The organism is Streptomyces sp. NPDC060232 (assembly GCF_042726555.1).
GTDB lineage: Bacteria > Actinomycetota > Actinomycetes > Streptomycetales > Streptomycetaceae > Streptomyces.
In genome coordinates, this window is sequence record NZ_JBHXAG010000037.1 from 1 (window position 1) to 49,832 (window position 49,832).

At 72.3% G+C, this 49,832-nt stretch carries 47 protein-coding genes; 24 read left to right on the plus strand and 23 right to left on the minus strand.

Going from position 1 to position 49,832, the window contains the following annotated elements; all coding sequences use genetic code 11:
- Positions 1-650: 650 nt before the first annotated feature.
- Positions 651-1,649, plus strand: a complete 999-nt coding sequence (gene trpS, locus ACFWFZ_RS32560) for a tryptophan--tRNA ligase (protein WP_387127311.1) — start codon at positions 651-653, stop codon at positions 1,647-1,649.
- Positions 1,650-1,697: 48 nt separating this feature from the next.
- Here trpS and proC read toward each other — a convergent pair whose 3' ends face one another.
- From proC to ACFWFZ_RS32585, 5 genes are all read right to left on the minus strand, one after another.
- Positions 1,698-2,507 carry a pyrroline-5-carboxylate reductase gene (gene proC, locus ACFWFZ_RS32565; protein ID WP_387127313.1) on the minus strand — a complete coding sequence of 270 codons (810 nt, stop codon included), beginning with the start codon at positions 2,505-2,507 and terminating at the stop codon, positions 1,698-1,700.
- Between the two features lie 112 nt (positions 2,508-2,619).
- Entirely contained in the window at positions 2,620-3,357 is a 738-nt protein-coding gene (locus ACFWFZ_RS32570) for an ABC transporter permease (protein WP_387127316.1), read from the minus strand.
- Positions 3,354-4,154 carry an ABC transporter ATP-binding protein gene (locus ACFWFZ_RS32575; RefSeq protein ID WP_387127318.1) on the minus strand — a complete coding sequence of 267 codons (801 nt, stop codon included), beginning with the start codon at positions 4,152-4,154 and terminating at the stop codon, positions 3,354-3,356. The genes ACFWFZ_RS32570 and ACFWFZ_RS32575 overlap by 4 nt, the downstream gene beginning before the upstream one ends.
- Before the next feature lie 91 nt (positions 4,155-4,245).
- A complete protein-coding gene (locus ACFWFZ_RS32580; RefSeq protein ID WP_387127395.1) occupies positions 4,246-4,695 on the minus strand; it encodes a hypothetical protein in 450 nt (149 codons plus the stop codon).
- 241 nt (positions 4,696-4,936) lie between these two features.
- The gene (locus ACFWFZ_RS32585; RefSeq protein WP_387127321.1) at positions 4,937-5,239 is read right to left on the minus strand and encodes an SH3 domain-containing protein; all 303 of its coding nucleotides are present in this window, start codon (positions 5,237-5,239) and stop codon (positions 4,937-4,939) included.
- A gap of 106 nt (positions 5,240-5,345) precedes the next feature.
- Here ACFWFZ_RS32585 and ACFWFZ_RS32590 point away from each other — a divergent pair, with 106 nt between their 5' ends.
- Entirely contained in the window at positions 5,346-7,490 is a 2,145-nt protein-coding gene (locus ACFWFZ_RS32590; RefSeq protein ID WP_387127323.1) for a PQQ-binding-like beta-propeller repeat protein, read from the plus strand.
- A gap of 78 nt (positions 7,491-7,568) precedes the next feature.
- Here ACFWFZ_RS32590 and ilvD read toward each other — a convergent pair whose 3' ends face one another.
- The 4 genes from ilvD to ACFWFZ_RS32610 form a co-directional block, all read right to left on the minus strand.
- Positions 7,569-9,419, minus strand: a complete 1,851-nt coding sequence (ilvD, locus tag ACFWFZ_RS32595) for a dihydroxy-acid dehydratase (RefSeq protein WP_387127325.1) — start codon at positions 9,417-9,419, stop codon at positions 7,569-7,571.
- Between the two features lie 125 nt (positions 9,420-9,544).
- Complete coding sequence (locus ACFWFZ_RS32600; protein ID WP_387127327.1) at positions 9,545-10,165, minus strand: TetR family transcriptional regulator; 621 nt, start codon at positions 10,163-10,165, stop codon at positions 9,545-9,547.
- Positions 10,162-10,989: a sugar phosphate isomerase/epimerase family protein gene (locus tag ACFWFZ_RS32605; RefSeq protein WP_387127329.1), complete on the minus strand. Its 828-nt coding sequence runs from the start codon at positions 10,987-10,989 to the stop codon at positions 10,162-10,164. Before ACFWFZ_RS32605 ends, ACFWFZ_RS32600 begins: the two co-directional genes overlap by 4 nt.
- Before the next feature lie 69 nt (positions 10,990-11,058).
- The gene (locus ACFWFZ_RS32610) at positions 11,059-11,709 is read right to left on the minus strand and encodes a hypothetical protein (protein ID WP_387127332.1); all 651 of its coding nucleotides are present in this window, start codon (positions 11,707-11,709) and stop codon (positions 11,059-11,061) included.
- Between the two features lie 181 nt (positions 11,710-11,890).
- Here ACFWFZ_RS32610 and cutA point away from each other — a divergent pair, with 181 nt between their 5' ends.
- Positions 11,891-12,106, plus strand: a complete 216-nt coding sequence (gene cutA, locus ACFWFZ_RS32615; RefSeq protein WP_387127334.1) for a divalent-cation tolerance protein CutA — start codon at positions 11,891-11,893, stop codon at positions 12,104-12,106.
- A 36-nt stretch (positions 12,107-12,142) separates the two neighbouring features.
- Positions 12,143-12,427 carry a hypothetical protein gene (locus ACFWFZ_RS32620; protein ID WP_387127336.1) on the plus strand — a complete coding sequence of 95 codons (285 nt, stop codon included), beginning with the start codon at positions 12,143-12,145 and terminating at the stop codon, positions 12,425-12,427.
- 526 nt (positions 12,428-12,953) lie between these two features.
- Here ACFWFZ_RS32620 and ACFWFZ_RS32625 read toward each other — a convergent pair.
- Entirely contained in the window at positions 12,954-13,901 is a 948-nt protein-coding gene (locus ACFWFZ_RS32625; protein WP_387127338.1) for a Ppx/GppA family phosphatase, read from the minus strand.
- Between the two features lie 135 nt (positions 13,902-14,036).
- Between ACFWFZ_RS32625 and ACFWFZ_RS32630 the strand changes: the two genes are divergently transcribed.
- A complete protein-coding gene (locus ACFWFZ_RS32630) occupies positions 14,037-14,882 on the plus strand; it encodes a hypothetical protein (RefSeq protein ID WP_387127397.1) in 846 nt (281 codons plus the stop codon).
- 58 nt (positions 14,883-14,940) lie between these two features.
- Here the strand turns inward: ACFWFZ_RS32630 and ACFWFZ_RS32635 are convergent, their stop codons facing one another.
- Positions 14,941-16,710: a hypothetical protein gene (locus tag ACFWFZ_RS32635; RefSeq protein WP_387127340.1), complete on the minus strand. Its 1,770-nt coding sequence runs from the start codon at positions 16,708-16,710 to the stop codon at positions 14,941-14,943.
- 418 nt (positions 16,711-17,128) lie between these two features.
- Between ACFWFZ_RS32635 and radA the strand changes: the two genes are divergently transcribed.
- The gene (radA, locus tag ACFWFZ_RS32640) at positions 17,129-18,547 is read left to right on the plus strand and encodes a DNA repair protein RadA (protein ID WP_326475372.1); all 1,419 of its coding nucleotides are present in this window, start codon (positions 17,129-17,131) and stop codon (positions 18,545-18,547) included.
- Between the two features lie 241 nt (positions 18,548-18,788).
- A complete protein-coding gene (gene disA, locus ACFWFZ_RS32645; protein ID WP_030817598.1) occupies positions 18,789-19,913 on the plus strand; it encodes a DNA integrity scanning diadenylate cyclase DisA in 1,125 nt (374 codons plus the stop codon).
- Positions 19,914-20,130: 217 nt separating this feature from the next.
- Here disA and ACFWFZ_RS32650 read toward each other — a convergent pair whose 3' ends face one another.
- Entirely contained in the window at positions 20,131-20,925 is a 795-nt protein-coding gene (locus ACFWFZ_RS32650) for a hypothetical protein (protein WP_387127343.1), read from the minus strand.
- A gap of 314 nt (positions 20,926-21,239) precedes the next feature.
- Here ACFWFZ_RS32650 and ACFWFZ_RS32655 point away from each other — a divergent pair, with 314 nt between their 5' ends.
- The 6 genes from ACFWFZ_RS32655 (at position 21,240) to ACFWFZ_RS32680 (ending at position 27,086) form a co-directional block, all read left to right on the plus strand.
- A complete protein-coding gene (locus ACFWFZ_RS32655) occupies positions 21,240-22,241 on the plus strand; it encodes an A/G-specific adenine glycosylase (protein WP_387127345.1) in 1,002 nt (333 codons plus the stop codon).
- A 274-nt stretch (positions 22,242-22,515) separates the two neighbouring features.
- The gene (locus ACFWFZ_RS32660) at positions 22,516-23,082 is read left to right on the plus strand and encodes a SigE family RNA polymerase sigma factor (RefSeq protein ID WP_030763752.1); all 567 of its coding nucleotides are present in this window, start codon (positions 22,516-22,518) and stop codon (positions 23,080-23,082) included.
- 65 nt (positions 23,083-23,147) lie between these two features.
- A complete protein-coding gene (locus ACFWFZ_RS32665) occupies positions 23,148-23,789 on the plus strand; it encodes a hypothetical protein (protein ID WP_387127347.1) in 642 nt (213 codons plus the stop codon).
- A 34-nt stretch (positions 23,790-23,823) separates the two neighbouring features.
- Positions 23,824-24,534 (plus strand): two-component system response regulator CseB, encoded by a 711-nt coding sequence (gene cseB, locus ACFWFZ_RS32670; protein WP_387127349.1) that lies wholly within the window; start codon positions 23,824-23,826, stop codon positions 24,532-24,534.
- Positions 24,531-25,871, plus strand: a complete 1,341-nt coding sequence (cseC, locus tag ACFWFZ_RS32675; protein ID WP_387127351.1) for a two-component system sensor histidine kinase CseC — start codon at positions 24,531-24,533, stop codon at positions 25,869-25,871. The genes cseB and cseC overlap by 4 nt, the downstream gene beginning before the upstream one ends.
- Positions 25,872-25,925: 54 nt before the next feature.
- Positions 25,926-27,086 (plus strand): LamG-like jellyroll fold domain-containing protein, encoded by a 1,161-nt coding sequence (locus ACFWFZ_RS32680; protein ID WP_387127353.1) that lies wholly within the window; start codon positions 25,926-25,928, stop codon positions 27,084-27,086.
- A gap of 118 nt (positions 27,087-27,204) precedes the next feature.
- On the opposite strand, the gene ACFWFZ_RS32685 is transcribed toward ACFWFZ_RS32680, so the two are convergent.
- The gene (locus tag ACFWFZ_RS32685) at positions 27,205-27,792 is read right to left on the minus strand and encodes a M23 family metallopeptidase (RefSeq protein WP_387127355.1); all 588 of its coding nucleotides are present in this window, start codon (positions 27,790-27,792) and stop codon (positions 27,205-27,207) included.
- Between the two features lie 339 nt (positions 27,793-28,131).
- Between ACFWFZ_RS32685 and ACFWFZ_RS32690 the strand changes: the two genes are divergently transcribed.
- Entirely contained in the window at positions 28,132-31,080 is a 2,949-nt protein-coding gene (locus ACFWFZ_RS32690) for an NACHT domain-containing protein (RefSeq protein WP_387127357.1), read from the plus strand.
- Between the two features lie 77 nt (positions 31,081-31,157).
- On the opposite strand, the gene ACFWFZ_RS32695 is transcribed toward ACFWFZ_RS32690, so the two are convergent.
- The gene (locus tag ACFWFZ_RS32695; protein ID WP_387127359.1) at positions 31,158-33,683 is read right to left on the minus strand and encodes an ATP-dependent Clp protease ATP-binding subunit; all 2,526 of its coding nucleotides are present in this window, start codon (positions 33,681-33,683) and stop codon (positions 31,158-31,160) included.
- Between the two features lie 462 nt (positions 33,684-34,145).
- On the opposite strand from ACFWFZ_RS32695, the gene ACFWFZ_RS32700 reads away from it, so the two are divergent.
- Positions 34,146-34,730 (plus strand): SCO3374 family protein, encoded by a 585-nt coding sequence (locus tag ACFWFZ_RS32700; protein ID WP_387127361.1) that lies wholly within the window; start codon positions 34,146-34,148, stop codon positions 34,728-34,730.
- Here the strand turns inward: ACFWFZ_RS32700 and ACFWFZ_RS32705 are convergent.
- The 7 genes from ACFWFZ_RS32705 to ACFWFZ_RS32735 form a co-directional block, all read right to left on the minus strand.
- On the minus strand, positions 34,709-35,047 hold the full coding sequence (locus tag ACFWFZ_RS32705) for an Lsr2 family protein (RefSeq protein WP_387127363.1): 339 nt from the start codon (positions 35,045-35,047) through the stop codon (positions 34,709-34,711). The two genes, ACFWFZ_RS32700 and ACFWFZ_RS32705, sit on opposite strands and share 22 nt — an antisense overlap.
- Before the next feature lie 165 nt (positions 35,048-35,212).
- The gene (locus tag ACFWFZ_RS32710) at positions 35,213-35,743 is read right to left on the minus strand and encodes an amino-acid N-acetyltransferase (protein WP_387127365.1); all 531 of its coding nucleotides are present in this window, start codon (positions 35,741-35,743) and stop codon (positions 35,213-35,215) included.
- Between the two features lie 11 nt (positions 35,744-35,754).
- The gene (locus tag ACFWFZ_RS32715; protein WP_387127399.1) at positions 35,755-36,273 is read right to left on the minus strand and encodes a BlaI/MecI/CopY family transcriptional regulator; all 519 of its coding nucleotides are present in this window, start codon (positions 36,271-36,273) and stop codon (positions 35,755-35,757) included.
- 312 nt (positions 36,274-36,585) lie between these two features.
- Complete coding sequence (locus ACFWFZ_RS32720; RefSeq protein WP_030027391.1) at positions 36,586-36,753, minus strand: hypothetical protein; 168 nt, start codon at positions 36,751-36,753, stop codon at positions 36,586-36,588.
- Positions 36,754-36,805: 52 nt separating this feature from the next.
- A complete protein-coding gene (locus ACFWFZ_RS32725; protein WP_387127367.1) occupies positions 36,806-37,396 on the minus strand; it encodes a hypothetical protein in 591 nt (196 codons plus the stop codon).
- A gap of 82 nt (positions 37,397-37,478) precedes the next feature.
- Positions 37,479-37,664 (minus strand): DUF397 domain-containing protein, encoded by a 186-nt coding sequence (locus ACFWFZ_RS32730; protein ID WP_387127369.1) that lies wholly within the window; start codon positions 37,662-37,664, stop codon positions 37,479-37,481.
- A gap of 185 nt (positions 37,665-37,849) precedes the next feature.
- Positions 37,850-38,980, minus strand: coding sequence for a threonine aldolase family protein (locus ACFWFZ_RS32735; protein ID WP_387127371.1), 1,131 nt, complete (start codon positions 38,978-38,980; stop codon positions 37,850-37,852).
- A 108-nt stretch (positions 38,981-39,088) separates the two neighbouring features.
- Here ACFWFZ_RS32735 and ACFWFZ_RS32740 point away from each other — a divergent pair, with 108 nt between their 5' ends.
- From ACFWFZ_RS32740 to ACFWFZ_RS32760, 5 genes are read left to right on the plus strand one after another with little or no spacing between them, the layout of a single operon-like run.
- The gene (locus ACFWFZ_RS32740) at positions 39,089-40,000 is read left to right on the plus strand and encodes a Rossmann-like and DUF2520 domain-containing protein (RefSeq protein WP_387127372.1); all 912 of its coding nucleotides are present in this window, start codon (positions 39,089-39,091) and stop codon (positions 39,998-40,000) included.
- On the plus strand, positions 39,997-40,989 hold the full coding sequence (gene panC / locus ACFWFZ_RS32745) for a pantoate--beta-alanine ligase (RefSeq protein WP_387127374.1): 993 nt from the start codon (positions 39,997-39,999) through the stop codon (positions 40,987-40,989). The genes ACFWFZ_RS32740 and panC overlap by 4 nt, the downstream gene beginning before the upstream one ends.
- Entirely contained in the window at positions 40,986-42,722 is a 1,737-nt protein-coding gene (locus ACFWFZ_RS32750) for an L-aspartate oxidase (protein ID WP_387127376.1), read from the plus strand. Before panC ends, ACFWFZ_RS32750 begins: the two co-directional genes overlap by 4 nt.
- 2 nt (positions 42,723-42,724) lie before the next feature.
- Positions 42,725-43,693, plus strand: coding sequence for a carboxylating nicotinate-nucleotide diphosphorylase (gene nadC / locus ACFWFZ_RS32755; RefSeq protein WP_387127401.1), 969 nt, complete (start codon positions 42,725-42,727; stop codon positions 43,691-43,693).
- Positions 43,694-43,696: 3 nt separating this feature from the next.
- Positions 43,697-44,506 (plus strand): type III pantothenate kinase, encoded by an 810-nt coding sequence (locus ACFWFZ_RS32760; RefSeq protein ID WP_387127378.1) that lies wholly within the window; start codon positions 43,697-43,699, stop codon positions 44,504-44,506.
- 41 nt (positions 44,507-44,547) lie between these two features.
- Here the strand turns inward: ACFWFZ_RS32760 and ACFWFZ_RS32765 are convergent, their stop codons facing one another.
- Positions 44,548-44,985, minus strand: coding sequence for an ATP-binding protein (locus ACFWFZ_RS32765; RefSeq protein ID WP_387127381.1), 438 nt, complete (start codon positions 44,983-44,985; stop codon positions 44,548-44,550).
- Between the two features lie 200 nt (positions 44,986-45,185).
- Between ACFWFZ_RS32765 and ACFWFZ_RS32770 the strand changes: the two genes are divergently transcribed.
- Together ACFWFZ_RS32770 and ACFWFZ_RS32775 are read left to right on the plus strand one after the other, a co-directional pair.
- Positions 45,186-46,037 carry a helix-turn-helix domain-containing protein gene (locus ACFWFZ_RS32770; RefSeq protein WP_387127383.1) on the plus strand — a complete coding sequence of 284 codons (852 nt, stop codon included), beginning with the start codon at positions 45,186-45,188 and terminating at the stop codon, positions 46,035-46,037.
- A 14-nt stretch (positions 46,038-46,051) separates the two neighbouring features.
- Positions 46,052-46,252 (plus strand): DUF397 domain-containing protein, encoded by a 201-nt coding sequence (locus ACFWFZ_RS32775; RefSeq protein ID WP_387127385.1) that lies wholly within the window; start codon positions 46,052-46,054, stop codon positions 46,250-46,252.
- A gap of 84 nt (positions 46,253-46,336) precedes the next feature.
- Here ACFWFZ_RS32775 and ACFWFZ_RS32780 read toward each other — a convergent pair whose 3' ends face one another.
- Positions 46,337-46,546 carry a hypothetical protein gene (locus tag ACFWFZ_RS32780; protein ID WP_387127387.1) on the minus strand — a complete coding sequence of 70 codons (210 nt, stop codon included), beginning with the start codon at positions 46,544-46,546 and terminating at the stop codon, positions 46,337-46,339.
- A gap of 197 nt (positions 46,547-46,743) precedes the next feature.
- Here ACFWFZ_RS32780 and ACFWFZ_RS32785 point away from each other — a divergent pair, with 197 nt between their 5' ends.
- A complete protein-coding gene (locus tag ACFWFZ_RS32785) occupies positions 46,744-47,868 on the plus strand; it encodes a DUF5937 family protein (RefSeq protein ID WP_387127390.1) in 1,125 nt (374 codons plus the stop codon).
- Positions 47,869-48,119: 251 nt separating this feature from the next.
- A complete protein-coding gene (locus ACFWFZ_RS32790) occupies positions 48,120-49,670 on the plus strand; it encodes a M28 family metallopeptidase (protein ID WP_387127393.1) in 1,551 nt (516 codons plus the stop codon).
- Positions 49,671-49,832: the final 162 nt, after the last annotated feature.

Genomic DNA, 49,832 nt, shown 5'->3' on the forward strand with positions numbered 1-49,832 from the left:
TGTCTTGCGTTTCCGACTCTATCAGACTCTTTCGGGCCCGACTTCCTCGGTGCTTTCCAGGTTCCCGCTTTCGCGTTTCCCTTTCCGGCGATTCCGACTCTATCAGATCCTTTCGGGCCTGACTCCCGGTCAGCGGGTTGTGCTACGCGGGCTGTTGGGCCCTTGCAGCGAGTGAGACAGTAGCGGATTCCTCGCCCCCGAACCTAATCGGCGGCAGCGTCCTCGGACACGGATTCCTCATTCGCAAATACGCATGAAAACGAGACGACGAAGTGCGTCGTTCGTTCGAATGTGTAGTGCGGAATGGCTGTCCGGGGACCGACCGGGGTCGGCGCTCACGTCGGACAACTCGAAGAACCTTACGGACCGGGCACACCCGTGTCAACCCCCGCTGACCGCCGCCGTGCGGCGTGGGCGAAACTCTCCCCGCCCCCGTCACCCGAGGTCTACGCTGGCTCCCATGACTACGCATGCGCTCACGCTCAGCCTTCGTTGGTGGGCCGCCTGACGGCGGCCGACCTTCCACGCGAGCACGCATGCGCTCACGGCCGCCGCCCCGGCGGCCGTTTTCTGTTGTCCTCCCCTCCCGAGAGTGGCCCGGCCGCCCGACACGGTGAGCCGACACCACTCACGAGCAGGGAGAGCAGGACATGACGAGGATCTTCAGCGGGATCAAGCCGACCGGTCACATGACCCTGGGGAACTACCTGGGTGCGGTACGGCAGTGGGTAGCGGCCGACCAGGAGCCGGACGACGCCCTGTTCTGCGTCGTCGACCTGCACGCGCTGACCGTCGAGCACGAGCCGGCGCGCGTACGGAGGCTGACCCGACAGGCCGCGACGCTGCTGATGGCCGCCGGGCTGGAGCCCCGGCGCTGCACCCTCTTCGTGCAGAGCCACGTCGACGAGCACACGCGGCTGGCCTACCTGCTGGAGTGCACGGCGACCGACGGGGAGCTGCGGCGGATGATCCAGTACAGGGAGAAGGCTGCGAAGGCGCAGGTCTCCGGCGAGGGCGTGCGGCTCTCCCTGCTCACCTATCCAGTGCTGATGGCCGCGGACATCCTGGCGTACGGGGCCGGGGAGGTGCCGGTCGGTGAGGACCAGCGGCAGCACGTGGAGCTGACCCGGGACCTGGCGGTGCGCTTCAACCAGCGCTACGGGCACACCTTCACCGTTCCGAAGGCCACTGTTGCGTCGGTGGCCGCGCGGGTCATGGACCTGCAGGATCCGACGTCGAAGATGGGGAAGTCGCACGCGAACGGTTCGGGGATCGTCTATCTGCTCGACGAGCCCGGGGTGGTACGCAAGAAGGTGATGCGGGCCGTCACCGACAGCGGGGACGGTGCGGTGGTCCACGACCGGGAGGCGCGGCCGGGCGTGGCGAACCTGCTGGACATCCTGGCTGCGTGCACCGGCGGTGATCCGGCCGCGCTCGCCGACGGGTACGCCGGGTACGGGGCGCTGAAGCGGGACGTCGCCGACGCGGTGGTCGAGCTGCTGCGGCCCTTGCAGGAGCGGCACGCGGAGCTGGCGGCCGATCCCGCGCAGGTGGACAAGGCGCTGCGGGAGGGCGCGGGGCGGGCCAGGGAGCTGGCGCGGCCCGTGGTGGACCGGGCGTACGAGGCGATCGGGCTGCTCGCGCCGTAGCCGCGGGTACGGGTCCCCGCTGCCGCGGCGGGGGCCCGTACCGGTGGTTCAGCTGTTGCCGGAGGCGAGTTCGCGGCTGCGGTCGCGGGCGGCTTCGAGGGCGGCGATCAGGGCGGCGCGTACGCCGTGCTTCTCCAGCTCGACGATCGCGTTGATGGTCGTGCCGGCGGGGGAGGTGACGGCCTCGCGGAGTTTGACGGGGTGTTCGCCGCTGTCGCGGAGCATCACCGCGGCGCCGATGGCGGCCTGGACGATGAGGTCGTGGGCCTGTGCGCGGGGCAGGCCGAGGAGGATGCCGGCGTCGGTCATGGCTTCGACGAGGAAGTAGAAGTACGCGGGGCCGGAGCCGGAGAGGGCGGTGGCCGCGTCCTGCTGGGACTCCGGGACGCGCAGGGTCTTGCCGACGCTGCCGAAGATCTCCTCGGTGTGGGCGAGGTGCTCGGCGGTGGCGTGGCTGCCGGCGGAGATGACGGACATGGCCTCGTCGACGAGGGCGGGGGTGTTCGTCATGACGCGCACGACGGGGGTGCCGGGGCTGAGGCGCTCCTCGAAGAAGGAGGTGGGGACGCCGGCGGCGCCGCTGATGACCAGCCGGTCGGCGGGGACGTGCGGGGCGAGCTCGTCGAGGAGCTTGGCCATGTCCTGGGGTTTGACGGTGAGGATGAGGGTGTCGGCGCGCTTGGCGGCCTCGGCGTTGGAGACGGCCTCGACCCCGTAGCGGGTGCGGAGCTCCTCGGCGCGGTCGCTGCGGCGCGCGGTGACGAGGAGCTTGGAGGCGGGCCAGCCGCCGCGGATCATTCCGCTGAGCAGGGCCTCGCCGATCTTGCCGGCACCGAGGACTGCGACTGTCTGGGTCATGCCCGATTCACCTCGCCGAACTGTTCTTCCGCCTGGGCTGCGCAGGCGTACGCGTACATGTCCTCATCCTTGCACCCGGGCGGCGGGCGGGGCGGCGGTGTCCGCAGTGCGGTCAGGGGGTGCGGCGGCGGAGGGTGGCCGCGCCGAGGGCGAGTACGAGCAGGGCGCAGGCGGCGACGACGACGGCGTCGCGGACGAATTCGGCGGTCATGTCGGTGTGGGTGAGGACCTGGGTCATGCCGTCGACGGCGTAGGACATGGGCAGGACGTCGGAGATGCCTTCGAGGACGGGGTGCATGGTGTCGCGGGCCGCGAAGAGGCCGCAGAGGAGCAGCTGGGGGAAGATCACCGCCGGCATGAACTGGACGGCCTGGAATTCGGAGGCGGCGAAGGCGGAGACGAAGAGGCCGAGGGCGGTGCCGAGGAGGGCGTCGAGGAGGGCGACGAGCAGGAGCAGCCAGGGGGAGCCGACGGCGTCGAGGCCGAGGGCCCAGAGGGCGAGGCCGGTGGCGAGGAGGGACTGGACGACGGCGACGGCGCCGAAGGCGAGGGCGTAGCCGGCGATGAGGTCGCCCTTGCCGAGGGGCATGGCCAGGAGGCGTTCCAGGGTTCCGGAGGTGCGTTCGCGCAGGGTGGCGATGGAGGTCACCAGGAACATGGTGATGAGGGGGAAGATCCCGAGGAGTGACGCGCCGATGTTGTCGAAGGTGCGGGGGCTGCCGTCGAAGACGAAGCGCAGCAGGGTGAGCATCAGGACGGGCACCAGGAGCATCAGGGCGATGGAGCGCGGGTCGTGGCGGAGCTGGCGCAGGACGCGGGCGGCCGTGGCGGCGGTGCGGGCGGCGTTCATCGGGTCTGCTCCTGGGCGGGGAGGGCGGTTGCCTCGTCGACGAGGCGGAGGAAGCCCTCCTCGACGGTGGCGGCGTGGGTGCGGGTGCGCAGGGCGTCGGGGGTGTCCTGGGCGAGGATGCGGCCTTCGCGCATGAGGAGCAGGTCGTGGCAGCGCTCGGCCTCGTCCATGACGTGGGAGGAGACGAGGATCGTGGCGCCGCGGGTGGCGGCGATGTCGTGGAAGAGCTTCCACAGGTCGCGGCGCAGGACGGGGTCGAGTCCGACGGTGGGTTCGTCGAGGACCAGCAGCTCGGGGGTGCCGAGCAGGGCTACGGCGAGGGAGACGCGGCTGCGCTGGCCGCCGGAGAGGCTGCCGGCGAGGGCTCCTGCGCGGCTGGTGAGGTCGACGTCTGTGATGGCGCGGCTCACGGCGTCGGCGCGGCGGCCGGCGGCGGCCCGGCCGGGGTCGAGGATCGCGGCGAAGTAGTCGAGGTTCTGGCGGACGGTGAGGTCGTCGTAGACGGAGGGCGCCTGGGTGACGTAGCCGATGCGGGAGCGGAGGTCGGGGTGGCCGGCGGGGCGGCCGAGGACGTCGAGGGTGCCGGTGACGTGGGCCTGGGTGCCGACGACGGCGCGCAGGAGGGTGGATTTGCCGCAGCCGGAGGGACCGAGGAGGCCGGTGATGCGGCCGCGGGGGACGTCGAAGGCGATGTCGTCGATGACGGTGCGCGGGGTGCGGCCGGTGCCGCGGCGGACTGTGAGGCCGTGGGCGTGCACGGCGGCGGCCGGTTCTGCACCGGCCCGCTTATTCATCATGCGGTGAATAATGCTCCTGGCGGTGCTGGGGCTTCAATCACCGGGAGCGGAGAGGATGAGGAGGGGTGCGGACGGCCGCGCGGGCGTGCGGCTACTTCTTGCGCTTGGGGCGGCGGGCGGCCGGGTTCCCCGTACGGGTGCTGCGGCGGCGCTCGTAGTCGGCCAGGGCGCGCTCGTACTCGGCGCGGCGGAGTGCCTCGCCGGGGGCCTCGACCAGGCAGCGCAGGGAGTACGCGATGAGGGAGCCGATGAAACCGATCGTCTTGAGGCCCTTGAGGGCCGCCTCGTCGGAGGACGGGGCCGGGCGCCGCTTGTAGGAGTCCCAGGTCTTGACGAAGGCGATGGAACTGGCAATCGCGAAGAGGACGACGACGGAGATGCTGAGGAAGGGGCCGACGTTGCCGATCGCCAGGCCCTCGTAGGAGAGGCGCAGCAGGACGGCTGCTGCGGTGGCCGTGACCAGGGAACCGACGGCGAGGGCGGCACGGCGCAGGCCGTAGCCGCTCTCGCGCTTCACCCAGGTGGTGCCGAAGTACCGGATCGGCTCGGGCTGCGGGCCGGTGGGGACCGCAGGCGCGGAGGCGGGCGCGGCCGAGGCGGCCCGGGCCGGGGCAGCCGCGTCGGCCGCCGGCTCGGCGGGGGTCTGGTCTCGCTGGTCGTCGCTCACAGCAGCGATTATCCCCCGCCGGGCCGGTCGGGCCGGGTGTGTCTCACGTGTCAGACGGGTCGTGCGCGAGGTACGCGGCCTGCGCGGCCTGCGCGGCGGATCCGTCGTCGGCCGGTCAGCCGCAGCGCGTGACCACGAAGCCGTCGCTGCCGGTCCGCACGTACGCGTCGGAGACGAAACGGCCGTTGCCGATGCAGTCCCAGATGTCGCTCGTGCCGTACGGGCCGGAGACCGTGGTGCCCTCGGTCTGGCAGCGCAGCGTGACGGTCGCGCCGAGCGGCAGGACGTCGATCACCGAGTAGTTCGTGCCGGGACCGCTGCGGACGTTCAGCCGGTAGCCGGGAGCGACCGGGTAGGACGGGTAGCCGGAGCCGGAAGCCAGGCTCTGGACTTGGCTCGAATCGTTCTCCACCGACATGCGAAATCTCCCCCCATGGGCGTTGCCGTGCGCAACTCGCGCAGGGTAGCAGGACCTTGGAGATGCCTACGGGACATCGACTAGGCTCCGGCGGGGGTGGTGAGCGGTGCATTCGCTGCGCGCGGACTACGCGGGCTTTCCGGAGTACGCCGGGCAGTACCGGCTCGAATCGGTGCTCGGCTCCGGAGGGATGGGCGTCGTCCACCTCGCCACGTCCGGGTCGGGGCTGAAAATCGCCGTCAAGATCGTGCACGCCGAGCATGCGGTGGACCCGGAGTTCCGGGCCCGCTTCCGGCAGGAGGTCGCGGCCGCGCGCAGGGTGAGCGGGGCGTTCACCGCACCCGTCGTGGACGCCGACCCCGATGCCGAGCGGCCGTGGATGGCCACCCTGTTCATCGACGCGCCGACGCTCGCCGAGCGGGTACGGGAGCGGGTGCTGGACCGCAGCGAGCTCACCCGGCTCGCCGCCGGACTGGCGGAGGCGCTGCGGGACATCCACCGGGCGGGCGTGGTGCACCGGGACCTCAAGCCGAGCAACGTGCTCATGGCGCCCGACGGCGTGCGCGTCATCGACTTCGGGATCTCCCGGCCTGCGGACAGCGACCTGCGGACCGAGACCGGGAAGCTGATCGGGACGCCGCCGTTCATGGCGCCCGAGCAGTTCCAGCGGCCCCGCGACGTGGGGACGGCCGCGGACGTCTTCGCCCTGGGCGCGGTGCTCGTGCACGCGGCGACGGGCCGCGGGCCCTTCGACTCCGACAGCCACTACCTGGTGGCCTACCAGGTGGTGCACGGCGAGCCCGATCTGAGCGGGCTGCCGCGGCAGCTCGTACCGCTCGTCGAACGGTGCCTGGCCAAGGATCCGCGGGAGCGGCCGACCGCCGCGGAGCTGATCGCCGAGATGCGGGCGGTCGCGTACCCGACGGCCGAGGACACCCAGGCCTTCATCCCCCAGCCGCGCAGGCCCGACGGGGCCGAGCTGCTCACCCACCGCCGGGAGCGGGTCCCCGCCGGGCCGGAGCCCCTGGCTCCGCGCCGCGGGCGGCGGGCGCGGATCGCGGTCGCGGCCGGGATCGGGCTGCTGCTCGCGGGCGGCGCGGTGGGCGGGTACCTGCACTTCGGGGCCGCCGCCGGGCCGTCGCCCGCCCAGATCGCCGGGAAGGCGGATCCGGCTCCGGCGAAGGCCTTCGCTCCCTGGTCGGTCCCCCTGGGCAAGCCCGGTACGGGCAGCCGGATCGGTGCCTGCTCCTGGCAGGCGGAGGCCCTCTACTGCGCCGGGGCCGGGCTCGCCGCGGCCCGGCTCGACCCCGCGGACGGTACGGCGGTGTGGACGGTGGAGGCGCGCGGGTCCGCCCCGGCGAAGGGGACGGCGCCCGCGGGAGCACCCCTGCACGCCGGCGGACTGGTCCTCGTCGTGGTGGCGGGCAGCGAGACGCTGCAGGCACTGGACCCGGCCACGGGGGCCGAGCGCTGGCGGCACAGGCTCCCCGCCGGTTCGCAGGCGGTGGCCGCGGGCGCCCAGGTGCTGCTGGTGGGCACCACCGGCAGCGTCACCGCACTGGACGCGGCCGCCGGGACGACGCGCTGGACCCGGCAGATCGGCGGGGTCGGCTCCGTATGGTGGACCGGCGGCGGGCCCGAGGGCGCCGGCGCGCCCGGACTGTACGTGGCGACGCCCGACGGCAGCGGTTCCACGCAGCTCGCCGCGGTCGATGCGGCGACGGGGAACGTCAGCCGCCTGTTCCGTACCGCGGGGCGGCTGCGGCCGGTCGGGGCGGCGACCGGCGGCCTGTACCTGATGGACGTCGACGCGTCCGGCCGGACCACCGCCGTCGTGCGCGCCGACCTCGCGGCGCACACCGCACAGCGGGTGCGGCTCACGGCGCCGCTGTTCGACGCGGAGGCGGCGGTGGACCGGGACGGGGTCACCTACCTGTTCGGGACCTCCGGCGCGCTGGTCGCGGTCGGGGCGGACAAGGAGCGGTGGCGGCTGGAGACGGGCGTGACGGTGGCCTCGCGCCCGGTGGTCGCCGACGGCCGGGTCCTGCTGACGGCGCCGGACGGCCGGCTGCTGGCCGTCGACGCCGCCGACGGCCGGCCGGCGGGGCAGACCCGGCCTCGGATGGCCGACGGCAGGGACACCTACGCGTCGACGCTGCCCGCGCCGGTGGCCGGTGGCGGGCGGGTGTTCGCGGGCGCGCCCGACGGCTCGGTGTTCGCGGTGGACGCGGGCGACCCCGCCCGGTGGTGAAGGCGGGCACGCCGCGGTGGAACGCGGGCGCCCCCGCACCAGCGCGGTGCGGAGGCGTCGCTGCCGGGGCCGGCCGGGTCAGCCCAGCCGGGTGACGTCGCGGACCGCGCCCTTGTCGGCGCTGGTGGCCATCGCGGCGTAGGCGCGCAGGGCGGCGGAGACCTTGCGCTCGCGGTTCTTCGGCGCGTAGACCCCGCCGAGGGCCTCGTGGCGGGCCGCCAGGGTGGCGTCGTCGACGAGGATCTCGATGGACCGGTTCGGGATGTCGATGCGGATGCGGTCGCCGTCCTCGACCACGGCGATGTCGCCGCCGGACGCCGCCTCCGGGGAGGCGTGGCCGATGGACAGGCCGGAGGTGCCGCCGGAGAAGCGGCCGTCCGTCACCAGCGCGCAGACCTTGCCCAGGCCGCGGCCCTTGAGGAAGGACGTCGGGTAGAGCATCTCCTGCATGCCGGGGCCGCCGCGCGGGCCCTCGTAGCGGATGACGACGACGTCGCCCGCCTTGACCTCCTTGCGCAGGATCTTGTCGACGGCCTCGTCCTGCGACTCGCAGACGACCGCCGGGCCCTCGAAGGTCCAGATCGACTCGTCGACGCCGGCCGTCTTCACGACACAGCCGTCGACGGCGATGTTGCCGCGCAGGACGGCCAGGCCGCCGTCCTTGGAGTACGCGTGCTGCACGGAGCGGATGCAGCCGCCCTCGGCGTCCAGGTCGAGGGTGTCCCAGCGCTCGGACTGGGAGAAGGCGGTCGCGGAGCGCACGCAGCCGGGGGCCGCGTGCCACAGCTCCGTCGCCGTGTCGGTCGCCGTACCGGAGCGGACGTCCCACTTGCCCAGCCAGTCCTCCAGGCCGTCGGAGTGGACGGTCGTCACGTCCTTGTTGAGGAGCCCGCCGCGGTGCAGCTCGCCGAGGATGGCGGGGATGCCGCCGGCGCGGTGCACGTCCTCCATGTAGTACGTGCCGCCGGGCGCGACGTTGGGCGCGACCTTGGCCAGGCAGGGGACGCGGCGCGAGACGGCGTCGATGTCCTTGAGGTCGTAGTCCAGGCCCGCCTCCTGCGCGGCGGCCAGCAGGTGCAGGATCGTGTTGGTGGAGCCGCCCATGGCGATGTCGAGGGCCATGGCGTTCTCGAAGGCCTCGCGGGTGGCGATGTTGCGGGGCAGGACGGACTCGTCGCCGTCGCCGTAGTACCGCTTGGTGATCTCCACGACCGTGCGGCCGGCGTCCTCGTACAGGGCGCGGCGGGCGGTGTGCGTGGCGAGGACCGAGCCGTTGCCCGGGAGGGCCAGGCCGATGGCCTCGGCGAGGCAGTTCATCGAGTTGGCGGTGAACATGCCGGAACACGAACCGCAGGTGGGACAGGCGTTCTCCTCGATGCGGAGCACGTCCTCGTCGGAGACGTTCTCGTTGGAGGCGTCCACCATGGCGTCGATCAGGTCCAGCTTGCGGACGGTGCCGTCGACGAGGACGGCCTGGCCGGCCTCCATCGGGCCGCCGGAGACGAACACGGCCGGGATGTTGAGGCGCATGGCGGCCATCAGCATGCCGGGGGTGATCTTGTCGCAGTTGGAGATGCAGATCAGGGCGTCGGCGCAGTGCGCCTCGACCATGTACTCCACGCTGTCCGCGATCAGGTCGCGCGACGGCAGGGAGTACAGCATGCCGCCATGGCCCATCGCGATGCCGTCGTCGACGGCGATCGTGTTGAACTCGCGGGGGATCGCACCGGCCGCGCGGATGGCGTCGGAGACGATCCGGCCGACGGGCGCCAGGTGCGTGTGGCCGGGGACGAACTCGGTGAAGGAGTTGGCCACCGCGATGATCGGCTTCCCGATGTCCTCGCTCGCTACGCCCGACGCGCGCATCAGGGCGCGGGCACCCGCCATGTTGCGGCCGTGGGTGACGGTGCGGGACCTCAGCTCGGGCATGCGGTTCACTCCCCATGAGTGCGGCTGGCCTCACGGTCGGCCGCGACTGCGGATATGGCTCAGGTACGAGGCTACGCCCACCGCCCGCGATCCGGACGGCGTGTCCGCATGGCGGGACGGGAGGCTCAGTCCTCGGTCAGGTACCGCTGAAGCGTAGGGGCCACGAGCCCCACGATGTCCTCCGGGTCAGCGGACGCGAGGGGCTCGACCCGCAGGACGTAGCGCAGGATCGCGATGCCGACCATGTGGGAGGCGGCGAGCTCGGCGCGGAAGGTCGGATCAGGCACGTCCAGATCGGCGGCGACCCGCTCCAGGACCCTGCGCAGCACCAGCCCGCGCAGCACCTTCGCGGCCGCCTCGTGCGTGAGCGCGGACCGGATCACCGCGAGCAGCGGGGCCCTGGTGGCCGGGTTCTCCCACACTCCGAGGAAGTAGCGGGCGAGGCGCTCGCCGATGCCGTCGGGCCCCTCGCCGATGACGGCCGGGACCACCAGGGCCGGCTCCATGCTCATCTCGATGGCCGCGGCGAACAGGTCGTCCTTGCTGCCGAAGTAGTGGTGCACCAGCGCCGGGTCCACGCCGGCGACCTTCGCGATGCCGCGCACGGACGTCTTGTCGTAGCCGCGCTCCGCGAACACCTCACGGGCGGCGAGCCGGATGCGCTCCTGGGTGCCCGGACCCTCCTCGGCCTCGTCCTGGCGGGGCCGGCCCGGGCCCCTGCGGCGCGGCGCGCCCTCCCCGGTCACGGCCGGCGGGCCCGGTCGCGCCCGGCGGTCGCCAGGTGCAGGCGGGTGAAGGCCAGCGCCTCGGCGAGGTCGGCCTCACGCTCGGCGGAGGACATCGCACGCCGCGTGTTGACCTCGATCACCACGTGACCGTCGAAGGAGCTCCGGGCGAGGCGTTCCAGCAGCTCGGCGCAGGGCTGCGTACCGCGCCCCGGCACCAGGTGCTCGTCCTTGGCCGATCCGTTCCCGTCGGCGAGGTGCACGTGGGCGAGCCGCTCCCCCATCCGGTCGATCATGGCGGTGGCGTCCGTACGGGCGGTCGCGGTGTGCGACAGGTCGACGGTGAAGTGTCGGTAGTCGTCCTTCGTCACGTCCCACTCGGGGGCGTAGGCGAGCATCTCGCGGTCGCGGTACCGCCACGGGTACATGTTCTCCACGGCGAACCGGACGTCGGTCTCCTCGGCCATCCTCCAGATGCCGGACACGAACTCCCGTGCGTACTGGCGCTGCCACCGGAACGGCGGATGCACGACGACGGTGGACGCGCCGAGCCTCTCGGCCGCCGACCGGGCGCGCTGGAGCTTGACCCACGGATCGGTGGACCACACCCGCTGGGTGATCAGCAGGCAGGGTGCGTGGACGGCGAGGATGGGCACCTGGTGCTGGTCCGACAGGCGGCGCAACGCGTCGATGTCCTGGCTGACCGGATCCGTCCACACCATCACCTCGACGCCGTCGTATCCGAGGCGTGCGGCGATCTCGAAGGCGGTCGCCGTGGACTCCGGATAGACGGAGGCGGTGGACAGGGCGACCTTCGCGGTGGGGATGCGGACGGGTTCTGCCACGGGGACAGGGTACGGGGCCCACGCCCGCCCGGTACGTGACGGCCGCCACGCGGGCTCTTCTTCCGGCCGTCAGACGAGGCGGAAGAACAGCGTGTCCTGGGTGTACCAGTCGAGGTCCCGCGTCGCCCGCTCCCACTCCTCGTGCTCGGCGTCGAGCTTGGCGATGAGTTCCTGCACGTCGTAGTGGAAGTCGGGGTCCATCCGGTCCAGGACGGCCCGGTACGCGTCGGCGGCCGCCTTGGTCTTCGCGAGCGGCAGATGTCCGATGGCCGGGTACCCGTCCACCGACCAGGGTATGGACGGGAACTCGTCGGGCGGCCCGCCGTAGAGGAACCCGTGGGGCAGCAGGTCGGCGGGCACGCCGAGGCGGCGCATCTCGTCGTCCACGAGGCCGAAGAAGGTGCTGGGCTTGGAGTACGTGCCCAGGTGCGAGCCGTCCGAGGCGTTGCAGTCGATGACGAACTGCAGGGCGGTGGTGTAGGCGTTGCCCGCGCAGGCCGCGTCCGAGTCGGTGTGTCCGGCGATCAGGTGCTCCAGGGCGTCGGGGATGGACAACCCCCAGTCCAGGCCGTGCCGGTCGAGACCGTCCTGGTAGTCCCGGGCGCGCCCCCGCATGATCTCCAGCCGGCGCAGCTGATCCGCCGTGAGATCGCCCTTGCTGCCGAGGTAGGCCAGCACGTGGGCCTTGTCCGCCGTCGAGTACGAGATGTTGTAACTCATGGTCACCATCCTGCCAACCACCACCGACAGCGCCTGTCGGTGGCCGGCTCTGGGGCGACACGCCGCCAGGCGGAGGGCAGTTCCTGCCTTCCGGTTCTTCGCTGTTGACCAGCACCGGCCCTCCCCGGACTGCCTCTGGGTAGTGTCCATCGCAGAGGACCGACACAGGAGGAGGGCCGTCATGGCGACCGACACCGTGATCGCGCAGACAACCGTCGACAGTGAAGACCTGGCACGTAGGTTGGCGCGAGGCGCGGTGGAGGCCCGACTGGCAGCCTGTGCGCACATCGACGCGCCCTTCACGGCCGTCTACCGGTGGAAGGGAGCCATCGAAACGGCCACCGAGTGGCGAATCTCCTACAAGACGACACGAGACCGGTGGGCAAGCTGTGCGTAGACGGAGAGCACGAGGGAGTCCATGCGAGCAGGAGTCATGAACTGCACCCATGATCGCTACGAGTACGTGCCGCACCCACTGCTCCGACGTCGCGTGCGCGACGTGGCCAGTGGCGTCGAGGGGGAGCTGATGGCCGTGGTCAACGAGGACGTGTCGACGTCGGTCCATCCCTACTGGGTAGAGCTGGCATACATCCGGGGTCCGTCCGGCCGTGAGTTCTCCACAGCGGTGGACAACATCGAGCCGGCCGCCCTGCACCCGAGCCAACACAGCTGTCCAGCCCCACAAGAGGGCCGGACGCGGTCGGACAGAAGCGCGTAGCGATCGAGGGCGGCCTGTGCCCAGTCACAAGGGCCCGCAGCCGCCGTCGGACAGGAGCGCGTAGCGATGTGGGGCGCGCCGGGCTCCGGCCGGGCAGTGCGATCGGCCTCGCGGCTTCTCGTCGGCCGGCCCGTTCCTTCGGGGGCTTCCCGGCAGTCTTTCGGATTTCCGTGGCGGGACGGTCGGTCAGGGGGGGCCGAAGGCCCTCACGAAGTGACGCGACCGGAGGGAGCGCCCTTGACGGACCGGCCCGACACGGGCAGACGATGGGACTGCCGGGAAACCCCCGGAACGACTCTGATCCCGCCCCGGCAGATCGGCCCCCACCGAAACCCCGCCCAACCAGGCCACCGGCCTCCGCTCCACCACCGTCGCAGGCGGGTGGGCAACCGCCGACCAGGGGTGGTGGAGCCGCGGGGGTGAAGGCGCCGAGCACGCGTGCACCCGTACCCGCGCCGCCCGCGCCACCTCTGCCCTCATGCACCCGTACCCGCGCCGCCCCGGCGCGCAGGCTTCTTCGTACCCCCTACGCCGGCGCCGCCCCCGGCGTCGGGAGGTGGTCCAGGCGGCGGAGGATGACGCCCTCGCGCAGGGCCCACGGGCAGATCTCCAGCTCGTCCACCCCGAAGAGGTCCATCGCGGCCTCGGCGACCAGCGCGCCCGCCAGGAGCTGGTTCGCCCGGCCCTCCGAGACGCCCGGGAGGGTGGAGCGCTGGGCCGTCGTCATCTCGGCCAGGCGCGGTACCCATTCCTCCAGGGCCTTGCGGCTGAGGTCGCGCTGCACGTACAGGCCGTCGCCCGAGCGGGCCGCGCCCGCGATGCGGGCCAGCTGCTTGAAGGTCTTCGATGTCGCCACCACGTGGTCCGGGGCCCCGAAGCGGCTGAACTCGCGGACCGTCCGGGCGATCTCCGTCCGCACGTGCCGCCGCAGCGCCCGGATGTCGAGGGCGTCCGGCGGGTCGCCCGGCAGCCAGCCCGCGGTGAGGCGGCCCGCGCCCAACGGGAGCGAGACGGCCGCGTCCGGGTCCTCGTCGATGCCGTACGCGATCTCCAGGGAGCCGCCGCCGATGTCCAGGACCAGCAGCTTGCCGGCGGACCAGCCGAACCAGCGGCGGGCGGCGAGGAAGGTCAGCCGCGCCTCGTCCTCACCGCTCAGCACCGGCAGGTCGACGCCGGTCTCGGCCTTGACCCGGGCCAGGACCTCTTCGACGTTCCGGGCCTCGCGCACCGCGCTGGTCGCGAAGGGCAGGACGTCCTCACAGCCCTTGTCCTCGGCGGCCTGCACCGCTTCGTTGACGACCGAGAGGAGCCGCTCGACACCCGCGGGGGTGACGGCTCCGGCCTCGTCGAGGAGCTCCGCCAGCCTTATCTCCACCTTGTGCGAGTGCGCTGGCTGCGGGCGCGCACCGGGGTGCGCGTCCACCACCAGCAGATGGACCGTATTCGAACCCACATCAAGGACACCGAGTCTCATAGGGGGAAACGCTACTGCGAGGAACACTCAGGGGTTGTGTAAGGGGCGCTTAGGCTTGGGTTTGTGCCAAATACGAAGAAGGCCAACAAGACCCGGTCGCAGAAGGACACGGGCGAGGACTCAGGCAAGAACCCGATCAAGAGCACGGGCAGCACCAAAGGTGCCAAAGGCGTCAAGGACACCCAGAGCGCCAAGGGTGCCAAGGGCGTCAAGGCAGGGAAGGTGAAGGCCGTGGCTGACGAGAAGGGGCTCGATTTCCCCCGGGCCTGGGTGGAGTTCCCCGACCCCGCCGACGACGAGCAGGTCTTCCGCTGTGACCTGACCTGGCTCACCTCCCGCTGGACCTGCATCTTCGGCAGCGGGTGCCAGGGCATCCAGGCCGGCCGGGCCTCGGACGGATGCTGCACCCTCGGCGCGCACTTCTCCGACGAGGACGACGAGAAGCGCGTCGCGGAGCACGTGGCCCGGCTGACGCCCGAGTTGTGGCAGTTCCACGACGTCGGCAGCGAGAGCGGCTGGACGCAGAACGACGACGACGGGGAGAAGCAGACCCGCCGCTGGGACGGCGCCTGCATCTTCCTGAACCGGCCCGGCTTCCCCGCCGGGGCCGGCTGCTCGCTGCACATCCTCGCGCTGAGGGAGGGCCGGGAGCCGCTGGAGACCAAGCCGGACGTCTGCTGGCAGCTGCCGATCCGCCGGACGTACGACTGGATCGACCGGCCCGACGACACCCGGGTGCTGCAGGTGTCGATCGGTGAGTACGACCGCCGCGGCTGGGGCCCCGGCGGCCACGACCTGCACTGGTGGTGCACGTCGGCGACGTCCGCGCACGGCGCCGGTGACCCGGTGTACGTGTCGTACCGCGCCGAGCTGACCGAGCTGATGGGCAAGGAGGGGTACGACGCCCTCGTGCAGCTGTGCGAGGCCCGGCTGGCGTCGCTGCTGCCGATGGCTCCGCACCCCGCGGACCCGGCTCCGTAGCCTCCGCAGCTCTGCGTCTCCGTAGCTTCGTAGCTCCGTAGCTTCGTAGCTCCGCAGGTCAGCCGCCACCCGGACCCGACGGTGCCGGGTCGGGCGCGGGAGAAGCCGTGCCGCCCGCGCCGTCCGTCGGGGACGGCGCGGGCGTCGGGGACGGCGGCGGGATCGTCGGCTCCGTCGGGGTGGGCGTCGGCGTGGGCGTCGGGGACGGCGGCGGCGACGGGCTCGCGGGCGGCGTCGGCTCCGGCTGCGCAGTCGGTGTCGACGCGGGCCGGCCGCGGCCCCGGATGGAGACCACCGCACCGGCCGGGTCGACCCCGACCCGGGCGGTCCAGGCGCCGACGGGCTGCGCCTCGGAGTCCACGGTGATGTGCAGGGTGACCGATTCCCCGGGCGCGAGCGTGCCCGCGGTGCGGCTCGCGCGCAGCCACGGCGCGTCGGACCAGAGCCGCCAGTCCACCTGGGCGCCGCCCGAGGCGGTGAGTGTGAGCAGGGTGAGGGCGCCCCGCGAGGACGCGGCCACCGAGAGGCGGCCGGGCGTGCCGGCCTGGTCGGGCGTGGCCGGCGGGCCGGTGCTGATCACCTCGACGGAGACGTCGGAGGAGTCGCTGCTCTCGGCGAACCCTGGGCCGGCGGTGGTGCCGGTGGCGTTCCCGGTGTTCTCGTAGGCGGTGAGCGGGCGGCCGTCGATCCGGGCGGTCGGCAGCTCGGTCTCGCTCGCGGAGATACGGGTGGACCCGTTGCCGACGGATTCGCCGCTGCCCTGCTCGCCGCGGTACGAGGCCCACAACGCCAGGACCGGGGCCGCGACGACGGTGGCCACGACGGTCGTGGTCACGGCGCGGGCCCGCAGCCGGTCGCGGCGGGCGGCGCGGTCCTTGGGGTCCATCGGGAAACCGGTGCGGTCGAAGCGCGGGGCGGGGCCGCGGCCCCGGCCGGAGCGGAGCATCGCCGCGTGGACCGCGGTGCGGGGGGCGGGTACGAGGGGCAGTGCGGCGGTGTTGACGCCGCCCGAGCCGGGCCAGGCGGCGGCGCCCACCCGTTCGGCGACGCGTCGGCACCGGGGGCAGTCGTCGACGTGGCGGACGAGTTCGGCGCGCAGGGTGCTGGACAGCAGCACGTCGCCGTCGCCGCCGTCGCCGTCGCCGTCCGCGTCGCCGCCGGTGAGCTGGGAGACGCTGGGGCATCCGCCGCTCTCGACGACGGCGAGGGCGGCGCGGGTGCGCTCCACCTCGCAGGCGGCGCCGGTCAGGAGCTCCCGGGCGGCGGCGGGGGGCGTGCCGAGGACGGCGGCGAGTTCGGGGACGCCGAGGCGGTGGCGGACGGCGAGTTCGAGTGCCTCGCGCTGCGCGGGCGTGGTCCCCGCGGCCTCTGGCCAGGCCAGACGGGCCAGCTCGGTACGGCGGTAGGCGCTGACGTCAAGCTGCCGGCGGGCTTCCGTGGCCGTGCCGTCGTCCGCTGCGCCCCCCGGCGCGCAGTCGCGCCCCCTGTGCTCCGGCGCACGCCGGGCGGAATGCGCTCCCTGGCGTACGCGCCGCTGCTCGGCCAGGCGGCGCAGACAGCCCCAGCGGGCGAGCGCATAGAGCCAGGCCCGCCGGTCGCCCTCGTCAGGGCAGCGGCCGGGATGGCGCTCGGCCACGGCGAGGACGTCTCCGAGCACGTCGGTGGCGGTGTCGTGATCGCAGAGGACCGAGAGGCAGTACGTGAACAGGCCGTCGAGATAGGGCTCGTGCCGGAAAGGGCGCGGCGGCTCGTCTTCTTGGCCCGTGCGCCCGTGCGCCCGGTGTGCGCCGGTGCGCGGTGAGGGTGGTGCCTGGTCGCTGCTGTTCACCTGGCGACCGTAGGCGGCGCGCCGCGGGCGCCCTGGAAGCCTTCCCCGGTTTTAGCCCTTATGGGTTAACAGATCGTTGACGCGCTGACGGCGGGCCTGACATGGCCGGCCGCGGCGGCGGGGCGGCGGGCTCCAAGCAGCACGCGCGGCGGGTCCCGAGGGGCGCGCGGCCGGGCCCGAACAGCGGGCGCGTCGGGCGCGGCGAGTCCGGCCGGCGCGCTCGCCGACGCCCCCGCCGACGCCCCCGCCGACGCGCCCGTCGGCGCCCCCGGTCAGCGCCCCGGTCAGCGCCCCGGCCGGCGCCCCCGTCGGCGCGCGCGCGCCGACGCCCCGGACAGCGCCCCGGCCGGCGCCGCGGCCGGCGCCGCGGCCCGTACCGCGGCCCGGCCTGTCGGTGCGGGCGGCTACCGTGAGCGGCATGGCTGCCCGCACTGCTCGTTCATCCGCCAAGGACCGTCCGTCCTACCGCTGCACCGAATGCGGCTGGACGACGGCCAAGTGGCTCGGCCGGTGTCCCGAGTGCCAGGCCTGGGGCACCGTCGAGGAGATGGGGGCGCCCGCCGTACGGACCACCGCGGCCGGCCGGGTCTCGACCGCCGCGCTGCCGATCGCCCAGGTCGACGGGCGGACGGCGACCGCGCGCAGCACCGGTGTGGACGAGCTGGACCGCGTCCTGGGCGGCGGCCTCGTGCCCGGCGCCGTCGTGCTGCTGGCCGGCGAGCCCGGCGTGGGCAAGTCGACGCTGCTGCTGGACGTCGCGGCGAAGGCCTCCAGCGACGCGCACCGCACGCTGTACGTCACGGGCGAGGAGTCGGCGAGCCAGGTGCGGCTGCGGGCCGACCGCATCAAGGCGCTGAGCGACCACCTGTACCTCGCCGCCGAGACCGACCTGTCGGCGGTGCTCGGGCACCTCGACGCCGTGAAGCCGTCCCTGCTCGTCCTGGACTCCGTACAGACCGTCGCCTCCCCCGAGATCGACGGCGCGCCCGGCGGCATGGCCCAGGTGCGCGAGGTGGCGGGCGCGCTGATCCGGGCCTCCAAGGAGCGGGGCATGGCCACCCTCCTGGTCGGCCACGTCACCAAGGACGGCGCCATCGCCGGTCCGCGCCTGCTGGAGCACCTCGTCGACGTCGTGCTGAGCTTCGAGGGCGACCGGCACGCGCGGCTGCGGCTCGTACGCGGTGTGAAGAACCGGTACGGAGCGACCGACGAGGTCGGCTGCTTCGAGCTGCACGACGAGGGGATCACCGGGCTCGCCGACCCGAGCGGGCTGTTCCTGACCCGGCGCGCCGAGGCCGTTCCGGGGACCTGCCTGACCGTGACCCTGGAGGGGAAGCGGCCGCTGGTCGCGGAGGTGCAGGCGCTGACCGTGGACTCGCAGATCCCCTCCCCCCGGCGGACCACCTCCGGCCTGGAGACCTCGCGCGTCTCGATGATGCTGGCGGTGCTGGAGCAGCGCGGCCGGATCACGGCCCTCGGCAAGCGCGACATCTACAGCGCCACCGTGGGCGGGGTGAAGCTCACCGAGCCGGCCGCGGACCTGGCGATCGCGCTCGCGCTGGCCTCCGCCGCCAGTGACGTCCCGCTCCCGAAGAACCTGGTCGCCATCGGCGAGGTCGGCCTGGCCGGCGAGGTGCGGCGGGTGACGGGCGTGCAGCGGCGGCTGGCGGAGGCGCACCGGCTGGGCTTCACGCACGCGCTGGTGCCGGCGGACCCGGGCAAGGTGCCGCCGGGGATGAAGGTCACCGAGGTCGCCGACATGGGCGACGCGCTCCGGGTGCTGCCGCGTGGGCGCTCCCGTACGCCGGCCAAGGAGCGGGCGGCGGCCGCGGAGTAGGCCCCGTCCGGGCCGGCCGCCGGCCATGATCGAACCGAGTGGCCCCGTCATGATCGAACCGCCCGACCGACCGGTCGCCGCGCTGGTCAGGGGGTCCGTACCGGCCCCCGCCGGGCCATACCTGGCCAAGCCAAGGCGGGGCCGCGGCGCGCGCCGGTAGACTTTGTGCTGGTCCGCCCGGCCGTACGCACGTCCTCGTGCCCCCGCGCTGGGCGGCGCAACCCGCGACCGGAGGAGTGCAGTGGCAGCCAAGGACGGGGCATCAGCACCCGGGAAGTCCGGCGCGAGCTCCAAGCACGACGCTCTCATGCGCGCTTCGCTGAGCGCGGTCGCACCTGGTCAGCCGCTGCGCGACGGCCTTGAGCGGATCGTCCGGGGCAACACCGGCGGCCTCATCGTCCTCGGCATGGACAAGGCCGTCGAGGCGATGTGCACGGGCGGCTTCGTCCTGGACGTGGAGTTCACCGCGACCCGGCTGCGCGAACTGTGCAAGCTCGACGGCGCGCTCATCCTCGACAAGGACCTCACCAAGATCCTGCGGGCCGGCGTCCAGCTCGTACCGGACGCCTCGATCCCCACGGAGGAGACGGGCACGCGCCACCGCACGGCCGACCGCGTCTCCAAGCAGTGCGGCTTCCCGGTGGTGTCGGTGTCGCAGTCGATGCGGCTGATCGCCCTGTACGTGGACGGGGAGCGGCGGGTCCTGGAGGAGTCCGGGGCGATCCTGTCACGCGCGAACCAGGCGCTGGCCACGCTGGAGCGGTACAAGCTCCGCCTCGACGAGGTCGCCGGCACGCTGTCGGCGCTGGAGATCGAGGACCTGGTCACGGTGCGCGACGTCACGGCGGTCGCGCAGCGGCTGGAAATGGTCCGCCGGATCGCGACCGAGATCGCCGAATACGTGGTCGAACTGGGCACGGACGGGCGACTGCTGTCGCTCCAGTTGGACGAGCTGACGGTGGGGATCGAGCAGGAGCGGGAGCTGGTCATCCGGGACTACGTGCCCGAGCCGACGGCGAAGCGTTCCCGCACGGTGGACGAGGCGCTGGCGGAGCTGGACGCCCTGACCCACCCGGAGCTGCTGGAACTGCCCATCGTGGCGCGGGCGCTGGGGTACACCGGCTCGCCCGAGACGCTCGACTCGGCGGTGTCGCCCCGCGGCTACCGGCTGCTGGCGAAGGTGCCGAGGCTGCCGGGCGCGATCATCGAGCGGCTGGTGGAGCACTTCGGCGGCCTGCAGAAGCTGCTCGCCGCGAGCGTCGACGACCTGCAGACGGTGGACGGCGTGGGCGAGGCGCGGGCGCGGAGCGTCCGCGAGGGGCTGTCGCGGCTGGCGGAGTCGTCGATCCTGGAGCGTTACGTCTAGTGCCGCGTCAGGCAACGTCCGCCCCGTCGCGACGCCCGGCACGCACTCCCGCCGCACCGGACGCCGCTCCTGACGGGCGAACGTTGCCTGGCGCGGCACCAGCCTGCGGCTTCGCTCGGCCGACCGGCTTGGGTCCGCTGCCCGTTCGGCGTGCGCGCCGCTCCCGGGGGCGCTGCCCCCGGATCCCGGGCCCTGAAACGCCGGCGAGGCCAGGAACTCAGTCCTGCTTGAGGACGAACGAGGTGCGGGCGACCGGCATGCCGGGGGCCTTGACTTCGACCATGTAGGTGTCCGGAGCAGCCAACCCCGCCGGAGGCGACTGGCACTGGTCGGCCGCGCTGAACCTGCGGTCCCACTCCAGCGCGTGCTTCGTCTCACCCTGCGCCGGGAGGCGGAAGAAGGCGTTGCCCGCGCCCGTCGGGCAGTCCGCCGAGGACCACACCGCCTTGTTGCCGCTCGCCTGAAGGATGGTCAGGACCGCCTGCTTCGGGCCGAGATCAACCTTGCAGGTGGTTCCGGAGATGTTGCGGGCGATCAGCTCGAAGCGGGGCTTCTCGTTCGCCTCGTACTCGTTCTTGACGCTCTTGACCTCCCACTGCAGCGCGCTCGTGGCGCACGTGGGGAGCGGGGAGTCCGCGGGGACCGCCGCCGGGCCGCCCGCGCCGCCGCTGCCTGCGGAGCCGGAACTTCCGCCCGGGCCCGCGCCGACGCCCGGTTCGCCGTTCTTGCCCGAGCCGCCGTCAGACCCGGCGGTCCCACCGCTCCCGGACTCGGGGCGCCCGCCGGGGGCGGCGCTGATGGCGGGGCCCGTACCGGGCGGGCCGGGGGTGATCGAGGTGACGGGGTCGGGGCGGCCCTCGCCCTTGCCGTTCGCAGTCGTCTTCCCCCCACCGGAACTGACGGTCCATACGGCGAGGAGCGCGAGGAGCGCGACGACGGACGCCAGCACGGCCCTCCGTCGCCAGTAGATGGAGGAGGGGAGCGGCCCGACCGGATTGCGCAGAGATCCCACGGAGGGAACTTTACGAGAGTTCGCGGCCCGATCAGTGCCCCACATGCCGCGCATCGGGCTCGATTTGCCGATGATCATCTTGCGGGCCCCGGCGGAGGCGGTGAGAACCGGCCAAAGGGCTGACATGGAGATTAATCCGGTTTAGGCACGTTCGGTGACCATGGACACCTCCGGCCGGCGCCGCCGGTCAGTGCGGCGCGGGCCGGCGGGACGCGGGCGGGCGGGACGCGGGCGGGCGTCTGGCTGACCGGGCCCGGTCAGGCGGACGCCAAGTCCGGCTCCGCGGTCCGAAACGTGCCAGGATGCCGTCTGCCATGACTGCATCCCCCTCTTCCTCCCCCGACGTGTCCCCCGACGCTTCCCCGGACGTGTCCCGCGAGCTGACCCCCGACGCGTCCGCCGGCCCCTCCCACGCGCTGCACTCCCCCGTCATCGCGTGGTTCGAGCAGCACGCCCGCGACCTGCCCTGGCGCCGCCCCGAGGCCGGCCCCTGGGGTGTCATGGTCAGCGAGTTCATGCTGCAGCAGACCCCGGTCAGCCGGGTCCTGCCGGTCTACGAGCAGTGGCTCGCCCGCTGGCCCCGCCCCGCCGACCTGGCCGCCGAGGCCCCCGGTGAGGCCGTACGGGCCTGGGGGCGGCTCGGCTACCCGCGGCGGGCCCTGCGGCTGCACGGCGCGGCCGCCGCGATAACGGAGCGGCACGGAGGCGACGTACCGCAGGAGCACGCGCAGCTCCTCGCGCTGCCCGGGGTGGGCGAGTACACCGCCGCGGCGGTGGCCTCCTTCGCGTACGGGCAGCGGCACGCCGTCCTCGACACCAACGTGCGGCGGGTCTTCGCGCGCGCCGCCACCGGTGTCGAGTACCCGCCGAACGCGACCACGGCCGCCGAGCGGCGCCTGGCCCGCGAGCTGCTGCCCGCGGACGAGTCCACCGCGGCCCGCTGGGCGGCGGCCTCGATGGAGCTCGGCGCGCTCGTGTGCACCGCGAAGAGCCCGGACTGCGCCCGCTGCCCGGTGGCCGGGCTGTGCGCGTGGCGGCTGGCCGGGAAGCCCGCGCACGACGGGCCGCCGCGGCGCGGGCAGACGTACGCGGGGACCGACCGGCAGGTGCGCGGCAAGCTCCTGGCCGTCCTGCGGGAGGCGGTGGGGCCCGTTCCGCAGGCCGTCCTCGACACGGTGTGGAACGAGCCGGTGCAGCGGGCGCGTGCGCTCGACGGGCTGGTGTCGGACGGGCTGGTGGAACCCCTCGACGGCGGCCTCTACCGGCTCCCGCAGACCCGACCGCAGACCCGACCGCAGACCCGACCGCAGACGTGACCGCCGACGGGTCACCGACAGGGCGGCGGCAGACCGGGGGCGGTTCGGGGACGGACCGTGCACCGGTCGGCCACCGCCCGTAGCCGCGCCTGAAGCTGAGTCAGCCATTCCGCTTGTTGCCGCTAAACCCCAGCTCACGGGCACTGTTACACAACCTATGGGTGTCCGTGCTCCCACCGAAGGCTGGCTCGCACAGGCCCGTGACAACCCCTCCGTAGCGTCGTCCCCGTAAGACAGCGGTGGAGCGGTCGGACGGGAACGGAGGCGGTCTGAAATGGCGCAGGCGCATGGCGAGGTACTCGGGTTCGAGGAGTACGTACGCACCCGGCAGGACGCCCTCCTGCGCAGTGCCCGGCGCCTGGTCCCGGACCCCACCGACGCCCAGGACCTCCTGCAGACGGCCCTCGTGCGCACGTACGGCCGCTGGGACGGCATCGCCGACAAGTCCCTGGCCGACGCCTACCTCCGCCGGGTCATGATCAACACCCGTACCGAGTGGTGGCGCGCCCGCAAGCTCGAAGAGGTCCCCACCGAGCAGCTCCCCGACGCGTCCGTCGAGGACGGCTCCGACCAGCGCGCCGACCGCGCGCTGCTGATGGACATCCTCAAGGTGCTCGCGCCCAAGCAGCGCAGTGTGGTCGTCCTGCGACACTGGGAGCAGATGAGCACCGAGGAGACGGCCGCGGCGCTCGGAATGTCGGCGGGAACCGTGAAGAGCACTCTGCACCGCGCCCTGGCCCGCCTCCGGCAGGAGCTGGAGAGCCGGGACCTGGACATGCGTGCGCTGGAGCGCGGTGACCACACCATGCGGTACGAGGGGCGTGAGCGGTGCGCGGCCTGAACGGCCAAGATCTGAACGGCAGAAGCTCTCCCCCCGCCTTGCGGGGACGGGGCAGTCTGGTGCTGGTGTCGGCGGGGACCATCGTCCTCGTCGGCATTGCCGTGTTCGCGGTCGGTTGCGCGACCGGCGGGACCGGCCTGCGGGACGGCGGGCCCGCCCGCAGCGACACGGTCGCCAGGACCACACCGTCCGGCTCGTCCCCCGACGACGCCTCCTCGGTGTCGGCCTCCCCGTCCGGCACGCCCCTGAAGAAGGTCGACCCGGTCAGACTGCTCCTGGCCGATCCCAAGGTCGGCGCCGACGTCAAGCGGGACCTCAAGCCCTGCACGGACAAGGAGTACCCGGTGGACGTGAGTTACGGGAAGGTCACCGGCGGCCCGGTGGCCGACATCGTCGTGAACGTCCTGTCCTGCGCCGACGCCCTGGGCCGCGGCACCTACGTGTACCGGGCGGACGGCGCCGCGTACGAGAATGTGTTCGCGGACGAACAGCCGCCCGTCTACGCGGAGATCGACCGGGGCGACCTGGTGGTGACGAAGCAGGTCTACGAAAAGAGCGACGCGCTCGCCTATCCGTCGGGCGAGGACGTGATCACCTACCGCTGGAACGGGGAGAGGTTCACCGAGCAGGACCGGGTGCACTCGGAGTACAGCAACGTGGTCGACGGCGGCGTCCAGCCGGCCCCTGCCACGAGTCAGAAGAACTGAGCACTGAGCAAGAAGAACGAGGCGAGGCTTGCGCATGGCCGAGACCCATGTCCTGTTCGTGGAGGACGACGACGTCATCCGTGAGGCCACGACCCTGGCGCTGGAGCGCGACGGGTTCGCGGTCACGGCCATGCCCGACGGCCTGTCCGGCCTGGAGTCCTTCCGCGCACGCCGGCCGGACATCGCCCTGCTGGACGTGATGGTCCCCGGCATGGACGGCGTGAGCCTGTGCCGCCGCATCCGCGACGAGTCGACCGTTCCCGTGATCATGCTGTCGGCGCGCGCCGACAGCATCGACGTGGTGCTGGGCCTGGAGGCGGGCGCCGACGACTACGTCACCAAGCCCTTCGACGGCTCCGTGCTCGTCGCCCGGATCCGCGCCGTGCTGCGCCGCTTCGACCACTCCGGCGGCCCGCAGAACGGCGCCGCGGGGGCCCCCGACGGCACGGACGGCGAGCGCGGGGTGCTCTCCTTCGGCGACCTGGAGGTGGACACCGAGGGCATGGAGGTCCGCAGATCGGGCGCCAACGTGGCCCTGACGCCGACCGAGATGCGGCTGCTGCTGGAGTTCTCCTCCGCACCCGGCACCGTCCTGTCCCGCGACCGGCTCCTGGAGCGGGTCTGGGACTACGACTGGGGCGGCGACACCCGCGTCGTGGACGTCCACGTCCAGCGGCTGCGCACCAAGATCGGACAGGACCGGATCGAAACGGTCCGAGGCTTCGGATACAAACTCAAGGCATGAGACGGTTCACCCTCCGTACGGGGATCCGCTGGAAGATCACACTCGCCATCGCCGCCGTGGGCGCCCTCGTCACGATCGCGCTGAGTCTGGTGGTGCACAGCGCTGCCCGCGTGTCGATGCTGGAGAGCGCACGCGAAGTGCAGCTGGAGCGCGTGCAGTTCATCTCCCGCAGCGCCGAAGCCGGGCGCAAGCCTCCCATGGGGGCCAAGCTCAACGACCCCGAACTGCCCTCCGAGCTGCGGCAGAAGGCGCAGTCGGGGCGGCGCGGGACCTACATCCAGGAGCGTCCGCACGGGCTGCCCGAGGTGTGGGCCGCCGTGCCGCTCGGCAACGGGCAGGTGCTGTCGCTGCACACGCCGTTCCGGGAGAGCGCCAACCTGCTCCCCGACCTGGACAGGGCCCTCGTCATCGGCGGGCTCGCCGCCGTCATCGCCGGATCGGCGCTCGGCGTGCTCATCGGCGGGCAGATCTCGCGCCGGCTGCGCAAGGCGGCCGCCGCCGCGCAGCGGGTCGCCCACGGGGATCCCGACGTACGGGTGCGGGACGCGGTCGGCGGTGTCGTCCGCGACGAGACGGACGATCTCGCGCGGGCGGTGGACGCCATGGCCGATGCCCTCCAGCAGCGGCTGGAGGCCGAGCAGCGGGTGACCGCGGACATCGCGCACGAGCTGCGGACCCCGGTGACGGGCCTGCTCACCGCCGCGGAACTGCTGCCCCCGGGACGGCCGACGGAACTGGTCCGGGACCGGGCTCAGGCGCTGCGCGCCCTCGTCGAGGACGTGCTGGAGGTGGCCCGGCTGGACAGCGCCTCGGAGCGGGCGGAGCTCCAGGACGTGGCCTTGGGCGAGTTCGTGAGCCGGCGGGTGAAGGTGCTGATGCCGGAGGCGACCGTGCGGATCGTCGCGGACGAGGTCGTCAGCACCGACCCGCGGCGGCTGGAGCGGATCCTGGGCAACCTGCTCGCCAACGCCGCCCGGTACGGGCAGCCGCCGATCCAGGTCGACATCGAGGGGCGGGTCGTACGGGTCCGCGACCACGGGCCGGGCTTCCCCGAGGCGCTGCTGCGCGAGGGGCCGAGCCGGTTCCGTACCGGTTCGACGGACCGGGCGGGTGTGGGGCACGGGCTGGGGCTGACCATCGCGGAGGGCCAAGCGCGCGTGCTGGGGGCCCGGTTGACCTTCCGCAATGTGGCGGCTCCCGGTGTACTGGACCGGTCGGTGACGGCGGAGGGCACGCCCGTCGGCTCGGCGGCCGGGGCGGTCGCGGTGCTGTGGCTGCCGGAGCACGCGCCGACGGCGACGGGCAGCTTCCCGGTGCTGAAGCCGCCTCAGGGCTGACGGAGGGGCACCGGGCCGTACCCGCCCAGGGGTGCGTGTCTTAGGCTCCCTGCCATGACCGACGGCACGAATCCCCCGAGCAGCCCGCAGCCCGAGCCCGCCCACGGCAGCGGCGGATACGGGTTCCCGCCGGGACCGCCCGCCCAGAGCGGTTACGGCTACCCGTCCGGGGACGGTGGCTACGGCTACCCGCAGTCCGGGCAGCAGCCGAACCCCTACCAGCAGGACGCGCAAGGACAGCCCTGGCAGCCGGCCCCCGCCCCGGGCCCGCCGCAGCCGGGCTTCACGCGACTGGCCGGTCCGGAGATACCCGGCGCGTCGGAGCAGCCGGACTGGGAGGCCATGGCCGACCGTTCGGAGGCCGCGCGACGCAAGAAGAAGCGGTGGACGCTGGTCGGCGGGGTGACCGTACTGGCGCTGCTGGCCGGCGGTGGAACGTTCTTCCTGCTGGCCGGCGACAGCGAGGGCCCCGACGGGACGAACGCCCAGCCCTCGCAGTCCACCTCTCCCGAACCTGAGGACTCCAAGTCGCCGGCCGCCTACACGGCCACCGTCGCGGGTGACGACACCCTGCTGCGCGACAGCTACGGCTCGATGGGCATCCGGCTGGGCTCCGACCTCAAGGTCGGCCCGCTGGGCAAGCGCTTCCAGGTGGTCGGCAGGGGCAACGGGAACTCGTGGGGGCAGTCCGCCGAGCCCGTCGTGGACGTCACCAAGAGCTTCACGATCACGGCGCGCGCCTACAGCTCCGCCACCAAGGGCTCGCGGATCGTCATGAGCCAGGGCGACGGGGAGTCCTTCTCGTTCGAGCTCGGCGTGAACGAGGTGAACGGCAAGCAGGCGTGGATCTTCCGGGTGCAGACGGGCGACAAGGGCGCCGCGGCGACCACGAGGACCGTCGCCGCCGAGGGGCTCCCCCTTTTCAAGAAGCCGACCCTGCTGATGGCCACGTACGACGCGGAGAAGAAGAACATCGCCCTCTACGTGGACGGCAAGAAGGCCGGTGAGACCGAGGTGCCGCCCATCTGGCAGGCTCCCGGCCCGCTCCAGCTCGGCCGGTCCAAGCACCACAACATCTGGACGGGCCCGTGGCAGGGGGCGCTGCACAACATCAAGGTCTACAACGCGGCCTTCTCGGCGGAGCAGGCCGCGGCGTACAAGGAGGGCAAGCTCGGGCCTGCGCCGAAGCCGACCCACGCCTGGCTGCTGACCTGACCGGACGCGGACCGGACCTGAGGCGGACCGGACCGGACACGGGGACTGCGGTCGGACACGACGACGCCGACCGGCCACAGGGCCGGTCGGCGTCGGTCAGGGTGCCTGGGGGCGCAGGTCAGATGCTGACGCCGTTGGTGCGCAGGAAGGCCACCGGGTTGAGGGCCGAGCCGTAGTTCGGGGTGGTGCGGATCTCGAAGTGCAGGTGCGGGCCGCTGGAGTTGCCGGTGTTGCCGGACAGGGCGATGCGCTGCTTGACGGAGACCTTCTGGCCGACCTTGACCTGGATCTTCGACAGGTGCGCGTACTGCGAGTACGTGTTGTTCGCGTGCTTGATCACGATGGCGTTGCCGTAGGCGGGGCCGTCGCCGCCGCCGTTCGGGCCGGCCTTGACGACGACGCCGGCGGCCGCGGCCTTGACCGGGGTGCCGACCGGGACGGCGAAGTCCTGGCCCGAGTGCTTGCGGGCCCACATGCTGCCGCCCTTGCCGAAGGTCGCGGACAGCGTGTACTTCTCCAGCGGCTTGTCCCAGAGGCCGGCCTTCTTCTTCGCCGCTGCGGCGACGTCGGCGGTGGCGGTGGCGGGAGCCGTCTGCGGGGCGTCGGCGAAGGCGGCGGTCGTCCCGGCCCCGAGAGCCAGCACAGCACCGAGGGTTGCGCCGACGGTGATACGGGTAGAACGGGTGATGACGCGCTTCGCGGACATAGAGCAGACCTCCGGGGCCGGGGATATGGGCGATCACGCCCGTCTCGGGCATGAAGTGACCCGGCACGTTCAGCCATGTGCCGGGTTGGCTCATCTTTGGTAACCCGAATGCCCGGACTTCCCCAAACGTCCCCGTTTACTACCGGGGCTCGTAAGTACTCCAGGGTGATGTGTCCCGTTGACGGGATTTTCCAGGGGCTAATGCCGTTGAGTGGGGCCCTTTTGATCTACGAAACCCCCTAGTATGTCCGATTTGCCCTGTGCGGCTTGTCACCGGCCGGGGCCGGGATCCACCGATTGATGACCATGCGAATGTGACCGGCACTACGCTCCGGGCTCGTGGACGCAACAGCAGCGGGGATCCGGCTGGCTTCGGCGGTCGTGGCGCCCCTGATCAAGAAGCTCTTACGGACCGAGGGCGCGGGCGCGGGCCTGGTCGACCACCCACAGCGCATCTCCTCCTACGTCTCCTGGCGCGAGAAACGCGACCTCGACGCGGCGGACCTGCGCAAGCTGGCCGACCGCCTGGTGCGCGAGGCCCTGCGGGCCCCCGGCGAGCGGCCGCTCCCGCCCGGCGAAGAGGCCGGGGTGGCGGCAGCCCTCGCGGCGACCCTCCACGCCCTGGGCGACCTCACCCTCTCCGACGTGGAGGCCGTCCGCCTCGGCCCCGAGCGCTTCGCCCGCCGGCTCCGGGCCGCCGCCCCGCACCCCGGACTCTCCCGGGACGCCGAACTGTTCCACGACCGCCTGGTCGAACTGGCCTGCCTACACATCCTGAACTTCTTCACCCAGCGCTCCACCTTCGTGGCGGCGACCCTGGTCGAGCAGAGCAGGCTGCACGCCGAGACCATCGCGAAGGTGGACGAGCTGCTGACCCGCCTGCCCCGCCAGGACGGCCGGGACACGGCCTTCGAGGAGCGCTACCTCGCCTACGTGGCCCGCCGCCACTCCACCCTCACCATCTTCGGCCTGGACCTGGAACCGGGATCCTCCCGCTGGCCGCTGGACGCGGCGTACGTGAGCCTTACGGCCCGGACCGCCGAAGAAGGCGAGGCCGAGGGCGCACGGAACCCCGCGCCGCGATTCCTGCCCGCCGAGCGGCTCTTCGCCGAACACGACCGGGTCCTGCTGCGCGGCGACGCCGGATCGGGCAAGACGACGCTCATCCAGTGGCTGGCCGTCTTCACGGGACGGGGCCCCGGCCACAGGCTCATCCCGTACGTCCTCCCCCTGCGCACCCTGACCCGGCACGGCGAGCGACTGCCCGCGCCCCGCGACCTCCTCGCCGGGACCCCGCTGGCCGGGGAGGCCCCCGAGGGATGGGAGAGCCGCGTGATGCGCGACAAGCGGGCCCTGCTGCTGGTCGACGGCATCGACGAGATCCCCGAGGACGAACGGGAAGGCGCCCGGGACTGGCTCGCCGACCTGATCACCGCCTATCCCGGCAACCGCTGGCTGGTGACCTCCCGCCCCTCTGCGGTCCGGCGGGACTGGCTCTCGGGCGAGGCCTTCACCGAGGTCACCCTGGACCCGATGAGCCCGGCGAACGTCCGGGCCTTCATCGAGCGCTGGCACACCGCCGCAGCCGTCCCCGAGGGGTACGCCGACCTGCTCCAGGACTCCGTACGCACCAAACCCGACCTGGCCCGCCTCGCCACCAATCCGCTGCTGTGCGGTCTGATCTGCGCCCTGCACCGCGAGCGCCGGGGATTCCTGCCCACCGGCCGCAAGGAGCTGTACGCGGCCGCCCTGTCGATGCTGCTGCACCGCCGCGACCGCGAGCGGGGCCTGCGGCGGCCCGACCTGGCGGAGGAACCCCAGCTCCAGCTGCTCCAGCGGCTCGCCCACTGGCTGGTCCGCAACGGCCGCACCGAGATGGACCGGTCCCGGGCCGAGGCACTGATCGCCGAACGGCTGCCCGCAGTGCCCGCCGCCGCAGTCCTGGGCGACGCCCGGGCCGTGTTCGCGTACTTCCTGGAGCGCACCGGTCTGCTGCGCGCCCCCACGGTGGACACCGTCCAGTTCGTCCACCGCACCTTCCAGGACTTCCTGGGCGCGCGGGCCGCCCTGGACGAGGGCGGGGTCGACGAGCTGGCCCTCCACGCGGACGACGACCAGTGGGAGGACGTCATCCGCATGGCGGTCGCCCAGGGCCGCCCGCGCGAACGCACCGAGATCATCCGGGCCCTGCTGGACCGGGGCACCAACCGGGCCGTGCTCCTCGCCTACGCCTCACTCCAGTACGCGGCAGAGCTCGATCCTGCCCTGCGCGCCGAGGCCGAGGAGGCCGTACGGCACCTGCTACCGCCCCGGAGCGAGCAGGAGGCCGCGGAACTGGGCCGCACCGGACCGCTGGTGCTGGAGCTGCTGGCCGACCCGGCGACAGCCGACGAGCACGAGGCCCTGATGGCCGTCACGGCAGCCGGCGAGACCCTCTCGGACCTGGCGATCCCCTACCTGGCCGGCTTCCGCGCCTCGGCTTCGGACCGGGTCCGTGCAGCCCTCGTCTCGCTGTGGGTCCGTTTCGACACCCGGGAGTACGCCCGTGCGGTCATCGCACGCCTCGACCCCGCCCCGGTCCTGCGGATCGGCACCGACGAAGAGGCCGACGCCCTGCCCGCCTTCGAGCGGCACCCCGGGCTGTTCTTCGTCGAGGAGGTCTCCTACCGGGCCGTTTCCGAGCTCTGCTCCCGCGTTCAGGTGGCGTGCATGAGCCTCAACCTCAGAGAACTCCGCGACCTGGACTTCCTGCGCGGGCAGACCTCGCTGGCGGAGCTGGAGGTCATGAGGTGCGGCCGGGACACCGATGTGACGGGTTTGCGCGGTCTGCCTCTGCGGGTGGCCCGTCTCTACGCGTCCACCCCAGGGCTGCACGACGTCATATCGAGCTGGACCCGCCTGCACGCGCTGGAGCTGTCCACATCGCTGCACTGGTCGGCCGGCAGTCTGCCGCCCGGGGCGGGCATGGAGATCCTGCGCCTGAACGCTCCGACGATCGACGTGACCGGCCTCGGCCGGCACACGGGGCTACGCGTCCTGAACCTCGGATACCGCTGGCGGCCGGCCGGGCCGGCGGACTGGGTGGAGCTGTCGCGGCTCGAACAGCTGGAGGAGCTCGCCGTACCGGACGAGGTACTGGAGGGTCTCGTCGAACACGTCCGGCTGCCGTCGCTGCGGACCCTGCGGCTGTACGGGGAGGAGGAGCTGCCGCCCCGGCTGGAGGAACGGCTGGCGCAGCGGTACCCCGACGCCGAGATCGAGCTGCACAGCACGGCGTACGAGCAGTAGTCCCACGGGAAAAGGGGCGGCCCCGGAACCGTGAGGTTCCGGGGCCGCCCCTTGCGGTGCTCAGTCGCACCTACGCGTTACGCGCCCTTCGACAGGTCCGGGCCGGAGCCCGTGGCCTCGATCGGGGGGAGGTCGGGCAGGGCCGACTTCTCCTCGCCGCGGAAGGTGAACTTGGCTTCCTCGCCCTCACCCTCCGTGCCGACGACCACGATGTGACCGGGGCGCAGCTCGCCGAAGAGGATCTTCTCCGACAGCACGTCCTCGATCTCGCGCTGGATGGTCCGGCGCAGCGGCCGGGCACCCATGATCGGGTCGTAGCCGTGCTTGGCGAGCAGGAGCTTGGCGTCACCGCTCAGCTCGATGCCCATGTCGCGGTCCTTGAGGCGCTCGTCGACCTTCGCGATCATCAGGTCGACGATCTGGATGATGTCTTCCTCGGTGAGCTGGTGGAAGACGACCGTGTCGTCGACACGGTTCAGGAACTCGGGCCGGAAGTGCTGCTTGAGCTCTTCGTTGACCTTCGCCTTCATCCGGTCGTAGCCGGTCTTGGTGTCGCCCTGCGCCGCGAAGCCCAGGTTGAAGCCCTTCGAGATGTCCCGGGTACCCAGGTTGGTCGTCATGATGATGACCGTGTTCTTGAAGTCCACGACCCGGCCCTGGGAGTCGGTCAGGCGACCGTCCTCCAGGATCTGGAGAAGGGAATTGAAGATATCCGGGTGGGCCTTCTCGACCTCGTCGAAGAGGACGACGGAGAACGGCTTGCGGCGCACCTTCTCGGTGAGCTGGCCGCCCTCTTCGTAGCCCACGTAACCGGGGGGCGAACCGAAGAGGCGGGAAACCGTGTGCTTCTCGCTGAACTCCGACATGTCGAGGGAGATCAGCGCGTCCTCGTCGCCGAAGAGGAATTCGGCGAGCGTCTTGGAGAGCTCGGTCTTACCGACACCGGACGGGCCGGCGAAGATGAACGAGCCACCCGGGCGCTTCGGGTCCTTCAGACCCGCACGGGTACGGCGGATCGCCTGGGAGAGCGCCTTGATGGCGTCCTTCTGGCCGATGACCCGACGGTGGAGCTCGTCCTCCATGCGGAGCAGTCGCGAGGACTCCTCCTCGGTGAGCTTGAAGACGGGAATGCCGGTCGCGGTCGCGAGGACCTCGGCGATGAGCTCGCCGTCGACCTCGGCGACGACGTCCATGTCGCCGGCCTTCCATTCCTTCTCGCGCTTGGTCTTCGACGCCAGCAGCTGCTTCTCCTTGTCGCGGAGAGAAGCCGCCTTCTCGAAGTCCTGGGAGTCGATGGCCGACTCCTTGTCCCGGCGGACGGCCGCGATCTTCTCGTCGAACTCGCGGAGGTCCGGCGGCGCGGTCATCCGGCGGATGCGCATCCGGGAGCCGGCCTCGTCGATCAGGTCGATCGCCTTGTCCGGGAGGAAGCGGTCCGAGATGTACCGGTCGGCCAGCGTCGCCGCCTGGACGAGGGCCTCGTCCGTGATGGAGACGCGGTGGTGGGCCTCGTAGCGGTCGCGCAGGCCCTTGAGGATCTCGATCGTGTGGGGGAGGGAAGGCTCCGCCACCTGGATCGGCTGGAAGCGGCGCTCAAGGGCCGCATCCTTCTCAAGGTGCTTGCGGTACTCGTCGAGCGTCGTGGCACCGATGGTCTGGAGCTCACCACGGGCCAGCATGGGCTTGAGGATGCTGGCGGCGTCGATCGCGCCCTCGGCGGCGCCCGCACCCACGAGGGTGTGGAGCTCGTCGATGAACAGGATGATGTCGCCGCGGGTGCGGATCTCCTTGAGCACCTTCTTCAGGCGCTCCTCGAAGTCACCGCGGTAGCGGGAACCGGCGACCAGGGCGCCGAGGTCAAGCGTGTAGAGGTGCTTGTCCTTGAGGGTCTCGGGGACCTCGCCCTTGACAATCGCCTGCGCCAGGCCCTCGACGACGGCGGTCTTGCCGACGCCGGGCTCGCCGATGAGGACCGGGTTGTTCTTGGTACGGCGGGACAGCACCTGCATGACCCGCTCGATCTCCTTCTCGCGCCCGATGACCGGGTCGAGCTTGGATTCGCGGGCCGCCTGGGTGAGGTTGCGGCCGAACTGGTCCAGGACGAGCGAGGTCGAGGGCGTGCCCTCGGCCGGGCCGCCGGCCGTGGCCGACTCCTTGCCCCCGCCGGTGTAGCCGGAGAGCAGCTGGATGACCTGCTGCCGGACTCGGTTGAGATCGGCGCCCAGCTTCACGAGGACCTGGGCGGCGACGCCCTCGCCCTCGCGGATCAGGCCGAGCAGGATGTGCTCGGTGCCGATGTAGTTGTGGCCGAGCTGGAGGGCCTCTCGGAGCGAAAGCTCCAGGACCTTCTTCGCCCGCGGGGTGAAGGGGATGTGGCCGGACGGGGCCTGCTGGCCCTGGCCGATGATCTCCTCAACCTGCTGGCGAACAGCCTCGAGCGAAATCCCGAGGCTCTCCAGGGCCTTAGCGGCGACACCCTCACCCTCGTGGATCAAGCCCAGGAGGATGTGCTCGGTGCCGATGTAGTTGTGGTTGAGCATCCGGGCTTCTTCCTGAGCCAGGACGACAACCCGCCGCGCGCGGTCGGTGAACCTCTCGAACATCGTTTATCGCTCCTCAGAGCGGTCGGGCAGTTCGGGGTCGGTCCCCGCCCTGTCCTTCCGCATGCTAGTCCCGTGGGGCGGGACAGCTCATTCCAACTGCCGACATCCGTCCACGGCTCACCCCTGCGTCAGCGGGAAAACCGGCTTGAAGAGCCGACAACTGCTCCAACTCGATGGTGCGAGACGATGTTCCCGCAGGCCAGGCAGATACCCGTCATGCGTGTACGCCGACGGCGAACGGAAGCCGGTCAAATCAGCGTGTCGCCCCGATCCACTAGGAATGTCTTACCCGTAAGGGCTGACACTCCATGCCCGTGACGCCGGTTCCCTCCGCTGAGGGCGAACAGAGTTCCGTCCCGAATGTGGGACTCGGCCACCATGGAAGTTTACGTTCCGCACATCCTTGAGTGCGGAGCGTCACATCCACCGTAACCCCGAAGCGTTTCTGCAGTTGCTCCGGGCATGGCCGCAACCGTCCTGCCGACCGTCCCGTCTCCCCGCGTCGCGCCCGAGGAGGACGCGTACGCCGCCTGGTACAGGAGGGTGCTCGGCTGGACCGTCACGGGCGGGCCGCCGGTCCAGCTCGTCACCGGGATCGACTTCGACGTGCTGGAGCTGCCGTCGGACGCCGGTACGGCCCTGTTGCGCCGGCCCGTCGCCACGGGTCCGGTGGCCGTGATGGGGCGCCGGATGCGGTTCCTGGTGGCCCCCGGGAGCGCAGAGGAGCTCGACGGGCTGCTCGACTGGCTGGAGTGGGGCGGGGTCGCCCTGGATCTGGCCGCCCTGGGTGCGGGCGGGCGGATCACCGCCCCGGCTCCCCCGGGGCTGCCCCTGGGCGGAAGCCCTCGGGGGGCCGCCGTGTGGCTACGACCCCCCGAGCAGGGGTGTGAGGGGCTGCTGCCGGCCCTGCCCGGTCCCGGGCGGGCCGCAGGGCCCGCTCACGGGCCCGATCTCGTACGCCTGGTCGCGGCGGCGGCGACGGAATGCCACCGGGCGCGGCTGGGGCGGCGTACGAACGGGGTCCGTCAGCCCTTGGCCTTCTCGTAGGCCTCACGGATCTCGGCCGGGACGCGGCCGCGGTCGTTCACGTTGTAGCCGTTCTGCTTGGCCCACGCGCGGATCTCGGCGGTGTCCGGGTTGCCGGTCGCCGTGGCGGCGCGGCCCTTGGCGCGGGCCGCGGTGGCACGGCCACCGGTGCGGCGGCCGCCCTTGGTGTACGGGTCGAGCAGACCGCGGAGCTTTTCAGCGTTGGCGGTGGTGAGGTCGATCTCGTAGGTCTTGCCATCCAGAGCGAACGTCACCGTCTCGTCCGCCTCGCCACCGTCGAGGTCGTCGACAAGAAGGACCTGAACCTTCTGTGCCACCGGGATTTCCTTTCATCGAAAAGCAGTACGCGGAAAGGAAACCGCTTTTGCGTGGAAAACACAAACCCCCCGGGAGAGGTTCGAGACCGCAACGAGGCGGGAAACGTGCGCGATTCGGACATAGGCCACAGGTGGGCGGAGCGCCGGAAAAGCTGGGGCCATCGATCAGAGGTGCAGAAGCATCCGACTGTTGCCCAAGGTGTTCGGCTTCACTCGTTCGAGACCGAGGAACTCGGCGACCCCCTCGTCATAGGAACGCAAGAGCTCCATGTAGACATCGGTGTCGACCGGGGTCTCGCCGATCTCGACGAAGCCGTGCTTCGCGAAGAACTCGACTTCGAAGGTGAGGCAGAAAACCCGGCTCACCCCGAGGGCGCGGGCCGTGCTCAACAACTGCTGGAGCACCTGATGGCCGACGCCGGCGCCCTTCAGGTCGCGGTCGACGGCGAGAGTGCGCACTTCGGCGAGGTCTTCCCACATCACGTGGAGTGCACCGCAGCCCACCACCTGTGCGTCGGAGTCGCGTTCCGCGACCCAGAACTCCTGGATGTCCTCGTAAAGGACGACCGGTGCTTTGTCGAGCAGGATCCGCTGCTGCACGTACTGGTCGAGGAGGCGGCGCAGCGCGGGAACATCGCGGGTGCGGGCACGGCGGATCGTCACTGTTTCTGCGTGTGCAGAGGAAAACTCTCCCATGGCTGCGGACGCTATCGCCCCGGCGGCCTCGGGTGCTCGGCGGACCGTCCTTCGGCTTCCGGCGGCGCGGACGGTTCCGCGGACGGTTCCGCGGACGGTTCCGGGGAAGGTTCACCGGAAGCCGCGGAGGGGGGTTCTGCGGGCGCTTGCGCGCGGGGTTCGCGGGGTTCGCGGGGTTCCGCGGGGGTGTCGGCGGCGGACTCGTCGTCGTACTGGACGACCCGGACGGCGTCGCGGAGGGCTTCGCGCTGTTCCGCCGACATCATGCCGAAGAAGGCCACGAGAGCGGCGGCGGGGTTGTCGCTCGTCGACCAGGCTTCGTTCATCAGTGCGGCCGAGTACGCGGCGCGGGTGGAGACCGCCGTATATCGATAGGCGCGGCCTTCGGCTTCCCGGCGGACCCAGCCCTTCTGATGGAGATTGTCCATAACGGTCATGACCGTGGTGTACGCGATGGACCGCTCCTGCTGGAGGTCTTCCAGGACTTCCCGAACGGTGACCGGGCGGTTCCACTGCCACACCCGCGTCATGACGGCGTCTTCGAGTTCTCCCAAGGGGCGAGGCACACCAGCACGATAGTGCGGTTTGCGCGGAATTGCCCGACTATTCACTCGGCCACGCGCAACAAAAGCGGGCACACGGCCCGTACGGCCGCGCACCCGCGCGGAAGGTGGCGTCTAGGGCCTGTATCGAGTTGCCCCGCGGCGTCGCGACGCCCGGCACGCACCCTCGGCGCACGAGCCGAATGCCCTAGTAGCTCCGCTACGAGGACATTCGTCCCGCACGCCGAGGGCACGCACCGAACGCCGCTCCTTGCTCCACGGGGCAACTCGATACAGGCCCTAGTTCTGCTGCTGGCGGGCGGCTTCGGCCCGGGCGATCACGGCGTCGACCGCCGCGTCCTCCTTGGACTTGTTGGAGCCGCCCTGGCTCTTCACGATCGTCACGACGAGGGCGATGAAGAACGCGGCCATCACGAAGGGGGGCACGAGCGCGGAGACGTAGTCCATGCCCCCCAGCGTAGCCAAACGGGCCCGGGCCGCTCCGGGCGGCCCGGCCCGTTCACACGACGGCGAACCCGGACGCCGGGGGCGGCGTGGGCTTGCGGCGCGGCGGGAAGACCTCGCCGGGGGTGGGCACCGGCCGCTCGGGACGCGGGCGCTCCTTGGGCGCGGGCGCGGGCGCGGGCCGCGGCGGCTCCTCGCGCCCGCCCGCCAGGGTCAGCCGGCGGCTCCGGGGCGCGGGGTTCGCGGTCAGGCGGCGCCGTACGGAGCGCTCCGCGACGGCCCGGGCCCGCTCCAGCAGCGCGGCGGCGGCCGGGTTGGCGCGGAGCGCGCGCAGGGCGGCGAGGTCGTCGGGGGCCGGCTCGTAGCCCGCGGCGAGGGCTTCGCGGAGCAGTTCCAGGTAGCCGGAGAGGCTGCCGGGCAGGGCGCCGCGGTAGCGGGCCAGATCGTCCAGGAGGAAGGCTCTGAGCCGGCCCGCCTCCCGGACCGCTTCGTCCACCGACTGCGCGAGGCGCAGGCAGTCCTGGACCTCCTCGGCCCCCAGGGGCGCCGAGGAGGACTGAAGGGCGTGGGCGAGGGAACGCCTGAGCACGTGCAGCTCGGCGGCGCTGAACGCCATGCCGCCGCAGGATCCGTAGGGCGTGGGCATGGGCCGAAGATACGCGCTAATCGGACAAAACCCCCTGAGGAGGGGCAGGTGCGGCGCGGCGCGGATCCGTGGCCGCCGGACCTCAGCCGGTCTGCTTGACCGCCTGCAGGAAGTCCGCCCAGGCGGCCTGGGTCGTGGCGAGGACCAGGTGGGCGGGGTCGACCCGGTCGGCGACCTTCACGAGGGCTCCGGGGGTGACGGCGACGTAGACGCAGGCGTCGCCGTCGCCGCAGAACGAGGACTTCCGCCACGCGGGCTGAGCGGTCATGGTGTCTCCTCCGGGCACGGTGGCCGGTAATTGCGGTCAAGGGACGGTATCTCCACGGCCGGTCCGCACTGGCGACTTTCACGCAATTCGGCGTGTCGCCGCGTCCCTGCGGGGGCGCGGGTGGTACACGGCACCCCCGGCCCCGGGCGGGCCGGCGGGGCCGTTCCCGGCCCGCCCGGGCGGCGTCAGATGCGGGCCACGAAGGCCGAGACGGCGTCGTGGACATCGGATTCCGTCCAGGACAGGCCCGGCTCCGTGATCTCCAGCTCGGTCACCGCGAGGCCCGGCGGCCCCCCGGCCGACCAGCGGCGGAAGAGGACCGTGCCCGTCTCCTGCGCCTGCCGCAGGCCCGCGTCCGTCAGCCGGTCCGGCTCGTAGGGCAGCCACACCTGGAACTGGTGCGTGTGCGGCTCCTCGGGGTGGACGCGCGACCACGGGACGCCGGCCTTCGCCAGGGCCTCGCGCAGCGCCCCGGCCACCCGCCGCGCCTGGGCGACGTACGACGGCAGCCGCGGCAGTTCGCGTTCCAGGCCGGCCAGCGCGGACAGGGCCTGCGGGAACTGCCGGAAGATCTGGCCTCCGTAGCGGTGGCGCCAGACCCTGGTCTCCTCCACGAACTCCCGCGACCCGGCCAGGGCCGCCCCGCTCAGGCCGCCCAGCGACTTGTAGAACGAGACGTACACGGAGTCGGCGAGAGAGGCGATCTCCGGCAGCGGACGGCCGAAGTGGACGGTGGACTCCCACAGCCGGGCTCCGTCGAAGTGGATCGCCGCCTCCCGCTCGCGGCCCGCCTCCACCAGTGCCTCCAGCTCCTCCCAGCCGGGCAGCAGGAAGCCGGCCTCGCGCAGCGGCAGCTCCAGCATCAGCGTGCCGAAGGGCTCGGGGACGGACCCGACCTCCTCCGCGGTCGGCTGGCGCGCCTCGGTCGTCGGGTGGACGACCCGCAGCCCGGAGACCGTCGACAGGGCGTCGCCCTCCCACATCTCCGGGTGGCTCATCGGGTGCAGCGCCACCACCGGGTTCCCGGTCCGGCCCGCCCAGCAGCGCAGGGCGATCTGCTGCGCCATCGTGCCGCTGGGGAAGAACGCCGCGTCCTGCGTCCCGAGCAGCTCCGCGACCCGCTGCTCCAGCTCCGCGACGATCCCGTCGCCGTAGACGTCGGTGGGCGCGTCCCTGTCGTACGGGGCCTCGGCGAGCCGCGCCAGCGACTCGCCGAGCGTGGCCTCACGCGGGCCGCGCGTCAGGGTCCGCCCCGCCGCCCGCCAGGCCGCCACAAGCCGCTCGTCGCGTTCCGTTTCCTCGTTGCCGTCGCTCATGGCCCCTGATCCTCGCCCCTCGTCCCCGACCGGCCAAGACCCCCACGGGCTAGCATGGCGGCGTATCGTCCGGTACCCCCGCGGACTGGAACGGAAGGCACTCCCCGCGTGAACCATTCACAGCAGCCACGCCCTGCCCGGCTCGCCGTCGGCGTCGTCGGAGCGGGCCGGGTCGGCCCGGCGCTGGCCCGCGCGCTCCAGCAGGCGGGCCACCGTCCCGTCGCCGTCTCAGGCGTGTCCGACGCCTCCGTGCGCCGCGCCGCGCGGATGCTGCCCGACGTGCCCCTGGTGCCGCCCGGGCAGGTCCTGGAGCTGGCCGACCTGGTCCTGCTGACCGTCCCCGACGACGCGCTGCCGTCGCTGGTGGAGGGCCTCGCGGAGACCGGGGCGATCCGGCCCGGCCAGCTCCTCGTGCACACCTCCGGCCGGTACGGGACCGCCGTGCTCGACCCGGCGCGCCGCGCGGGCGCCCTGCCGCTGGCCCTGCACCCCGCGATGACCTTCACCGGTACCGAGGTCGACGTGCAGCGGCTGGCCGGCTGCGCCTTCGGCGTCACCGCACCCGACGAGCTGCGGCTGGCCGCCGAGGCCCTGGTCATCGAGATGGGCGGGGAGCCCGAGTGGATCGCGGAGGAGAACCGCGCGCTGTACCACGCGGCCCTCGCCCTCGGTGCGAACCACCTGGTCACGCTGGTCGCCCAGTCCCTGGAACTGCTGCGCAAGGCCGGGGTCGGGCACCCCGACCGGATGCTCGGCCCGCTGCTCGGCGCGGCCCTCGACAACGCCCTGCGCTCCGGGGACGCGGCCCTGACCGGGCCGGTGGCCCGCGGTGACGCCGGGACGGTCGCCGCGCACGTCTCGGAGCTGCGCCGGCACGCGCCCGGCACGGTCGCCGGGTACCTGGCCATGGCCCGCACCACCGCAGACCGGGCCCTCGCGCACGGTCTGCTCAAGCCCGAACTCGCCGAGGACCTGCTCGGCGTACTCGCCGACACGGACCCTGACGGGGGCGATCAGTGACCGAGCTGCTGCTGCACACCGCCGATGAGCTGCACAAGCTGCCGCGCACCGGGCGGCGGGCCGTGGTGATGACCATGGGCGCCCTGCACGAGGGCCACGCCACCTTGGTCCGGACCGCCCGTGACCTGGCCGGGCCCGAGGGCCAGGTCGTCGTCACCGTCTTCGTCAACCCGCTGCAGTTCGGGGCGGGCGAGGACCTCGACCGGTATCCGCGCACCCTCGACGCGGACGTCGCGGTCGCCGCAGAGGCGGGCGCCGACGCGGTCTTCGCCCCCGCCGTCGAGGAGGTCTACCCGGGCGGGGACCCGCAGGTGCGGATCACCGCCGGCCCGATGGGCGAGCGCCTGGAAGGCGCCACCCGGCCCGGCCACTTCGACGGGATGCTGACCGTCGTCGCCAAGCTGCTCCACCTGACCCGCCCCGACCTGGCCCTCTTCGGCCAGAAGGACGCGCAGCAACTGGCCCTGATCCGGCGGATGGTGACCGACCTGAACTTCCCCGTCGAGGTGGTCGGCGTACCGACCGTCCGCGAGGAGGACGGCCTGGCGCTGTCGTCCCGCAACCGCTACCTCTCCCCCGCGGACCGGCAGACCGCGCTGGCGCTGTCGCGCGCCCTCTTCGCGGGGCGCGACCGGCTCGCCGCGCAGGCGGCGCTGCGGGCCCGCGCCGAGGCCGCCCCGGCCAGCGACGAGCGGGCCAGCGCCCTGGCCAGGCTGGGCGAGATCCGCGCCTCGGCGGACGCGCACGCCGTCTCGGCGGCGTGCACGGGCCTGCCGGACGCGGTACGGGCCGCGGCGGCCCACGTCCTGGCGGACGCGGCCCGCTCGGAGCCGCCGCTCGTGCTGGACTACCTGGCGCTGGTGGACCCGCAGGACTTCACCGAGGCCGGCCCCGACTTCACCGGGCGGGCCGTACTGGCCGTCGCCGCGAAGGTGGGCACGACCCGGCTGATCGACAACATCCCATTGGAATTCGGAGCACACTCGTGAGCACCCCTGGCAGAGGCCCCGCCGGCAGCACGGGCATACGGCTGCACGCGCCGGCGCCCGGCTGGTCCCTCGACGCCGATGTCGTGGTCGTCGGCTCCGGCGTGGCGGGCCTGACCGCCGCGCTGCGCTGCGCGGCCGCGGGCCGCCGTACCGTCGTGGTCACCAAGGCCCGGCTCGACGACGGCTCCACCCGCTGGGCCCAGGGCGGCATCGCCGCCGCCCTCGGCGAGGGCGACAGCCCGGAGCAGCACCTCGACGACACCCTGGTCGCCGGCGCCGGCCTGTGCGACGAGGAGGCCGTACGGCTGCTCGTCACCGAGGGCCCGGACGCGGTACGGCGGTTGATCGACACCGGCGCGGTGTTCGACACCTCCTCCGAGACCGGCGAGATAGAGCTGACCCGGGAGGGCGGCCACCACCGCCGGCGGATCGCGCACGCGGGCGGCGACGCCACCGGCGCCGAGATCTCGCGGGCGCTGGTCGAGGCCGTGCACGCCGCGGGCATAGAGACCGTCGAGAACGCGCTCGTCCTCGACCTCCTCCAGGACGCGCAGGGCCGCACGGCGGGTGTCACGCTGCACGTCATGGGCGAGGGGCAGCACGACGGCGTCGGCGCCGTCCACGCGCCCGCCGTGATCCTCGCGACCGGCGGCATGGGCCAGGTCTTCTCCGCGACGACCAACCCCTCGGTGTCCACCGGCGACGGCGTGGCGCTCGCGCTGCGCGCCGGAGCGGAGGTCTCCGACCTGGAGTTCGTGCAGTTCCACCCGACGGTGCTGTTCCTCGGCCCGGACGCCGAGGGGCAGCAGCCGCTGGTGTCGGAGGCGGTGCGGGGCGAGGGCGCGTACCTGGTCGACGCGGACGGCGTCCGCTTCATGACCGGCCAGCACGAGCTCGCCGAGCTCGCTCCGCGCGACATCGTCGCCAAGGGCATCATGCGCCGCATGCAGGAGCAGGGCGCGCGGCACATGTACCTGGACGCCCGGCACTTCGGCGCCGAGATGTGGGAGCAGCGCTTCCCGACGATCCTGGCCGCCTGCCGCTCGCACGGCATCGACCCGGTGACCGAGCCGATCCCGGTGGCGCCCGCCGCGCACTACGCCTCCGGCGGCGTCCGGACCGACCTGCACGGGCGCACCACCGTCCCCGGCCTGTACGCCTGCGGCGAGGTCGCGTGCACAGGCGTGCACGGCGCGAACCGGCTCGCCTCCAACTCCCTGCTGGAGGGCCTGGTCTTCGCCGAGCGGATCGCCGACGACATCACCGCGCAGGAGTACGGCGGGGGCGGCCCGGGCGTCCCGGTCCCCTCGACCGGTCCGCTGCAGCCCGCCGGGGCCCGCTACGAGGTCCAGCGGATCATGACGGACGGTGCGGGCGTGCTGCGCTCCGCCGCGTCGCTGGCCGCGGCGGCCGAGGCCCTGGAGGGGCTGTACGCCACCGCCCTGAACGAACTCGAAGCGCACGGCAAGACCGCCGAGCCGGGTGTGGACACCTGGGAGGCCACGAACCTGCTGTGCGTGGCGCGGGTCCTGGTCGCCGCCGCGCAGCGCCGCGAGGAGACCCGCGGCTGCCACTGGCGCGAGGACCACCCCGACCGGGACGATGCCCGGTGGCGCCGCCACCTGGTGGTCCGGCTCTCGGCCACCGAGAAGCGGGCCCTCGTCGTCGTACCCACCGACTCCGCGGACTTCCCGTCCGTGCACCCCCTGAGCACCCCGAGCCTGGAGCAGTGACCGTGAGCACCCCCGAACTTCCCCTCATCGACCAGAACGACGGCGGCTGCGGCGACGACTGCGCCTGCGGCGACGGCGAGGAGAGCGGCCTCGACCCGGCGCTGGCCCAGCTGCTCGCGGACGCGGGCCTGGACCCGATCGAGGTCGAGGACATCGCCCACATGGCGCTCTCCGAGGACCTCGACGGCGGTGTGGACGTCACCACCGTGGCGACGGTCCCCGAGGAGGCCGAGGCCGTCGCCGACTTCGTCGCCCGCGAGGACGGCGTCGTGGCGGGCCTGCGCATCGCCGAGGCGGTGTTCTCCGTGGTCTGCACGGAGGCCTTCGAGGTGGAGCGGCACGCGGAGGACGGCGACACCGTCAAGGCCGGCGAGGTGCTGCTGTCGGTCCGCGCCCGTACCCGCGACCTGCTGACGGCCGAGCGCAGCGCGCTGAACATCCTGTGCCGGCTCTCGGGCATCGCGACGGCCACCCGCCGCTGGGCGGACGTCCTGGAGGGCACCAAGGCCAAGGTGCGCGACACCCGCAAGACCACGCCGGGCCTGCGCTCGCTGGAGAAGTACGCCGTCCGCTGCGGCGGCGGCGTCAACCACCGCATGTCGCTGTCGGACGCGGCGCTGGTCAAGGACAACCACGTGGTCGCCGCGGGCGGTGTCGCGCAGGCCTTCAACGCGGTGCGCGAGGCCTTCCCGGAGGTCCCGATCGAGGTCGAGGTCGACACGATGCACCAGGTCCGCGAGGTCCTGGACGCGGGCGCTGACCTGATCCTGCTGGACAACTTCACCGTCCCGGAGACCGAGGAGGCCGTCACGCTGGTGGCCGGCCGCGCGGTGCTGGAGTCCTCGGGCCGGCTGACCCTGGACACGGCGCGGGCGTACGCGGAGACCGGCGTGGACTACCTGGCGGTCGGCGGTCTGACGCACTCCTCGCCGATCCTGGACATCGGTCTCGATCTGCGCGAGGCGGTGTAACCGGTGCTCCTCACCATCGACGTAGGCAACACCCAGACGGTCCTGGGCCTGTTCGACGGTGACGAGATCGTCGAGCACTGGCGGATCTCGACCGACCCGCGGCGCACGGCCGACGAGATGGCCGTGCTGATGCAGGGCCTGATGGGCATGCACCCGATGCTCGGCAGCGAGCTCGGCGACGGGATCCACGGCATCGCGATCTGCTCGACGGTGCCGTCGGTCCTGCACGAGCTGCGCGAGGTCACCCGGCGCTACTACGGCGACGTGCCGGCGGTGCTGGTGGAGCCTGGCATCAAGACGGGCGTGCCGATCCTGATGGACAACCCGAAGGAGGTCGGCGCGGACCGCATCATCAACGCGGTCGCGGCGGTCGAGCTCTACGGCGGCCCGGCGATCGTGGTCGACTTCGGTACGGCGACCACCTTCGACGCGGTGTCCGCGAAGGGCGAGTACGTGGGCGGGGTGATCTCGCCGGGCATAGAGATCTCGATGGAGGCGCTCGGCGTACGCGGCGCCCAGCTGCGCAAGATCGAGCTGGCCCGGCCGCGCCACGTGATCGGCAAGTCGACGGTCGAGGCGATGCAGTCGGGCGTGATCTACGGTTTCGCGGGCCAGGTCGACGGGGTCGTGGCCCGGATGGCCAAGGAGCTGGTCGGGCCGCACGGCGATCCGGACGACGTCCGGGTCATCGCGACCGGCGGTCTGGCCCCGATGGTGCTGGGCGAGTCGTCGGTGATCGACGACCACGAGCCGTGGCTGACGCTGATCGGGCTGCGGCTGGTGTACCAGCGCAACGCGCCGAACTTCGAGTGACGCCGCCGGGAGGGGGGCCGCGGATACGGCCGCCCTCCCGGTCAGGCGCGGACTTCGACCCACAGCAGCTTTCCCCCGGCGTCCCCGTACAGCCCCGTCCCGCCGAGCGGATAGCCGCCCCAGTTGGCGGCGTACGCCCGTACGAGGAACAGCCCGCGGCCCCGCTCGGCGCCCGACTGCGGTGGTGCGACGGGAGCGTCCGCTCCGAAGGGCGCAGGGATGTGCGGATTGCTGTCCCAGACGCTGACACGCAGCCGGGTGGACCCCATGGCCCGCAGCCGGAGCGTGTACGGGCCGTCGGAGTAGAGGTAGGCGTTGGCCAGCAGCTCACCGGCCAACAGCTCGGCCGTCTCCGCGAGTTCGCTCATCGCGTGCGTCCGGAGTACGGACCGCAGGGTCTGGCGGGCGAGGCCGGGGGCGCGGGGATCTTGCGGGAGTTGCAGGCTGTAGGCCCACGACGGAGATACGGTGGCAGGCATGGAAGTCTCCGATCCCGGAGGGGTGTTGGTGGCATGCGCTTGCTGCCCGGTGACCGTGCCGCTCCGTCGAGCGGGGTACTTCCGGGCGGGGTGGCCTGCGTCCCAGACTAGGGGTCGAGCAAGTGTTATTTGCGCAGATCCCATGGGATCCAGGCCCTCATTCGCTCGTGTGAGTGAGACAGTCGCCGGGAGGGAGTGCAATGGCAGGGCGGGTAGCACTGACGGCCCGACGCATCCGCGTCGCCGTTGAGCTGCGCAAGTTGCGGGAACGCTCTGGGCTCACGACGACCGAGGCCGCACGTCAACTCGGCACCAGTCAGGGCCAGCTGAGCAATGTGGAGACGGGCAGGTTCGGAGTCAGTCCCGAACGCGTCCACGCCATGGCACAGGTGTACTCCGTCTGTGACCCCCTGCTCGTCGACGCACTGGCCGCCATGGCAGGCGATCGCACGAAGGGCTGGTGGGAGCAGTACAGGGGGATCCTGCCGCCTGGCCTCCTCGACCTCGCCGAGCTGGAGCACCACGGTCTGGCGCTGCGCGCCGCCTACACCGTCCACGTGCCCGGCCTGCTGCAGACAGCGGAGCACGCCCGGGAGATCTTCGGGCACGTGCTGCCGCCGCTGCCCCAGGGGGACGTTGAGCAGCGCGTGGCCCACCGCATCAAGCGGCAGGAGGTACTCCACCGCGACGACCCGATCCCGTACACCGCGATCATCCACGAGGCAGCCCTGCGGATGAAGTTCGGCGGGCACGCCGTCGTGCGGGCCCAGTTGGCCCACCTGCTGGAGATGGGGGAGCTGAGCCATGTCCGGATTCTGGTGATCCCCTTCGACGCGGGTTCCTTTCCCGGGTCGGGCCAGTCGATCTACTACGTCCACGGGCCCGTGCCGCAGCTCGACACCGTCCACCTCGACCAGTCCCACGGCCCGGCACTGGTCGACGCCGAGGCCCAGCTCGCCAAGTACCGGCTGCTTCTGGACCGCATGGAGGGCGCAGCCCTCACATGCGGGAAGAGCCGGGATTTCATCCACAGCATCCTGCGCGCCCTGTGAACGGAGAAGTCCCCATGACTCGGCTCAGCTGGCGAAAGTCGTCGTTCTGCCAGGAGGGAGAGGCCTGCGTGCACGTTGCGACGACCGCCCGGAACGCGGCCGTGAAGGTGGCCGGCAGCGCCGACCCCGGCGAGGACCACCTCACCGTCTCCCCCGCCGCGTGGTCGGCCTTCCTCCAGGCGGTCAAGGGTGCCCCGGGGGTGCGACAGGGCTGATCCAGGGCCGGGCAATGGCGGACGGTCTGCCTGCACGGGTCGGCAGTCACCGTCCGGCGGTCACCGGTCACTCCCGGGCACGGTTCAGCACGGGTGCGGGCGGGTCAGCATCCGGCGCAGGGCGGCACGCCAGGGGTGGCGGGCCTCGCCGCCGTCCATGACGGCCCGGAACTGCTGGTAGGAGCGGGCCGCGCGGACCACGGCGACGTCGTCCCGGCCGGGCGGCGGGGGCATCGGGGCGCCGTGCTGGGACGCGCGGTAGGTGTCGACGAGGTACTGCTCGATCGCTGTCATGCATCCACCCTCACCCCGTCGGCCCCGGCGCGCACGACGGTTGACGTTCCCCGTCAAACGTCCCCGGCCGAAAGCCTCCCGGGCGCCGACGACCACTCGTCCGGCCGCCGGGCCGGGGCCCGCGCGGCCACCCGTACGGCGGCGCCGAGCGGCCGGAGCGGACGTCTCCGACGTGCGGGAACGTACAGAATGGCCCGATGAGCGTCACCATCGACATCGCCGGGCTCCCCAGTGAGCGGATCACCTTCGCGCCGTCCCCGCTCGCGGAGCTCTGCATGGCCCTGCACGCTCTCTCGCAGCCGGGACACCACCCGCGGCTCACCTCCTGGACCACCGCCACCTCGGCCTCGCTCGATCCGTGTCTCGCGGACCGTCTGCTGGAGGCCGAGTTCCTGTGGCGCAGCTCCTTCTCCGACATCTTCATGCCCTTCGCCGGACTCCCCGGGGAGTCCGGGCGGCCGGCGGCGACGCTGGCCGAGGAGCTCGACGTACTGGACCGGCTGGACGACGAGCGGTTCGTGGCGGCCGCGCTGGAGCACTGCTGGCTGGCGCTCTACGACGAGGGCGGCTTCCCGTCGCCGCTGCACGACCCGGCGGCGCGGGCCAGGGCCCTGGAGACGGCCGCCGCGCGCGGCCCAGGGCAGCTGGGCTTCTCCCTGCGCCTGCTGGACGACCCCGGCGCGGTACGGGTATGGCTCCGGCGGCTGCTGGAGGACTGCGACGAGGCGTTCTTCGCCGAGACGTGGAAGCGCCTGGAGCCCGGGCAGAGCGCCGACGCCCGGCACAAGGCCGAGCTCCTGCGCCGCAAGGGGCTGCGGGCCGCGCTGGAGGACGTCTCGACGGCCCTGAGCGTCGACGAGGGCCTCACCACCATCACCGCCGACAAGATGGTCCACGGGACCACCACGGCCACCGATCCCCGAATAGGCAGCGGCCTCGTCTTCGTGCCGACCAACTTCGGCTGGCCGCATCTGCTGGTGCTGCACGCGCCGCAGTGGCTGCCGGTCGTCCACTACCCGCTCGGCACCCCCGAACCGGCCTCCGGGCCGGGCTCGGTGGAGCTGCTCCAGCGGCGGATGGAGGCGCTGGCGCACCCGATGCGGATGCGGCTGTGCCGGAGTCTGGCCCGGGCCCCGTACACGACGGGCGAACTGGCGAACGTGTACGGGATCACCGCGCCGGAGGTGTCGCGGCACCTGGCCGTCCTGAAAAAGGCCGGTCTGATGCATACGCGGAGACAAGGCCGCTATGCCCAGCACCAGTTGGATCTGGGCGCTGTTGCGCGTATCGGCTCCGACTTCATCGAGGGCATCCTCCGCTAGGACCAATCAGCGCGCGGATGGCCGGATTTGACCGGCCCAGAGTCACCGATATACGGAATTCATAAACCGAAGTCAGCGAAAACTCTGGCCATGATGGCTACTTGCTGTCTAACGTGCGCTCACTGTTCCCCCACGTAACGCGCACCGCGTCCGCAAGGCCGGTCCGTCGTGTTCCGCCGCGCTGTGCCCTGCTCCGCTTTGTCGTGCCCCGCTACGCCTGCCCTGCTCGCCTCTGTCGTGGAAGGACCTTCATGCCCTCACGTCGTATAGCCGCAGCAACCGCCGCCCTGGCAGTCGCGGCCCTCGTCTCACCGCTGCTGCTCGCCGGACCGGCCGGCGCCACCAGCCCGCAGAGCGACGCCGCCCGCGGCGACGCGCTGGCCCGCAAGCTGGTCAAGAACGCGACCGGCAAGGGAGCCTTCAACCACCTCAAGGTCCTGCAGTCGATCGCCGACTACAACAACGGCAACAGGGCGGCCGGCTCCAAGGGCCACGAGCAGTCGGCCAAGTACGTCGAGGCCGTGATGAAGGCGGCCGGCTACAAGGTCACGCGCAACGAGTTCGACTTCGTGTACGTCGAGACGCTCTCCGAGAAGCTCACGGTGAACGGTGCGAACGGGCGCGACGTCCCGATGCACCTGATGACGTACACGACGAGCACCCCCGAGGGCGGCGTGACGGCCGAGGTCGCCGTCGCCCCGGTCGACGCGGACGGGACGAACGGCTGTGAGCCGGGCGACTTCGCCGCCGGCGCCTTCACCGGCAAGATCGCCCTGGTCAAGCGCGGCGGCTGCACCTTCGCGGCCAAGCAGGCCAACGCGGCCGCGGCCGGCGCGGTCGGCGCGGTCATCTACAACAACACCGCGGGCGCCCTGAACGGCACCATAGGAGACCCCAGCGCGGGCAAGGTCCCGACGGGCGGCATCACCCAGGAGGACGGCGAGAAGCTGGCCGCCGAGGCCGCCGCCGGTCCGGTCGAGCTCACCCTCGACATCCGCGAGCTGCGCGAGAACCGCAAGACCTTCAACGTCATCGCCGAGACCAAGGGCGGCGACGAGAACAACACCGTCTTCCTCGGCGCGCACCTCGACTCCGTCGCGGCCGGCCCGGGCATCAACGACAACGGCTCCGGCTCGGCGGGCATCCTCCAGGTCGCCCAGCGCCTCGCGAGTGAGCAGAAGAAGGTCAAGAACAAGGTCAAGTTCGCCTGGTGGTCTGCGGAGGAGTTCGGCCTGCTCGGCTCCGAGGCGTACGTCGCCGGTCTGACGGACGCGCAGAAGAAGCAGATCAAGCTCTACCTGAACTTCGACATGATCGCCTCGCCGAACGCCGCGTACTTCGTCTACGACGGCGACGACTCCGACGGCGTCGGCGCGGGCCCCGGCCCGGAGGGCTCCGCCCAGCTGGAGAAGGGGATCACCGACTTCCTCGACTCGAAGAAGATCCCGCACGCGGGCACGGACTTCTCCGGCCGCTCGGACTACGGCCCGTTCATCGAGGTCGGCATCCCGTCCGGCGGCACCTTCACCGGCGCCGAGGGCATCAAGACGCCCGAGGAGGCCGCGAAGTTCGGCGGTCAGGCCGGTGTCGCCTACGACGTGAACTACCACGGCAAGGGTGACGACATCACCAACATCGACCACAAGGCGCTCGACATCAACGTCGACATCATCGCGGACGCGGTCGGCCACTACGCCCACGACCTCGCCCCGCTGTCGAAGCCGGTCGTGTCGACGCCGACCCCCGGCGGCAGCGGCGGTGGCGGCGGCCTCCACACGGGCCACGACGAGGTCACGCAGTAGTAGTCGCACACCGACGGCCGAGGGGGCCGGGATCCCGCGAACGGGATCCCGGCCCCCTCGCCGCTCCTAGGGTCTGTATCGAGTTGCCCCGTGGAGCAAGGAGCGGCGTTCGGTGCGTGCCCTCGGCGTGCGGGACGCATGTCCTCGTAGCGGAGCTACTAG

Excerpts from the sequence above, each read along its gene's own strand:
- trpS (WP_387127311.1), top strand. The coding sequence starts at position 651 with ATGACGAGGATCTTCAGCGGGATCAAGCCGACCGGTCACATGACCCTG.
- proC (WP_387127313.1), bottom strand. The coding sequence starts at position 2,507 with ATGACCCAGACAGTCGCAGTCCTCGGTGCCGGCAAGATCGGCGAGGCC.
- ACFWFZ_RS32570 (WP_387127316.1), bottom strand. The coding sequence starts at position 3,357 with ATGAACGCCGCCCGCACCGCCGCCACGGCCGCCCGCGTCCTGCGCCAG.
- ACFWFZ_RS32575 (WP_387127318.1), bottom strand. The coding sequence starts at position 4,154 with ATGATGAATAAGCGGGCCGGTGCAGAACCGGCCGCCGCCGTGCACGCC.
- ACFWFZ_RS32585 (WP_387127321.1), bottom strand. The coding sequence starts at position 5,239 with ATGTCGGTGGAGAACGATTCGAGCCAAGTCCAGAGCCTGGCTTCCGGC.
- ilvD (WP_387127325.1), bottom strand. The coding sequence starts at position 9,419 with ATGCCCGAGCTGAGGTCCCGCACCGTCACCCACGGCCGCAACATGGCG.
- ACFWFZ_RS32610 (WP_387127332.1), bottom strand. The coding sequence starts at position 11,709 with ATGAGTTACAACATCTCGTACTCGACGGCGGACAAGGCCCACGTGCTG.
- cutA (WP_387127334.1), top strand. The coding sequence starts at position 11,891 with ATGGCGACCGACACCGTGATCGCGCAGACAACCGTCGACAGTGAAGAC.
- ACFWFZ_RS32620 (WP_387127336.1), top strand. The coding sequence starts at position 12,143 with ATGAACTGCACCCATGATCGCTACGAGTACGTGCCGCACCCACTGCTC.
- ACFWFZ_RS32625 (WP_387127338.1), bottom strand. The coding sequence starts at position 13,901 with ATGAGACTCGGTGTCCTTGATGTGGGTTCGAATACGGTCCATCTGCTG.
- radA (WP_326475372.1), top strand. The coding sequence starts at position 17,129 with ATGGCTGCCCGCACTGCTCGTTCATCCGCCAAGGACCGTCCGTCCTAC.
- ACFWFZ_RS32655 (WP_387127345.1), top strand. The coding sequence starts at position 21,240 with ATGACTGCATCCCCCTCTTCCTCCCCCGACGTGTCCCCCGACGCTTCC.
- ACFWFZ_RS32660 (WP_030763752.1), top strand. The coding sequence starts at position 22,516 with ATGGCGCAGGCGCATGGCGAGGTACTCGGGTTCGAGGAGTACGTACGC.
- cseB (WP_387127349.1), top strand. The coding sequence starts at position 23,824 with ATGGCCGAGACCCATGTCCTGTTCGTGGAGGACGACGACGTCATCCGT.
- cseC (WP_387127351.1), top strand. The coding sequence starts at position 24,531 with ATGAGACGGTTCACCCTCCGTACGGGGATCCGCTGGAAGATCACACTC.
- ACFWFZ_RS32680 (WP_387127353.1), top strand. The coding sequence starts at position 25,926 with ATGACCGACGGCACGAATCCCCCGAGCAGCCCGCAGCCCGAGCCCGCC.
- ACFWFZ_RS32685 (WP_387127355.1), bottom strand. The coding sequence starts at position 27,792 with ATGTCCGCGAAGCGCGTCATCACCCGTTCTACCCGTATCACCGTCGGC.
- ACFWFZ_RS32695 (WP_387127359.1), bottom strand. The coding sequence starts at position 33,683 with ATGTTCGAGAGGTTCACCGACCGCGCGCGGCGGGTTGTCGTCCTGGCT.
- ACFWFZ_RS32700 (WP_387127361.1), top strand. The coding sequence starts at position 34,146 with ATGGCCGCAACCGTCCTGCCGACCGTCCCGTCTCCCCGCGTCGCGCCC.
- ACFWFZ_RS32710 (WP_387127365.1), bottom strand. The coding sequence starts at position 35,743 with ATGGGAGAGTTTTCCTCTGCACACGCAGAAACAGTGACGATCCGCCGT.
- ACFWFZ_RS32715 (WP_387127399.1), bottom strand. The coding sequence starts at position 36,273 with ATGACGCGGGTGTGGCAGTGGAACCGCCCGGTCACCGTTCGGGAAGTC.
- ACFWFZ_RS32720 (WP_030027391.1), bottom strand. The coding sequence starts at position 36,753 with ATGGACTACGTCTCCGCGCTCGTGCCCCCCTTCGTGATGGCCGCGTTC.
- ACFWFZ_RS32725 (WP_387127367.1), bottom strand. The coding sequence starts at position 37,396 with ATGCCCACGCCCTACGGATCCTGCGGCGGCATGGCGTTCAGCGCCGCC.
- ACFWFZ_RS32730 (WP_387127369.1), bottom strand. The coding sequence starts at position 37,664 with ATGACCGCTCAGCCCGCGTGGCGGAAGTCCTCGTTCTGCGGCGACGGC.
- ACFWFZ_RS32735 (WP_387127371.1), bottom strand. The coding sequence starts at position 38,980 with ATGAGCGACGGCAACGAGGAAACGGAACGCGACGAGCGGCTTGTGGCG.
- ACFWFZ_RS32765 (WP_387127381.1), bottom strand. The coding sequence starts at position 44,985 with ATGCCTGCCACCGTATCTCCGTCGTGGGCCTACAGCCTGCAACTCCCG.
- ACFWFZ_RS32770 (WP_387127383.1), top strand. The coding sequence starts at position 45,186 with ATGGCAGGGCGGGTAGCACTGACGGCCCGACGCATCCGCGTCGCCGTT.
- ACFWFZ_RS32775 (WP_387127385.1), top strand. The coding sequence starts at position 46,052 with ATGACTCGGCTCAGCTGGCGAAAGTCGTCGTTCTGCCAGGAGGGAGAG.
- ACFWFZ_RS32780 (WP_387127387.1), bottom strand. The coding sequence starts at position 46,546 with ATGACAGCGATCGAGCAGTACCTCGTCGACACCTACCGCGCGTCCCAG.
- ACFWFZ_RS32785 (WP_387127390.1), top strand. The coding sequence starts at position 46,744 with ATGAGCGTCACCATCGACATCGCCGGGCTCCCCAGTGAGCGGATCACC.
- ACFWFZ_RS32790 (WP_387127393.1), top strand. The coding sequence starts at position 48,120 with ATGCCCTCACGTCGTATAGCCGCAGCAACCGCCGCCCTGGCAGTCGCG.